This window comes from Cryptosporangium aurantiacum (assembly GCF_900143005.1).
In the GTDB taxonomy this organism is placed as follows: domain Bacteria; phylum Actinomycetota; class Actinomycetes; order Mycobacteriales; family Cryptosporangiaceae; genus Cryptosporangium; species Cryptosporangium aurantiacum.
Genome location: NZ_FRCS01000001.1, coordinates 115344 through 173014 on the forward strand (window position 1 = coordinate 115344; position 57671 = coordinate 173014).

The 57671-nt window shown below is 71.1% G+C and carries 52 protein-coding genes (1 of these 52 only partly in view); 31 read left to right on the forward strand and 21 right to left on the reverse strand.

Features of this window, described 5'->3' with window-relative positions:
- The first annotated feature begins 109 nt into the window (after positions 1–109).
- From thrB to BUB75_RS00540, 20 genes are all read left to right on the forward strand, one after another.
- Positions 110–1051: a homoserine kinase gene (gene thrB, locus BUB75_RS00455; protein ID WP_073252528.1), complete on the forward strand. Its 942-nt coding sequence runs from the start codon at positions 110–112 to the stop codon at positions 1049–1051.
- Positions 1052–1460: 409 nt separating this feature from the next.
- The gene (rho, locus tag BUB75_RS00460; protein ID WP_073250228.1) at positions 1461–3596 is read left to right on the forward strand and encodes a transcription termination factor Rho; all 2136 of its coding nucleotides are present in this window, start codon (positions 1461–1463) and stop codon (positions 3594–3596) included.
- Positions 3597–3677: 81 nt separating this feature from the next.
- A complete protein-coding gene (locus BUB75_RS00465; RefSeq protein ID WP_073250231.1) occupies positions 3678–4442 on the forward strand; it encodes a glycoside hydrolase family 16 protein in 765 nt (254 codons plus the stop codon).
- A 320-nt stretch (positions 4443–4762) separates the two neighbouring features.
- On the forward strand, positions 4763–4981 hold the full coding sequence (gene rpmE / locus BUB75_RS00470; RefSeq protein WP_073250234.1) for a 50S ribosomal protein L31: 219 nt from the start codon (positions 4763–4765) through the stop codon (positions 4979–4981).
- An 86-nt stretch (positions 4982–5067) separates the two neighbouring features.
- Positions 5068–6144: a peptide chain release factor 1 gene (gene prfA, locus BUB75_RS00475; RefSeq protein WP_073250237.1), complete on the forward strand. Its 1077-nt coding sequence runs from the start codon at positions 5068–5070 to the stop codon at positions 6142–6144.
- Between the two features lie 151 nt (positions 6145–6295).
- Positions 6296–7747 carry a polyprenol phosphomannose-dependent alpha 1,6 mannosyltransferase MptB gene (mptB, locus tag BUB75_RS00480; RefSeq protein ID WP_143174963.1) on the forward strand — a complete coding sequence of 484 codons (1452 nt, stop codon included), beginning with the start codon at positions 6296–6298 and terminating at the stop codon, positions 7745–7747.
- Between the two features lie 10 nt (positions 7748–7757).
- The gene (gene prmC, locus BUB75_RS00485) at positions 7758–8633 is read left to right on the forward strand and encodes a peptide chain release factor N(5)-glutamine methyltransferase (RefSeq protein WP_218617203.1); all 876 of its coding nucleotides are present in this window, start codon (positions 7758–7760) and stop codon (positions 8631–8633) included.
- Entirely contained in the window at positions 8630–9328 is a 699-nt protein-coding gene (locus BUB75_RS00490) for an L-threonylcarbamoyladenylate synthase (protein ID WP_073250243.1), read from the forward strand. The genes prmC and BUB75_RS00490 overlap by 4 nt, the downstream gene beginning before the upstream one ends.
- Entirely contained in the window at positions 9325–9993 is a 669-nt protein-coding gene (locus BUB75_RS00495; protein ID WP_073250247.1) for an arsenate reductase/protein-tyrosine-phosphatase family protein, read from the forward strand. The genes BUB75_RS00490 and BUB75_RS00495 overlap by 4 nt, the downstream gene beginning before the upstream one ends.
- 127 nt (positions 9994–10120) lie before the next feature.
- Positions 10121–10765, forward strand: coding sequence for a hypothetical protein (locus BUB75_RS44755; RefSeq protein ID WP_143174964.1), 645 nt, complete (start codon positions 10121–10123; stop codon positions 10763–10765).
- The gene (locus BUB75_RS44760; protein ID WP_143174965.1) at positions 10765–11220 is read left to right on the forward strand and encodes a hypothetical protein; all 456 of its coding nucleotides are present in this window, start codon (positions 10765–10767) and stop codon (positions 11218–11220) included. The genes BUB75_RS44755 and BUB75_RS44760 overlap by 1 nt, the downstream gene beginning before the upstream one ends.
- Positions 11217–12008, forward strand: a complete 792-nt coding sequence (gene atpB, locus BUB75_RS00500) for a F0F1 ATP synthase subunit A (RefSeq protein ID WP_073250250.1) — start codon at positions 11217–11219, stop codon at positions 12006–12008. The genes BUB75_RS44760 and atpB overlap by 4 nt, the downstream gene beginning before the upstream one ends.
- 69 nt (positions 12009–12077) lie before the next feature.
- Entirely contained in the window at positions 12078–12281 is a 204-nt protein-coding gene (gene atpE / locus BUB75_RS00505) for an ATP synthase F0 subunit C (RefSeq protein ID WP_073250254.1), read from the forward strand.
- 5 nt (positions 12282–12286) lie between these two features.
- Positions 12287–12853 (forward strand): F0F1 ATP synthase subunit B, encoded by a 567-nt coding sequence (locus tag BUB75_RS00510; protein WP_073250258.1) that lies wholly within the window; start codon positions 12287–12289, stop codon positions 12851–12853.
- The gene (locus BUB75_RS00515; RefSeq protein WP_073250262.1) at positions 12853–13728 is read left to right on the forward strand and encodes a F0F1 ATP synthase subunit delta; all 876 of its coding nucleotides are present in this window, start codon (positions 12853–12855) and stop codon (positions 13726–13728) included. The genes BUB75_RS00510 and BUB75_RS00515 overlap by 1 nt, the downstream gene beginning before the upstream one ends.
- Before the next feature lie 124 nt (positions 13729–13852).
- Positions 13853–15475, forward strand: coding sequence for a F0F1 ATP synthase subunit alpha (gene atpA, locus BUB75_RS00520; RefSeq protein ID WP_073250267.1), 1623 nt, complete (start codon positions 13853–13855; stop codon positions 15473–15475).
- 3 nt (positions 15476–15478) lie between these two features.
- A complete protein-coding gene (locus BUB75_RS00525; protein ID WP_073250270.1) occupies positions 15479–16411 on the forward strand; it encodes a F0F1 ATP synthase subunit gamma in 933 nt (310 codons plus the stop codon).
- Entirely contained in the window at positions 16411–17868 is a 1458-nt protein-coding gene (gene atpD, locus BUB75_RS00530) for a F0F1 ATP synthase subunit beta (RefSeq protein WP_073250273.1), read from the forward strand. The genes BUB75_RS00525 and atpD overlap by 1 nt, the downstream gene beginning before the upstream one ends.
- 64 nt (positions 17869–17932) lie before the next feature.
- Entirely contained in the window at positions 17933–18232 is a 300-nt protein-coding gene (locus BUB75_RS00535) for a F0F1 ATP synthase subunit epsilon (protein WP_073250276.1), read from the forward strand.
- 27 nt (positions 18233–18259) lie between these two features.
- Complete coding sequence (locus BUB75_RS00540; RefSeq protein WP_073250279.1) at positions 18260–18688, forward strand: DUF2550 domain-containing protein; 429 nt, start codon at positions 18260–18262, stop codon at positions 18686–18688.
- On the opposite strand, the gene BUB75_RS00545 is transcribed toward BUB75_RS00540, so the two are convergent.
- Positions 18678–19250: a cob(I)yrinic acid a,c-diamide adenosyltransferase gene (locus BUB75_RS00545; protein ID WP_073250282.1), complete on the reverse strand. Its 573-nt coding sequence runs from the start codon at positions 19248–19250 to the stop codon at positions 18678–18680. The genes BUB75_RS00540 and BUB75_RS00545 overlap by 11 nt on opposite strands.
- 91 nt (positions 19251–19341) lie before the next feature.
- Between BUB75_RS00545 and murA the strand changes: the two genes are divergently transcribed.
- A complete protein-coding gene (gene murA / locus BUB75_RS00550) occupies positions 19342–20640 on the forward strand; it encodes a UDP-N-acetylglucosamine 1-carboxyvinyltransferase (protein ID WP_073250285.1) in 1299 nt (432 codons plus the stop codon).
- A gap of 7 nt (positions 20641–20647) precedes the next feature.
- Here murA and BUB75_RS00555 read toward each other — a convergent pair whose 3' ends face one another.
- On the reverse strand, positions 20648–20956 hold the full coding sequence (locus BUB75_RS00555; protein WP_218617205.1) for a DUF2007 domain-containing protein: 309 nt from the start codon (positions 20954–20956) through the stop codon (positions 20648–20650).
- 312 nt (positions 20957–21268) lie between these two features.
- Here BUB75_RS00555 and BUB75_RS00560 point away from each other — a divergent pair, with 312 nt between their 5' ends.
- Positions 21269–21565, forward strand: coding sequence for an STAS domain-containing protein (locus tag BUB75_RS00560; RefSeq protein WP_218617206.1), 297 nt, complete (start codon positions 21269–21271; stop codon positions 21563–21565).
- A gap of 75 nt (positions 21566–21640) precedes the next feature.
- Here the strand turns inward: BUB75_RS00560 and BUB75_RS00565 are convergent, their stop codons facing one another.
- Genes BUB75_RS00565 through BUB75_RS00600 form a run of 8 tightly spaced genes read right to left on the reverse strand, consistent with a single transcriptional unit; the run spans position 21641 to position 29267 of the window.
- Positions 21641–22699 carry a C45 family autoproteolytic acyltransferase/hydrolase gene (locus BUB75_RS00565; protein WP_073250294.1) on the reverse strand — a complete coding sequence of 353 codons (1059 nt, stop codon included), beginning with the start codon at positions 22697–22699 and terminating at the stop codon, positions 21641–21643.
- Positions 22696–23322, reverse strand: coding sequence for an FMN-binding negative transcriptional regulator (locus tag BUB75_RS00570; RefSeq protein ID WP_073250296.1), 627 nt, complete (start codon positions 23320–23322; stop codon positions 22696–22698). Before BUB75_RS00570 ends, BUB75_RS00565 begins: the two co-directional genes overlap by 4 nt.
- 13 nt (positions 23323–23335) lie before the next feature.
- On the reverse strand, positions 23336–24358 hold the full coding sequence (locus BUB75_RS00575; protein WP_084740095.1) for a P1 family peptidase: 1023 nt from the start codon (positions 24356–24358) through the stop codon (positions 23336–23338).
- The gene (locus BUB75_RS00580) at positions 24355–25107 is read right to left on the reverse strand and encodes an ABC transporter ATP-binding protein (protein WP_073250299.1); all 753 of its coding nucleotides are present in this window, start codon (positions 25105–25107) and stop codon (positions 24355–24357) included. The genes BUB75_RS00575 and BUB75_RS00580 overlap by 4 nt, the downstream gene beginning before the upstream one ends.
- Complete coding sequence (locus BUB75_RS00585; protein WP_073250302.1) at positions 25104–25913, reverse strand: ABC transporter ATP-binding protein; 810 nt, start codon at positions 25911–25913, stop codon at positions 25104–25106. The genes BUB75_RS00580 and BUB75_RS00585 overlap by 4 nt, the downstream gene beginning before the upstream one ends.
- Positions 25910–26731: an ABC transporter permease gene (locus tag BUB75_RS00590; RefSeq protein ID WP_073250305.1), complete on the reverse strand. Its 822-nt coding sequence runs from the start codon at positions 26729–26731 to the stop codon at positions 25910–25912. The genes BUB75_RS00585 and BUB75_RS00590 overlap by 4 nt, the downstream gene beginning before the upstream one ends.
- Complete coding sequence (locus BUB75_RS00595; RefSeq protein ID WP_073250308.1) at positions 26728–27666, reverse strand: ABC transporter permease; 939 nt, start codon at positions 27664–27666, stop codon at positions 26728–26730. The genes BUB75_RS00590 and BUB75_RS00595 overlap by 4 nt, the downstream gene beginning before the upstream one ends.
- Positions 27666–29267, reverse strand: a complete 1602-nt coding sequence (locus BUB75_RS00600) for an ABC transporter substrate-binding protein (protein ID WP_073250311.1) — start codon at positions 29265–29267, stop codon at positions 27666–27668. Before BUB75_RS00600 ends, BUB75_RS00595 begins: the two co-directional genes overlap by 1 nt.
- Before the next feature lie 189 nt (positions 29268–29456).
- On the opposite strand from BUB75_RS00600, the gene BUB75_RS00605 reads away from it, so the two are divergent.
- Both BUB75_RS00605 and BUB75_RS00610 read left to right on the forward strand, forming a co-directional pair.
- Positions 29457–30455, forward strand: coding sequence for a LacI family DNA-binding transcriptional regulator (locus BUB75_RS00605; protein WP_178379729.1), 999 nt, complete (start codon positions 29457–29459; stop codon positions 30453–30455).
- Between the two features lie 213 nt (positions 30456–30668).
- Entirely contained in the window at positions 30669–32675 is a 2007-nt protein-coding gene (locus BUB75_RS00610; RefSeq protein ID WP_073250317.1) for a protein meaA, read from the forward strand.
- An 8-nt stretch (positions 32676–32683) separates the two neighbouring features.
- On the opposite strand, the gene BUB75_RS00615 is transcribed toward BUB75_RS00610, so the two are convergent.
- The 3 genes from BUB75_RS00615 to BUB75_RS00630 all read right to left on the reverse strand — a co-directional run bounded on the left by BUB75_RS00615 (position 32684) and on the right by BUB75_RS00630 (position 36302).
- Positions 32684–33709 carry an arginase family protein gene (locus BUB75_RS00615; protein ID WP_073250321.1) on the reverse strand — a complete coding sequence of 342 codons (1026 nt, stop codon included), beginning with the start codon at positions 33707–33709 and terminating at the stop codon, positions 32684–32686.
- Between the two features lie 98 nt (positions 33710–33807).
- Positions 33808–34464: a DUF4126 domain-containing protein gene (locus tag BUB75_RS00620; protein WP_073250324.1), complete on the reverse strand. Its 657-nt coding sequence runs from the start codon at positions 34462–34464 to the stop codon at positions 33808–33810.
- A gap of 422 nt (positions 34465–34886) precedes the next feature.
- Positions 34887–36302, reverse strand: coding sequence for a DUF2252 domain-containing protein (locus tag BUB75_RS00630; RefSeq protein ID WP_073250327.1), 1416 nt, complete (start codon positions 36300–36302; stop codon positions 34887–34889).
- Positions 36303–36417: 115 nt separating this feature from the next.
- Between BUB75_RS00630 and nucS the strand changes: the two genes are divergently transcribed.
- A complete protein-coding gene (nucS, locus tag BUB75_RS00635) occupies positions 36418–37077 on the forward strand; it encodes an endonuclease NucS (protein ID WP_073252533.1) in 660 nt (219 codons plus the stop codon).
- Positions 37078–37134: 57 nt separating this feature from the next.
- Here nucS and BUB75_RS00640 read toward each other — a convergent pair whose 3' ends face one another.
- From BUB75_RS00640 to BUB75_RS00650, 3 genes are all read right to left on the reverse strand, one after another.
- Positions 37135–37863, reverse strand: a complete 729-nt coding sequence (locus BUB75_RS00640; protein WP_073250332.1) for an SGNH/GDSL hydrolase family protein — start codon at positions 37861–37863, stop codon at positions 37135–37137.
- Between the two features lie 66 nt (positions 37864–37929).
- On the reverse strand, positions 37930–39525 hold the full coding sequence (locus BUB75_RS00645; RefSeq protein ID WP_218617207.1) for a methyl-accepting chemotaxis protein: 1596 nt from the start codon (positions 39523–39525) through the stop codon (positions 37930–37932).
- Between the two features lie 129 nt (positions 39526–39654).
- Entirely contained in the window at positions 39655–41757 is a 2103-nt protein-coding gene (locus BUB75_RS00650; protein WP_073250338.1) for a S9 family peptidase, read from the reverse strand.
- Positions 41758–41905: 148 nt separating this feature from the next.
- On the opposite strand from BUB75_RS00650, the gene BUB75_RS00655 reads away from it, so the two are divergent.
- Positions 41906–42934, forward strand: a complete 1029-nt coding sequence (locus BUB75_RS00655; protein WP_143174968.1) for an LLM class flavin-dependent oxidoreductase — start codon at positions 41906–41908, stop codon at positions 42932–42934.
- A 14-nt stretch (positions 42935–42948) separates the two neighbouring features.
- Here BUB75_RS00655 and BUB75_RS00660 read toward each other — a convergent pair whose 3' ends face one another.
- Positions 42949–44472, reverse strand: a complete 1524-nt coding sequence (locus BUB75_RS00660; protein WP_084740098.1) for an aldehyde dehydrogenase family protein — start codon at positions 44470–44472, stop codon at positions 42949–42951.
- A 214-nt stretch (positions 44473–44686) separates the two neighbouring features.
- Between BUB75_RS00660 and BUB75_RS00665 the strand changes: the two genes are divergently transcribed.
- From BUB75_RS00665 to BUB75_RS00680, 4 genes are all read left to right on the forward strand, one after another.
- Complete coding sequence (locus tag BUB75_RS00665) at positions 44687–46375, forward strand: 3-hydroxyacyl-CoA dehydrogenase family protein (protein ID WP_073250343.1); 1689 nt, start codon at positions 44687–44689, stop codon at positions 46373–46375.
- A gap of 81 nt (positions 46376–46456) precedes the next feature.
- The gene (locus BUB75_RS00670; protein WP_073250347.1) at positions 46457–46753 is read left to right on the forward strand and encodes a hypothetical protein; all 297 of its coding nucleotides are present in this window, start codon (positions 46457–46459) and stop codon (positions 46751–46753) included.
- Between the two features lie 20 nt (positions 46754–46773).
- On the forward strand, positions 46774–47571 hold the full coding sequence (locus BUB75_RS00675) for an alpha/beta hydrolase (RefSeq protein WP_073252537.1): 798 nt from the start codon (positions 46774–46776) through the stop codon (positions 47569–47571).
- Positions 47572–47579: 8 nt separating this feature from the next.
- Positions 47580–48356 carry an alpha/beta fold hydrolase gene (locus tag BUB75_RS00680; RefSeq protein ID WP_084740099.1) on the forward strand — a complete coding sequence of 259 codons (777 nt, stop codon included), beginning with the start codon at positions 47580–47582 and terminating at the stop codon, positions 48354–48356.
- 78 nt (positions 48357–48434) lie between these two features.
- Here BUB75_RS00680 and BUB75_RS00685 read toward each other — a convergent pair whose 3' ends face one another.
- From BUB75_RS00685 to mce, 4 genes are all read right to left on the reverse strand, one after another.
- On the reverse strand, positions 48435–53459 hold the full coding sequence (locus tag BUB75_RS00685; RefSeq protein ID WP_143174969.1) for a hypothetical protein: 5025 nt from the start codon (positions 53457–53459) through the stop codon (positions 48435–48437).
- Positions 53460–53726: 267 nt separating this feature from the next.
- The gene (locus BUB75_RS00690) at positions 53727–55088 is read right to left on the reverse strand and encodes a coiled-coil domain-containing protein (RefSeq protein ID WP_073250354.1); all 1362 of its coding nucleotides are present in this window, start codon (positions 55086–55088) and stop codon (positions 53727–53729) included.
- 380 nt (positions 55089–55468) lie between these two features.
- Positions 55469–56800 (reverse strand): crotonyl-CoA carboxylase/reductase, encoded by a 1332-nt coding sequence (gene ccrA / locus BUB75_RS00695; RefSeq protein ID WP_073250357.1) that lies wholly within the window; start codon positions 56798–56800, stop codon positions 55469–55471.
- A gap of 120 nt (positions 56801–56920) precedes the next feature.
- Positions 56921–57349, reverse strand: coding sequence for a methylmalonyl-CoA epimerase (mce, locus tag BUB75_RS00700; protein ID WP_143174971.1), 429 nt, complete (start codon positions 57347–57349; stop codon positions 56921–56923).
- Between the two features lie 164 nt (positions 57350–57513).
- On the opposite strand from mce, the gene BUB75_RS00705 reads away from it, so the two are divergent.
- Positions 57514–57671: the 5' portion of an acetyl-CoA C-acetyltransferase gene (locus tag BUB75_RS00705; protein WP_073250364.1), read on the forward strand. The gene runs 1039 nt beyond the window's last position; only the first 158 of its 1197 coding nucleotides appear in the window; its start codon is at positions 57514–57516; its stop codon lies beyond the right edge, outside the window.

Genomic DNA, 57671 nt, shown 5'->3' on the forward strand with positions numbered 1-57671 from the left:
GAACGACCCGGCCGCCGCCTCAGGCCCGGCCGCCGGGCGCGGTCCGGCCTCGGCCGCCGGGCGCGGTCCGGCCTCGGACGCCGGGCGCGGCCCGGGCGGCGGCGCGCCGGTGTTCCGGCGCGGGCCGGTGGTCGTGCGGCCACCGGCCACGACCGCGAACCTCGGCCCGGGCTACGACGCCCTCGGGGCCGCGCTGACCTGGTACGACGAGGTCGAGATGGCGATCGTCGACAGCGGTCTGACCGTCGAGCTCGAGGGTGAGGGCGCCGACGACCTGCCGCGGGACGAGCGTCACCTGCTGGTGCGCGCCGCCCGGACCGCGTTCGACCGGCTCGGCGGCCAGCCGTCCGGCCTTCGGCTGCGCTGCGTGAACAGGATCCCGCAGGCGCGTGGCCTCGGCTCCTCGTCCGCCGCGGTCGTCGGCGGCATCGTCGCGGCCCGCGGGCTGGTCGAGGGCGGCGACGAACTGCTCGACGACGCCGCCGCGCTCGCGCTCGCCGCCGAGATCGAGGGCCACCCCGACAACGTCGCGCCCTGCCTGCTGGGCGGCGTCACGATCGCCTGGACCGACGACGCCTCCGGGGTGGCGCGCGCCGCCCGGATGGAGCCGGCGGCCGGCGTCCACCCGGTCATCTGCGTCCCGAAGACGCGCGGGTACACCGCGGCGAGCCGCGGGCTGCTCCCCGCGGAGGTACCGCACGCCGAGGCCGCCGCGAACGCGGGCCGGGCCGCGCTGTTGATCCGCGCGCTCACGTCCGACCCCGCGCTGCTGCTTCCCGCGACCCGGGACTGGCTGCACCAGGACTACCGCCGGCCGTCGATGCCGCAGAGCCTCGACCTCGTCGACGCGCTCCGCGCCGAGGGCATTCCGGCGGTCGTCAGCGGCGCCGGTCCGACCGTGCTGGCGTTCGCGACGACTGCCGCCGCCACGGAGTCCGGCTCCGGAGCGGAGGCGGTGGAGGCGGTCGCAACCAAGATCGCCGGTTCCGATACCTTTGCGGTGTCCGCGGTCGGCGTTTCGAACCTCGGCGCGGCGGTTATCCAGCGCTGAGCTGTGACCAGCGGTGATACGAGTGTGACGTATCCCGAAGGACTTCCACGACGTCATCCGGACGCCGCTGGGAACACGCCGGTGGCGGGATGTGTTGCTGCGAGTGGACGTGGGCGTCTACGCTGCTAGGCAGCACAGCCGCCCTCGGGCGCGCGATCACGCCGGGCCGAGTGTCTTCTGAGCGCTCCCGCCGGCAACTCCAGCCGATGCAGCGGGGGCGGTACCTGACCGCAACCGGCGCTGAGGTCGAGCCAGAGAGCGCTCCACCCCGGCACCCTCATGAGGTCAGGCGCGGTTGTCCCCGAGCCATCCGTCTCCGACGGGTGGTCAAGACCGGTCGTCAGACCGGTGCTCCATACCCGGCCGTGCGGCTAATTCAGCCGTCGCCCGTCGCAGGGAAGGACCCCCATTGAGCGACACCACCGATATCGCCCCTCAGTCGCAGGACGCTTCTGCGGCGGCGGGCACCCTGGCCCCGGCGCCGGAAACCGGTGCTGACCGGGCCAGCGCGCCGGCGGCCAAGCCCCGCCGCCGGGCGGGGGGTTTGTCCGCGAAGCTTCTGACCGAGCTGCAGTCGATGGCCGCCGAACTCGGCATCCCGAGCACCGGTCGGATGCGGAAGAGTGAGCTCGTCGCCGCCATCGAGGCTCGCCAGGCTGGTTCCGGGGCCAGTGCGGAGCCCGCCAAGGCGGCCACTGTGCCGGCGCCCCGCGCCGCCGCCGCTACCCCTGCTGAGCAGCCGACACTTCCGGTGGACGCGGAGCCGGCCGTAGCCGCGGCCGCCCCCACCCGTCGCCGTCGCGCCGCCAGCCGCGCTGCGGGCGCACCCGCCGCGGCCGAGCCCGCGCCGACTGCGACTCCGGTAGCCACCGCGGACCCGTCGCCTGCTCCGGTGCAGGTCACCGCGGCCGCGCCGACGCAGGAGGCACCCGAGACCCCCAGCGGCGACGTCCCCGAAACGCCGTCGAACGACGAAGGCGGCCAGCGCACCCGCCGTGACCGTGGTGACCGCGGTGACCGTGGCGAGCGCGGCGACCGCGACGAGAACCAGGGCAGCGAGCGCCGTGAGCGTTCCCGCGACCGTCGTCCCGCCGCCGACGGCGACCGCCAGGGCGGCCGCTCCGGCGAGGAGGGCGGCGAGCGTTCGCAGGGCGAACGCGGCCAGCGCAATCGCGACCGCAACGCCCAGCAGGGCGAGCGCCAGCAGGGCGACCGTCAGCAGGGCGACCGGACCCAGAGCGACCGGACCCAGAGCGACCGGAACCAGAACCAGAACGTCGACCAGGACGGCGACGACGACGGCGAGGGTGGCGGTCGCCGGCGCCGCGGCCGGTTCCGCGAGCGGAACCGCCGTGGCCGTGACCGCAACGAGCGGTTCAGCGGCGACGAGCAGCAGCCCCAGGTCGCCGAGGACGACGTCCTGATCCCGGTCGCGGGCATCGTCGACATCCTCGACAACTACGCGTTCGTCCGGACCTCGGGATACCTGACCGGCCCGAACGACGTCTACGTGTCGATGTCGCAGGTCCGCAAGAACGGCCTGCGCCGCGGTGACGCCGTCACCGGTGCGGTCCGCCAGCCTCGCGAGGGCGAGCGCCGCGACAAGTACAACGCGCTGGTGCGGCTCGACACCGTCAACGGCTTCCCGCCCGAGGAGGCCCGGAAGCGGCCCGAGTTCCACAAGCTCACGCCGCTCTACCCGCAGGAGCGCCTGCGGCTGGAGACCGAGCCGAACATCATGACGACGCGGATCATCGACCTCGTCATGCCGATCGGTAAGGGCCAGCGCGCGCTGATCGTCTCGCCGCCGAAGGCCGGTAAGACGATGGTGCTGCAGTCGATCGCGAACGCCGTCGCGAAGAACAACCCCGAGTGCTACCTGATGGTCGTGCTGGTCGACGAGCGGCCCGAAGAGGTCACCGACATGCAGCGGTCGGTGAAGGGCGAGGTCATCGCCTCGACGTTCGACCGCCCGCCGTCCGACCACACGACGGTCGCCGAGCTCTCGATCGAGCGGGCGAAGCGGCTGGTCGAGCTGGGCCACGACGTGGTCGTGCTGCTCGACTCGATCACCCGTCTGGGCCGCGCCTACAACCTGGCGGCCCCGGCGTCCGGCCGGATCCTCTCCGGTGGTGTCGACTCGACCGCGCTCTACCCGCCGAAGCGGTTTCTCGGCGCGGCGCGCAACATCGAGAACGGCGGTTCGCTGACGATCCTGGCGACCGCGCTGGTCGAGACCGGTTCCACGATGGACACGGTGATCTTCGAGGAGTTCAAGGGCACGGGTAACGCCGAGCTCAAGCTCGACCGGAAGATCGCCGACAAGCGGATCTTCCCCGCGGTCGACGTGGACGCCTCGAGCACCCGGAAGGAAGAGATCCTCCTCGCGCCGGAGGAGATGGTCATCGTGCACAAGCTGCGCCGGGTGCTGCACGCGCTCGAGCCGCAGCAGGCGATCGAGATGCTGCTGGACCGGCTGCGCAAGAGCTCGACGAACATCGAGTTCCTGATGCAGGTCCAGAAGACGACGGTCTCGAACGACTGACCCTCGTTCTCCGAAACGGCCGGCCCCTCCGGGGTCCGGCCGTTTCGCGTTTCTCATGCACGTTTTGGGTAGTCTGCGGGCATGTGGCGGGGGCTGGGGCTGGCGATGGCCGTCGTACTGACCCTTCCTTCCTGTGGGACGACGTCCGCCGGCGACGTCGCGAGCGCGATGCCGACCGCGGACCTGGCCGGATGGCGGCGGGTGCTCAGCGACGACTTCACCGGAAGTTCGCTGAGCAGTCGCTGGGCGGCCTACGACGGCCAGCCGTCGGGCGACCCGGCCGGGTGGTTCGATCCGGCCCGCGTCACGGTCACCGAGGGCATCCTGACGATTCGTGGCGCGTACGTGAAGGCGCGCGGGAAGTGGGTGACCGGCGGCGTCTCCACCAAACACACGCTGAAGCAGGTCTACGGCAAGTACGAGGTGCGGTTCCGGGCCGACCGCGGCACGGGCATCGCGTACGCGTTGCTGCTCTGGCCGGTCGACGACAGCTGGCCGCCCGAGATCGACTTCGCCGAGGACAACGGCGCCGGGCGTGACCGGCTCTACTCGACGCTGCACGCGATCGGCGGGTCGCAGATCGAGCGCTCCACGACCGGGGACTTCACCGACTGGCACGTCGCCGGCGTCGAGTGGACCCCCGGGCGGCTCGCGTACACGTTGGACGGAAAGGTCTGGGCGACGCTCCTCGACGACCGGGTGCCCGACCGGCCGATGGCGCTCGCGCTGCAGTCGCAAGCCTGGTACTGCGGACATACCTGGCAGAAATGCCCCGACTCCACCACCCCGGAGACGGTGGATCTGCAGGTCGACTGGGTCGTGGCGTATGCCCGCCGGTCGGCGTGATCGGCGGCGGGCAGGAGTGAACGATGGCGGATCGCGACACGCAGTGTGATTGTGGTCACGCGGAGTGTGCTCATCGCCACTACCGACGGGGCACCGACTGCGCGCTCTGCGACTGCCCCCGCTACCGCCCGCGCGGCGGCCTCTGGACCCGGTTGCGCGCTCGGTTTCCCAAGCGCTGAGCCGCGCCGGGAATGGGCGCGCGGGCCGGGCGCGTTGGGAGATACGGCAATCCGTCTGACACACTGGACCTCATCGGTACCGGTTCACGCTGCTCTCCGTCTGGGGGCCGGCGACCCGGCGACCACGAGAGAAGAGGAACCATGAAGCCCGACATCCACCCGCAGTACGTCGAGACGCAGGTCGTCTGCTCGTGCGGGAGCACCTTCACCACGCGCAGCACTGCGACGGGTGGCGTCATCCACGCCGACGTCTGCTCGCAGTGCCACCCGTTCTACACGGGCAAGCAGAAGATCCTCGACACCGGTGGCCGCGTCGCCCGGTTCGAGCGTCGCTTCGGCAAGCGTCAGGCTGCCAACTAGCGACCTGCAAGCGCCCGTCCGCCCCTGCCCAGGGGTGGACGGGCGCTTGCTTTTGCCGCCGAGCCCCCATCGACCCGGAGCCCCTGATGACCGACACCCGCACCGACCGGCTGACCTCACTGCTCGACGAGTACGCCTCGCTGGAGCAGCAACTCGCCGACCCGTCGGTCCACGCCGACCAGGCGCGCGCTCGCGAACTCGGCAGGCGGTACGCCGAGCTGGGTCCGGTCGTGGCCACGGTCAGGGAGATCGAGGCGGTCCAGGGTGACCTCGCGGCCGCGCGGGAGCTGGCAGCAGACGACCCGGCGTTCAGCGTCGAAGCGGACGAGCTGGCGGAGCGGCTCCCGGCGCTGGAGGCGAAGCTGCGCGAGCAGCTGCTGCCGCGCGACCCGGACGACAGCAAGGACGTGATCCTCGAGATCAAGGCCGGTGAGGGCGGTGAGGAGTCCGCGCTCTTCGCCGGCGACCTGCTGCGGATGTACCTGCGGTACGCCGAGCGCGAGGGCTGGAAGACCGAGGTGATCGACGCCACGGGCTCCGACCTCGGCGGCTACAAGGACGTGTCGGTCGCGGTGAAGAGCCGGGCGAGCGCCGGGGACGGCGTCTGGGCGCGGCTGAAGTACGAGGGCGGCGTCCACCGGGTGCAGCGGGTGCCGGTGACCGAGTCGGCCGGGCGGATCCACACGTCGGCCGCGGGTGTCCTGGTCATGCCGGAGGCGGAGGAGGTCGACGTCACGGTCGACCCGAACGACCTGCGGATCGACGTCTACCGCTCGTCCGGTCCGGGCGGGCAGAGCGTCAACACCACCGACTCGGCGGTCCGGATCACGCACCTGCCGACCGGGATCGTCGTCTCCTGCCAGAACGAGAAGTCGCAGCTGCAGAACAAGGAGTCCGCGCTGCGTATCCTGCGTGCCCGGCTGCTCGCCCAGGCCAGGGCCGACGCCGACGCGGCCGCCAGCGACGCCCGGCGCTCCCAGGTGCGGACCGTCGACCGCTCGGAGCGGGTGCGGACGTACAACTTCCCGGAGAACCGGATCTCCGACCACCGGGTGAACTACAAGGCCTACAACCTCGACCAGGTGCTCGACGGCGACCTGGGTGGCGTCCTGAACGCGCTCGTCGAGGCCGACAACGAGGCGAGGCTCGCCTCCGCCGAGTAAGAGCGTTCTCTTCCGGTTTGGGTGGCCGGGTGGGGGTGAAGGCGCCGGATTCATTTGTCCGTCACCGGGCCGCCACTCTCTCGCCGTCCGACCTGCTCACTGATCTGGCTGGGTGTTCCTGCCGACTGCTGAGCACGTCGTGGGGAGAGCCGTGGCCGCGCCTGTCGAGGGTTCAGGACCGCCTGCCTTAACGCTGGTTACCTGGGGCGGCACCGCGGCGTCAGCCGCGATCGCGCTGGGCGTCACCCGGGCGGGCACCGCAGGCGGCGCAACACCGCCGGACGGGCCGCTGGGACTCTGGCGTCCGGACGCGGAGCACCCGGTGGGCTGGGCCGTGCTGGCGCTGCTCGGGCTGACCGTGCTCGCGCTCGCGTTCCTGCAGCTCTACCGGATCGTGCGGGCCCGCGGCGCGGACGTCCGGGCGGTGGCGACGATCGCCGCCTGGTGGAGCGCGCCGATGCTCGTCGCGCCACCGGTGCTCAGCCTGGACGTCTGGTCGTACCTCGCGCAGGGCACGATGGTCCACCACGGCATCGACCCGTACACCTACGGGCCGTCGCTGCTGGGACCCGGCACGATCCTGGACTCGGTGTCGCCGGTCTGGCGGGACACCCCGGCGCCGTACGGGCCGCTGATGCTGGCGACGTTATGGGGCGTGGCGATCGCGTCCGCCGGCCACCTGTCGATCGCGGTGCTCTTGTTACGGGCGCTGGTGGTGCTCGCGGTCGTCGCCGTGTCGCTGCTCGTCGTCCGGCTCGCGCCCGCCGACGAGCGTGCGCTCGGGTTGACGCTCGTCGCGGCGAACCCGCTGGTCGTCGTCCACCTGATCGGCGGGGCGCACCTGGACGCGCTGCTCGCGCTGCTGGCGGCGGTGACGATCTGGAGCGTGCGCAGGCGCTGGTACGTGCTGGCCGCGCTGGCCGCGGCGACCGCGTTCTCGATCAAGCTCCCGGGGATCCTGCTGATCGCGTACCTGGTCGCGCACCTGGTGCGGCAACGGGTCCCGCTGCGCCACACGCTGACTGCGGTGGCCGCGACGGGTGCGGTGGTGATCGGGTACGCGCTGCTGGTGCCGGACGGGTGGGGTTGGCTCGGCGCGATGGACGTCCCCGGCCGGGTACGCATCTACTGGGCCCCCGCCTCGCTGGTCGGGGGAGTGTTGTACCTGGTCACCGGCGCGGCGCTGCCGTTCACCGATGCGCTGGCGCTGGCCCGGTCGCTGGTCGGCGCGGCCGGGGCGATCACGGTCGCGGTGCTGCTCTGGCGGGCCGGTGCGGAACCGAGCTGGCGTCGGGCCGGGGCGCTCGTCGGTGCCGCGCTGCTCACGCTCGCGATCTCCGCTCCGGTGATGCACGCCTGGTACGTGGTCTGGGGTGGCGTCCTGCTCGCCGCGTGCGCGGGCCCGCGCAGCCGCCACTGGGCGGTGGTCCTGGGCGCGGCGCTCTGTTTCAGCGCCGTGCCCGATCACCTCGGTGGCACGGTCTGGAGCGTGCTCGCGGTGCCGGTCTGCCTGCTGATCGTCGTCGTGGACGCGGTCCGGACCGTGACTCCACCGCGCCTGGCCCGCTGGGTGCCGGCCGGAGCAGCCGTCGACACCGCCTAGGGTTTGTCCGGTGGAGACCGTATCGCTGGGGCCGGTACTGGCCGGTGCCGTTCGTCGGCTGACCGAGGCCGGTGTGGCGTCCCCCCGGTTCGACGCCGAGGAGCTGGCCGCGTTCGTACTCGGCGTCCCGCGCAGCCGGTTGCTGCTCGCCGAGGGGTTCGACCAGCCGCAGGCGGCCCGCTTCGACGACCTCGTCGGCGAGCGTGCTCGCCGGGTGCCGCTCCAGCACCTCACCGGCGTCGCCGGGTTCCGGCACCTGGAGCTGGCCGTCGGGCCGGGGGTGTTCGTGCCGCGGCCGGAGACCGAGCTGCTGGCCGGCTGGGCGATCGAGCGGGCTCGTGCGCTTCCCCGGCCGGTGGTCGTCGACCTGTGCAGCGGGTCCGGCGCGATCACGCTCGCGGTGGCGAACGAGTGCCCGGACGCCACTGTCTACGGCGTCGAGCGGGAGGAACTGGCGCTGGCCTGGGCCCGCCGCAACGGCGAGGCCCGCCGGGTGGCTGGCGACCGGTCGGTGACGTTCGTCCACGGCGACGCCACCGCGCCGGACGTGCTCGCCGAGCTCGACGGCACGGTCGACGTCGTCGTGACGAACCCCCCGTACGTGCCGGACGGCTCGACGGTCAGCCCGGAGGTCGCCGAGCACGATCCGGCCGCCGCGCTCTGGGGCGGCCCGGACGGCCTGGACGTCGTCCGGCGCCTGCTCGTGCGCGCGGCGGCGCTGCTGCGCCCTGGCGGCGTCCTCGGTATCGAACACGCGGACGTGCAGGGCGAATCGCTGCCCGCGCTGGTCAACAGGCACGAGGCGTTCGAGGATGTCGCCGACCACCGCGACCTCGCCGACCGTCCCCGCTTCACCACGGCGCGCCGCCGTAAGCTGGCCGGGTGACCAGGACGTACCAGTGCTCCGATCCGGCCGAGCGCACGGCCGGTATCGCCGCGGCCATCGACGCAGTCCGCCGCGGGGACCTGATCGTGATGCCGACCGACACCGTCTACGGCATCGGCGCGGACGCGTTCACACCGACCGCGGTGGACTCGCTGCTGACCGCGAAACAGCGCGGCCGGGACATGCCGGTCCCGGTACTCGTCGGCAACCGCCGGACGCTCGACGGTCTGGTGATGGCCGTGCCGCCGTCCGTGCACGACCTGGTGGACGCGTTCTGGCCGGGGCCGCTGACGATCGTCGTCGAGCAGGCACCGTCGCTGGCCTGGGACCTCGGTGACGCCGACGGAACGGTCGCGGTGCGGATGCCGCTGCACCCGGTGGCGCTCGAGGTGCTGGAGGCGACCGGCCCGATGGCGGTGTCCAGCGCGAACGTCTCCGGATCACCGCCGGCCACCACCGCCGAGGAGGCCTGGGACCAGCTCGGCTGGCTGGTCGAGGTGTACCTGGAGGCCGGTTCCTGCGGTGAGCCGGTCGCATCGACGATCGTCGACGTCACCGGCGAGGTGCCGCGCGTGCTGCGACAGGGCGCGCTCGACCTCGCCACGCTCCGCGGCGTGGTGCCGAACGCGCTGGACCGGGACGGTAACGGCCCGGACGACGAGCCCGCGGTCAGCCCGGTGGTCACCGAAGCATGAGCAAGCCGTTCAGCGTCCTGATGGTCTGCATGGGCAACATCTGCCGGTCGCCGATGGCCGAGCGGCTGCTGCGGCTCCGGCTGGAGGAGCACCTCGGCCCGGCCAACGCCGACCTCGTCGTCGTCCACGGCGCGGGCACCGGCGGCTGGCACGAGGGCGAGCCGATGCACCGGCAGGCGGCCGACGAGGTGCGGGCCCGCGGGGGAGACCCCGACGGGTTCCGCGCCCGCGCGCTGACCGCGGCGATGCTCGGTGACCCCGCGGTGCCGGACGCGTCGGTGCCGGACCCGGTTGGCCTGGTCGAGGAGGTGCCGGGCTCCGACCTGGTACTGACCGCCACGATCGAGCAGGTCGAGTTCGTCACCGACCTGCTGCCCGACGCCGCGCCCCGCACGTTCGTCCTCGGGGAGTTCGCCCGGCTCGCCGCCGCGGTGGACCCGGGGACGTTGCCGCCGACCGGCACCGACGTCGCCGCGCTCGGGACGCGTGGCCGGGCGCTGGTGTCCGCCGCGCACCGGCTCCGGGACGGTAGCCCCGAAGAGAAGGCCAGGTATGCCGACCAGGTGCCGGATCCGTGGGGACGGGCACCGGAGTACTTCACCGCGGTAGCCGACCAGATCGACGATGCGGTCACGATCCTCGCCAACCGTCTGGTGGACGGTTAGGCACGCCCACGCGGGTACCCGGTGGGGCATGCCCTGGGGCGAACGAGTACGGTTTTCCCCACGCCGCCCGGGAGGGCGGTCGTCCGGCGTGCCCACGGCACCCCGCGAAAACACGGTACGAGCGTTCGTGATACGTTTCACGAGCAAGTCAGATACGCGATTTGGCCCGCTGAACGCCGCCCTGACGACCCCGACCGACGAACTCGGCGCACCGAAGCGCCGCGCCGACCGGAGCCGCCTCATGTCCCGCATAGCGACGTCCCGTCCTACCCGTTCCACCTCTGCCGGTGGTTCCGGTGTCGTCGGACGCCAGTCGCTCCTCATCGGTCTGGCCGGCATTCTAGTTCTGCTCGGTGCGGCATTCGCGCTCGGCGGTACGGATGCGCTGGTCGGAGCCGCAGTCGGTGTGGCACTGGTCGCAGCGTTTTTGCTCTCCGGTCGTCTACCATTCCTCGTCGACGCTCAGCTGGCGCCGGGTCTGGCCTATCTGGTCCTCGGCATCAACTATCTGTTCCGAGTCGTCCTTCTCCTGGTGGCACTGGTCGCACTGAAAGACCAAACCTGGTTGGACGCGAGGGCGCTCGGCGTGGTCGTGATCACCGGCGCGCTGGTGTGGAATGCGATGGTGCTTCGGCGCCATCTCGGCGTCGCTCGGAATACGACCTCTGAGGTAATGGACGGCAAGTCGCCGGACGTGAACTCTGAAGAAACAACGACGGACTCTTCGGAGAGCTCTCCGTCCGGTACTCGAACTGTGGGAGGTGGCCGATGATGACCGACGCCGACCACGACAAACGTTCACCCGAGGTCGCGCCCGCGATACCGGAGAGTGACGCCGCGACGAGCGAGCGTAATCGCTGGGAGGAAGCCCGGAACGTGCCCACGGTCGACCCGTGGCAGGTTACGAGCTATCTCATTTCCGGCGTCACGCTTTGGGGCCTGATCGGGTGGGCAGCGGCGAGTTGGCTGGACATTCCCGCACTCATCGGAGTCGGATTTGTCATCGGGGGGGTGCTCGGAATCTGGCTGACTTACATCCGGTACGGTAGGCCGCAATCCGGGCCGTCGACTTCGATGCGCCCTGCCCAGCCTGACCTGCCCACACCTGATCTGCCACGCGCCTCGGCTCCGTCCAGCTCGCAAGACGCACAGAGCGCCCAGCGCGCCGAGCGTCCGTCAGGGCCGCCGTCGTCGTCAGACCCCACCGCCGAGGAGGAGAAGCCGTGAGCACCCAGCTCCTTGCCGCCGGGCCAGGATTCGAAGCGCCGGGCCCGGCCGACTTCGAGTTCCCGCCGCTTTTCACGGTGGCAGGCTTCGAGTTCACGAAGCCGATGCTGATCATCGTGCTCGGCACCATCGTGCTCGCTGCCTTCTTCTACGCCGCAGCCCGCAACCCCAAGCTGATCCCCGGCAAGCTGCAGTTCGCCGGTGAGCAGGCCTACGGGGCCATCCGCAACAGCGTGGTGCTCGACTCGATCGGCACCAAGCACGGCAAGAAGTTCGTGCCGTACATCGTGACGGTCTTCTTCTTCATCCTGGTTCTGAACATCTCCGGCATCATTCCGGTGCTGCAGTTCCCGGCCTCTTCGAAGATCGCGATTCCGGCGTTCCTCGCAGTGATCTCCTGGATCATCTACAACGCCGTCGGTATCCGTCGCCAGGGCTTCTTCGGCTATTTCAAGAACATGTGCTTCCCGCCCGGGGTGCCGTGGCCGATCTACTTCCTGCTGGCGCCGCTGGAGTTCTTCTCCACGTTCATCATCCGGCCGTTCACGCTCGCCCTTCGTCTTTCGATGAACATGTTCGCCGGCCACCTGGTGCTGCTGCTCTGCATCCTCGGCGGCGAGTACATGCTCACCGAGGGCACCGGAGCGCTGCCGTTCCTGAGCCCGATCGGTTTCCTCGGCGGGATCGTGCTGACCTTCTTCGAAGGGTTCATCCAGATCCTGCAGGCCTACGTGTTCGCGCTGCTGTCGGCGCTGTACATCGCCGGTGCGATGGAAGCCGAGCACTGACCTGACCTCCCCGCCGCCGCCCACCCACTCACCGCGGCGGCCATTAACCCAACGAGAAGGGAACGCAGCATGGAAGGCAACCTGAACATGGTCGGCTACGGCCTGGCCGCCATTGGTCCGGGTATCGGTATCGGCCTGATCTTCGCGGCGTACATCGCCGGTGTGGCCCGCCAGCCGGAGGCCCGTGGCACGCTTCAGGGCATCGCGATCCTGGGCTTCGCCCTGGCTGAGGCGCTCGCCATCATCGGTATCGGTCTCGCGTTCGCGCTCTGACGCCCATGTCTGCGACGACGGAGATCGTGACTTACCTCGCGTCCGAGGACGGCGAGGTGAACCCGCTCCTCCCGCACATGTCCGAGCTCATCGTCGGACTCATCGCGTTCGCGCTGCTGTTCTGGTTCCTCGCGAAGAAGGTCTACCCCCTCTTCGAGAAGACCTATGCGGAGCGATCGGAAGCGATCGAAGGCGGGATCAAGCGGGCCGAGGAGGCCCAGGCCGAAGCCAAGGCGACGCTCGAGCAGTACCGGGCGCAGCTGGCCGACGCCAGGGCCGAGGCAGGCCGGATCCGCGAGGAGGCTCGCGCCGAGGGCGCGCGCATCGTCGAGGAACTCCGTGCCGAGGCTCAGGAGCAGGCCGCTCGCATCGTCGAGCGGGGCGAGGAGCAGCTGGCCGCCGAGCGGCAGCGGCTGATCACCGAGATTCGCGCCGACATCGGCCGGATCGCGGTCGACCTGGCCGGCCGCATCGTCGGTGAGTCGCTGGCCGACGAGGCCCGTCGGGCCGGGACCGTGGAGCGGTTCCTCGACGACCTCGACACCACGACCAGCAGCGGAGGGCGGAGCTGATGCAGGGCGCTAGCCGGGAGTCCCTGGCCGGCATCCGGGCACAGTTCGCCGAGGTCACCCGGGCGGGGGCCGCTCCGGCGGGTGCGTCCCCGGCGGGCAGCGCGACGACCGGGGCCGCGACGCCGGCCGGGGTCGACCGCGTGGCGCTCGCCGCGGACCTGCGGGCGGTCGCTGACCTGCTCGGCCGCGAGCCGGGTCTGCGCCGTGCGCTGGCCGACGCCAGCAAGCCGACCGAGGCCCGCACCGGGCTGCTCGAGGCGCTGGTGGGGCAGCGGGTCGGTCAGAGCGCGCTGGACGTGCTCTGGTCCGTCGTCGCCGCCCGCTGGTCGAGCGCGCACGACCTGGTCGACGCGGTCGAGCTGCTCGCGGTGGACGCCGAGCTGGCCGAGGCCGACGCCAACGGTTCGTTGGCCGAGGTCGAGGACCAGCTGTTCCGCTTCGCGCGGATCGTGGACGGCCACCCGCGGCTCGGGCAGCTGCTGTCGGACGCCACGGCGCCCGTGGCACAGCGTGCCGAGCTGGCCACCGGGCTGCTCGAGGGCCACGCCGATCCGGTCACCGTACGGCTGGTGCGTCTGGCCGTGCAGGGTCTGGGCGGCCGGGGGTTCGACGCGTCGCTGGCGCGCCTCGTCGAGCTGACCGCCGCGCGGCGTGACCGCGAGATAGCGTATGTGACAGCGGCCTCACCGCTGTCTCCGGCGCAGGAGGAGCGGTTGACCGCGCGTCTCGCCGCGATCTACGGGCGAGCGGTCTCCTTGAAGGTCGAGGTGGACCCCTCGCTGCTCGGTGGAGTGACGGTTCGGGTCGGCGACGACCTGTACGACGGAAGTGTCGCTCGCCGACTGGAGCAGGCGCGCGGCGCGCTCACCAACTGACCCACCGCGCACCCGGACCAACCACGCGTACGACCAGGCAATGGGGAACCCGCCCGCTGACGGACGACGTGCAGGCTCGGTCAGCTCAGCCGCTGACCATAAGACGAGATCGAGGAATTATCAGATGGCCGAGCTGACCATCTCCTCCGAGGAGATCCGCGGCGCGATCGAGCGTTACGTCTCTTCCTATTCACCCGAGGTCTCCCGCGAGGAGGTCGGTGTGGTCGCCGATACCGGCGACGGCATCGCCCACGTCGAGGGCCTCCCCTCGACGATGACCAACGAGCTGCTGCAGTTCGAGGACGGCACTCTCGGGATCGCGCTGAACCTCGAGGCGCGCGAGCTCGGCGTCATCCTCCTCGGCGACTACAGCGGCATCGAGGAGGGCCAGACGGTCCGCCGGACCGGGCAGATCCTCTCCGCGCCGGTCGGCGACGGCTTCCTCGGCCGGGTCGTGGACCCGCTGGGCAACCCGATCGACGGCAAGGGCGAGATCCAGGCTGAAGGCCGCCGGATCCTGGAGCTGCAGGCGCCCTCGGTGATGCAGCGTCAGCCGGTGAAGGAGCCGCTGCAGACCGGCATCAAGGCCATCGACGCGATGACCGCCATCGGCCGGGGCCAGCGGCAGCTGATCATCGGTGACCGCCAGACCGGCAAGACCGCGGTGGCGATCGACACGATCATCAACCAGAAGCAGAACTGGGAGAGCGGCGACCCGAAGAAGCAGGTCAAGTGCATCTACGTCGCGATCGGCCAGAAGGGCTCGACGATCGCTTCGGTGCGCGGCGCCCTCGAAGAGGCCGGCGCGATGGAGTACACGACGATCGTCGCGGCTCCGGCGTCCGACCCGGCCGGCTTCAAGTACATCGCGCCCTACACCGGCTCGGCCATCGGCCAGCACTGGATGTACAACGGCCAGCACGTCCTGATCGTCTTCGACGACCTGACCAAGCAGGCCGAGGCCTACCGCGCGGTGTCGCTGCTGCTGCGGCGCCCGCCGGGCCGCGAGGCCTACCCGGGTGACGTCTTCTACCTGCACTCCCGGCTGCTCGAGCGCTGCGCGAAGCTGTCCGACGACATGGGCGGCGGCTCGATGACCGGTCTTCCGATCATCGAGACGAAGGCCAACGACATCTCGGCCTACATCCCGACGAACGTCATCTCGATCACCGACGGCCAGGTCTTCCTCGAGACCGACCTGTTCAACGCCGGTGTCCGCCCGGCGATCAACGTCGGTACCTCGGTCTCCCGGGTCGGTGGTTCGGCGCAGGTCCGCGCGATGCGGTCGGTGGCCGGCCGCCTGCGTCTGGACCTGGCCCAGTACCGCGAGCTGGAGGCGTTCTCCGCGTTCGGTTCGGACCTGGACCGCGCGTCCCGGAACCAGCTCGAGCGCGGTGCCCGGCTGGTCGAGCTGCTCAAGCAGCCGCAGTACTCGCCGTACCCGGTGCCGGAGCAGGTCGTCTCGGTGTGGGCGGGTACCACCGGCCAGCTCGACGAGATCCCGGTCGCCGACATCCGCCGGTTCGAGTCGGAGTTCCTCGACTTCGTCCGCCGGAACAAGTCCGAGATCCTCGCGACGATCGACAGCACCGGCAAGCTCGAGGACGACACCGTCTCCTCGCTCACCGACGCGATCACCGAGTTCAAGCAGCAGTTCGAGGTCGGGGCGAGCCCCGAGGAGACCGTCGAGCCGCAGGGCGAGGAGTCGGCGAGCACCGTCACGCGACACACCGACCAGGAGGGCTGATCCGTGGCCGCCTCGCTTCGGGTGCTGCGACGCCGGATCAAGTCGGTCCAGCAGACCAAGAAGATCACCAAGGCGCAGGAGCTCATCGCCACCTCGCGGATCGCGAAGGCGCGCGCCCGGGTCGAGGCGTCCCGTCCCTACGCGGACGAGATCACCCGGGTGCTCACCGCACTCGCGACGAACTCCTCGTCGCTCGACCACCCGCTGCTCACCCCGCGTGAGCACGTCAAGCGGGTCGGGATCCTGATCATCACCAGTGACCGCGGCCTGGCCGGCGGTTACAACGCGAACGTCCTCCGCCGGGCCGAGCAGCTCATCGCTCAGGTCCGGTCGGAGGGCCAGGAGCCGGTGCTGTACGTGATCGGCCGTAAGGGCGCCGCGTACTTCCGCTTCCGGAACCGGGAGATCGAGCGCAGCTGGACCGGCTTCTCGGAGTCGCCCGACTACGACGACGCCAAGGAGGTCGGCGAGTTCCTCGTCCAGACCTTCGTCGCCGGAGCGGACGACACGCTCGAGGGTCCGGGTCTGGACGGCGTCCACGGCGTCGACGAGCTCCACCTGGTCTCCACCGACCTGGTCTCGATGATCACGCAGCGCCCGGTCGCGCACCGGTTCGCGCCGATGGACGTGTCGGAGGTCGAGCACCCCGAGGGTCCGCGCCCGATCTACGAGTTCGAGCCGGAGCCCGAGCAGCTGCTCTCGGCGCTGCTGCCCAAGTACCTGAACACCCGGATCTACGCGGCTCTGCTGGAGTCCGCGGCCTCGGAGTCGGCATCACGCCGGCAGGCGATGAAGTCGGCGAGTGACAACGCCGACGACCTCGTCCGGAGCCTTAGCCGCGAAGCCAACGCGGCGCGCCAGGCCCAGATCACCCAGGAGATCAGCGAGATCGTTGGTGGCGCCAACGCCCTCGCCGCTGCAGGAAGTGACGACTGATGACTGCCACCACTGTTGAGAACACGGCCGGGACGCAGTCCGAGGCCGCCAGCGGCCGCGTCGTAAGTGTGCGCGGCCCCGTCGTGGACGTCGAGTTCCCCAAGAACGCGATCCCCGACCTGTTCAACGCCCTGCACGTGAAGGTCGACGCGGAGAGCATCGCGAAGACCCTGACCCTCGAGGTCGCCCAGCACCTGGGTGACAACGTGGTTCGGACGATCTCGATGCAGCCCACCGACGGCCTGATCCGCGGCGCGGAGGTGACCGACACCGGCGAGGCGATCAGCGTCCCGGTCGGTGACATCACCAAGGGCAAGGTGTTCAACGCCCTCGGCGACGTGCTCAACCTCAAGGAGGGCGAGCAGTTCGAGGTCACCGAGCGTTGGCCGATCCACCGGAACCCGCCGCCGTTCGACCAGCTCGAGAGCAAGACCGAGGTCTTCGAGACCGGTCTGAAGGCGATCGACCTGCTCACCCCGTACGTCAAGGGTGGAAAGATCGGCCTCTTCGGCGGCGCCGGCGTGGGCAAGACGGTGCTCATCCAGGAGATGATCATCCGTGTCGCCAACAACTTCGGTGGTGTCTCGGTCTTCGCCGGCGTGGGTGAGCGCACCCGTGAGGGCAACGACCTGATCCTGGAGATGGACGAGAGCGGCGTTCTGGAGAAGACCGCTCTGGTCTTCGGCCAGATGGACGAGCCGCCGGGCACCCGGCTGCGCGTCGCGCTCGCCGCGCTGACGATGGCGGAGTACTTCCGCGACGTCCAGAAGCAGGACGTGCTGCTGTTCGTCGACAACATCTTCCGCTTCACCCAGGCCGGTTCCGAGGTCTCGACGCTGCTCGGCCGCATGCCGTCCGCCGTGGGTTACCAGCCCACGCTGGCGGACGAGATGGGTGAGCTGCAGGAGCGGATCACGTCGACGCGCGGTCACTCGATCACCTCGATGCAGGCGATCTACGTCCCCGCCGACGACATCACCGACCCGGCGCCGCACACCACGTTCGCGCACCTCGACGCGACGACCGTGCTCTCGCGGGCGATCTCCGACAAGGGCATCTACCCGGCGATCGACCCGCTGGACTCCACCTCCCGGATCCTCGACGCGCGCTACGTCGGCGAGGACCACTACCGGGTGGCTGCCCGTACCAAGGAGATCCTCCAGCGGTACAAGGAGCTCCAGGACATCATCGCGATCCTCGGTATCGACGAGCTCTCCGAGGAGGACAAGCTCCTCGTCGGCCGGGCCCGTCGGATCGAGCGGTTCCTGTCGCAGAACACTTACGCGGCGGAGCAGTTCACCGGTATCCCCGGTTCGACCGTGCCGATCAAGGACACCATCGAGGCGTTCAAGGCGATCGCGGCCGGCGAGCTGGACAAGTTCCCGGAGCAGGCGTTCTTCATGTGCGGTGGTATCGAGGACGTGGAGAAGAAGGCAGCCGAGCTCGCCAAGGAGTGAGTTCGTCGCTCAACGTTTGACCGCGGGTCCCGAGCCGGCCGGTTCGGGACCCGCACCCCCACGAATGAAGGAGCCAGTGGTGGCGGAGCTGCAGGTCGAGGTCGTGTCCGTCGAGGAAAAGATCTGGTCCGGCGAGGCGTCGATCCTGATCGCCCGTACGACCGAGGGCGAGCTGGCCGTCCTGCCCGGGCACACGCCGCTGCTCGGCGAGCTGGTCGACCCGGGTGAGGTGCGCGTGCGCACCACGGAGGGCGAGCACACCTGGACGGTGCACGGCGGCTTCCTCTCGGTCACCGCAGAGGGCGTTTCGGTACTGGCCGAGACCGTGAGCAGCCCTGACGGCGCTCCCGCCGGACAGTACTGAGGTCCGGAGCGCGGAGAGAGGCGCGGCATGACGACTGTGCTCGAAGCGGTCGCGCTGCTCTTCGCGCTGGGTTTTGTCTTGCTGGCGGTGCTGTTCGCGCGTCGGGTGCTCATCGCCCGGAGCGGGGCCGTGGAGCTGTCGGTGCGCCTGTACCGGGCGCGCTTCGGTCGCGGGTGGGCCCTCGGGCTCGCCCGGTTCTCCGGTGATCAGCTGCGGTGGTACCGCCTGTTCAGTTTCTCCCCGTGGCCGCGCCGCGTCCTGACCCGCCGTGAACTGGTGGTGGTCGGTCGGCGTGACCCCAGCGAGCAGGAGACGCTCGCGTTGATGACCGGTTCGGTCGTGCTGGAGTGCGCCGACCGAACCGGCCCGGTAGATCTCGCGATGAGCGGCAGCGCCCTGACCGGGTTTCTCTCCTGGCTGGAGTCCGCTGCCCCGGGCTCGTTCCCTAGCCGTTAGCGCCCGGCTTCCAGAGGACGTCGTTCCCGTTGTTGGCGATGCGGGACAGGATGAAGAGCAGGTCGGACAGTCGGTTGAGGTATTTCGCCGGCAGCGGATGCGTCGCCTCGCCGTCCGTCTCGAGCAGCGTCCAGGTGGAGCGCTCCGCGCGCCGGACGACGGTCGTCGCCTGGTGCAGCAGCGCGGCACCGGGCGTTCCTCCAGGCAGGATGAAGCTGTCGAGTTTGGTCAGCCGCGCGTTGAACTCGTCGCACCAGCCTTCCAGCCGCTCCACCTGGCCCTCGGTGACCCGCAGCGGTGGGTACTTCGGATTCTCCGCGACCGGCGTCGCCAGATCGGCCCCGACGTCGAACAGGTCGTTCTGCACCAGCCGGAGGACGTCGGCCACCTCCTCGGCGAGCTGACCCAGGGCGAGCGCGACGCCGACGACGGCGTTCGCCTCGTTGACATCGGCGTAGGCCGCGATTCGCGGGTGTGTCTTCGGCACCCGGGTCATGTCGCCGAGTGCGGTCGTCCCGGTATCACCGGTTTTGGTATAGATGCGGGTCAGGTGGACTGCCATGCTCCGAGCATAGGGACGGGTAATCCACCGGACGGCCAGACCGTTGTGGACATGACACGGACCACTCCGCCGTGCCCCGTACGATGGCCGGGTGGAGCTTTTTCGTGTGACAGGTGGGACCCCGCTGATTGGCGAGGTCACGGTCAGTGGTGCCAAGAACAGCGTCCTGAAGCTGATGGCGGCGTCGCTGCTCGTCGAGGGTCGTACGGTGCTGACCAACGTGCCCCGCATCCTCGACGTCACGATCATGAGCGAAGTGCTCCGTCGTCTGGGCTGTGAAGCGGCGCTCGAGGGCGAGACGCTGACGATCGACGTCCCGGCCCAGCCGGGCACCGAGGCCGACTACAACCTCGTCCGTCGGATGCGTGCCTCGATCAACGTGCTCGGGCCGCTGCTGGCCCGCCGCGGTGAGGTCCGGGTGCCGCACCCTGGCGGCGACGCGATCGGCTCCCGCGGTCTCGACTACCACATCGCGGGCCTCGAGCGGATGGGCGCCGAGATCACCAGCGAGCACGGCTTCGTGGTGGCCAGGGCGTCCCGCCTGCACGGTGCCCGGATCTGGCTCGACTTCCCGAGCGTCGGCGCGACCGAGAACATCCTGATGGCCGCGGTGCTCGCGAAGGGCACGACGGTGATCGACAACGCGGCCCGTGAGCCCGACATCGTCGACATCTGCTCGATGCTCACCGAGATGGGCGCCGAGATCAGCGGCGCGGGCACCTCGACGCTCGAGGTCGAGGGTGTGGAGGAGCTCCGGCCGGTGACCCACCGGGTCGTGCCCGACCGGATCGTCTCCGGTACGTGGGCGTTCGCCGCGGCGATCACCCAGGGCGACATCACGGTGCGGCACGGCGAGCCCCGGCACCTGGAAATCGCGCTCGACAAGCTGAACCAGGCCGGTGCGCAGATCGACCTGCTCGACCCGATGGAGCCGTCCGACGGCTTCCGCGTCCGGATGGACCGGCGCCCGCGCGCGGTCGACATCGTCACGCTGCCCTACCCGGGCTTCGCCACCGACATGCTGCCGATGGCGATCACGCTCGGCGCGGTGGCCGACGGCCCGTCGATGGTCACCGAGAACGTGTTCGACGCCCGCTTCATGTTCATCAACGAGATGCTCCGGCTCGGTGCGGACGTCCGGACCGATGGTCACCACGCGGTCGTGCGGGGCAAGGACTGGCTGTCCGGTGCGCCGGTGCGAGCCACCGACATCCGTGCGGGCGTGGGCCTGGTCATTGCGGGCCTGCGGGCGGACGGCGTCACCGAGGTGGCGGACGCGTTCCACATCGACCGCGGCTACCCCGACTTCCTGGCGCAGATGCGCGGGCTCGGGGCGACGATCGACCGGGTCACGGTCGAGGACGACGAGTTCGACGGCGTCGCGCTGTAACGAAGACTCAGTAGGTGCCCGGGCCGACCAGCGCCCGGGCCATTTCCAGGTCGGCGGCGAACACCAGCACGCGGACGCGCCCGCGCCCGGCGTCCGCGGTGGTCGACCGGATGTTGGCGTCGGAGAGCACCGCTCGGAGCGCGTTGGCCTCACCGGCCGAGCCGGCCACCGCCACTTCGTGGAGCAACCCGTAATCAGAGGTCTTTCCGTCCGGTGACGGACCCGGAACCCGGGTCGATCCGAACGTCCACCGCAACAACAAGGCTAGGAACGCCACCACCAGGAAAGCGACGACTATAGCCACGACACCCGTCACGGTCTCCAGTGTGCCAGCCGGGAGCCACCCTGACGACGGTCGTTGGCCGCCCTGCGCCCGGTCGGGAGACGTTCGTTACCGCCCCGTCCGGAGGTGACTCCTCCGTTTGGTGGACGTGACGCCCTACGCCGGTATTGTCGGAAATTAGACGTTTCGCTACGCGTCGGACGACTCGCGACGGGAATACCGTCGAATCAATCATTACTAGGTTGTTTTACCAAATTAGACTGTTAATGGATAATGCTGGTTGAGACGCTGTTAGCGAGCGCTGCCCTCTCGGTCCGAGCGGGCGGCCGTGGAGGGGGTCACCGGATGAGCCAGCTCGTCGCTGCCGGTCCGCGGCTCGACGCGGCCACCGTCGGAGCGCTGCGCGGGTGTCTGGACGAGGCGATCCGCTCGGGCTCGGGACCGGTCGTCCTCGACCTCTCCGCCGTCCAGACCGTCGACGCGATCGGGCTGGGCATGCTGCTCGGGGTGGAACGCCGGGCCGCGTCGGCCGGCCGCGAACTGCTGCTGCGTGACGTCCCGCCCCGGGTGGCCCGCCTGCTGCGCGCCACCGGACTCAGCCGCGTGCTCCGCAACGAAGAAACCTCCGCGTTCGCGAGCTGACCCCGAGCGGTGGCAAATCGTCGGCGCCAGGGCACGGAGGATTTGCCACCGCTCGGACGCGCCCGCGGCCCCCTCTCAGGCCGTGACCCACGCTCGATTCGGGACGTCGGCGGGGCTGCCCGCGACGTAGGAGAGGTTGCCCGTCACCACGTCCAGGGCGATCGTCAGCTTCGTCTCGTACGCGTCGACGAGCGGTGCCCCCGCGGCGGGCGCCATGCACACCGGGCCCCGGACGCCCGTCGCCGCGTCCACGCCGAACGCCGCTGCCCGCTCGCGCGCGTCGGCCAGGCGCAGCGCGTCGCCGTGGGTCGCCAGCCACCGGTACCTCGCGCTGCTGGTGGACGATGGTTCGACGACGTTGCCGGCCGCGAGCTCGGCGTCCAGAAAGTCGTTCGTATGAAGCAGGGCCCCGTCGGGCCCCGGCCCGACCACCGCGACTCCGGCGGGCGCGACCTCCAAGGTGGCCGCCCGACCGGGCTCGATCACCGTGATGGCGCTGGACGCGCTCACCCGTGCGGAACGCGCCAGCGCGAGCGCGTCGTCCACTCCGGTCGCCTCGTCGAGGATCCGCCGGGCGACCGCGTGCACCGGGACGCCCGGCGCGCCGCCGTCGGAGACGTGGCCGAGGATGTTGAAGTGGACGCCGAGCCCGCGCGTCGCCCCGATCTTGCCGAGCACCCCGAACTCGGTGAACGTCCGCACGCGCCGCCCGTCCGGCCCGGGAATGTCCAGCACGACGGTCTCGTTCGCCACGGTCGTCAGCCAGTCCCAGGTCTGGACGGTGTGCGGCGGCCCGCCGTCCGGCGGCAGGTAGACGCCAGTGGAGCACTCCGTCGCGGGCACGCCGGCCCTGGCCAGGATCTCGGTGCGTCCGGTGAGCGCGGCCACCCGGCCGAGCGGTAGCCGCGCGCCCTCCGCGATGCCGACCAGCTCGTCGGCCAGGTAGGGTGCCCACTCCCGGAGCGCGTCGAGCAGGGCGATCCCCAGACCCTCGACGTCGGCGACGCCACGCGCGGCGAACAGCGTCGAGTAGTCGCGCCACGCCCCGGCGACGTTGTCGGCCCAGCGCGTGCCGAACCGACGCCCCCGGGTGCGCGGCGAGGTCTCGTCGTCGTGCCAGGTATGAACGATCACGGCGCGTACCGTTCCATGAACCGCACCATCTCCTCGTCGCCGCGCTCGGCGGCCGCCGCCCGCACCCGGGCGTGGATCTCCGGTGGCATGTCCTGACTCAGTTTGAACACCGTGCGGACGCCGGTCACCCGGAATCGGAAGCCGACCACGAGGTGCGCGAGCCGTTCGAACTCCGCCAGCGATCCGCTCATGTCCCAGGGCTTGCCGGTCAGGCTCTCGATCCGGGTCACGGTCTGCCGGACGATCTCCAGGTTCGCCGCGTCGTCCAGCACGACCTCGACGTCGGTCTCCAGGTGAACCGCGGCGTAGTCCCAGGTCGGAACCATCTCCGGCTCGGCGTACGTGGTCGGGGACACGTACCCCTGCGGCCCCTGGAACACCAGCAGCGCCCGGCCGGTCGGGGTGATGCCCTCCCACTGTGGATTCACCCGAGCCATGTGCCCGACCAGCGTGCCGCCGACCAAGGCGTCATCGGCCCAGGAGGAACCGGTCGGGATCACCGGCGTGTGCGTGACGACCGGGACACCGTTCCCGGCAGTGACGAGCAGCGCGAACGGGTGGTCCTCGACCAGGACGCGGGCGGCCGACGGGCCGTGGGGGCGAAATCTGTCGAATTCGTACATCAGGCTGCCCCCCTCATTTGGCAGACGCCAAGACTGCGTCCCAGGCCACCTCGGACGCCACCGCGCCGAGCGCGGTCGGGGTGACCGTGTACGTGCCGTGGACGGAGGCCTCCTCGGCGCCCAGCGACACCTCGTCGGTGGTGAGCGCGAACAGGATGTCGCCGTCGACCGCGGTGTGGAACGGCTGGATCGCCCGGTGCATCGAGCTGTGTACCTGCTTCGCGAACTGGTTCAGCTCGATGTCGTTGAGCCGCACGTTCGTCACGACCGCGGTGATCGTCGTGTTGCCCGACGGGATCGCGGGCATGCGCCCCGCGGCCAGCGCCCGCTCGTAGTCGACGACCGGCAGCCGCCGCTCTCCGCTCGCCCGGTCCCAGTTCCCGCGCACGATCGAACCGTCCCGGTCGACGACGACGCCGACCGCGTTGACGATCGTCACGACCAGCACCCGGATGTCGCCGAGCCGGCGGAACGCGACCCCCTGCCCGGCGTACTCGGATCGGTCGTGATCGAGTTTGCCGACCGTGGCGCTCACCCCGGCGCCCACCCGTCCGGACGCCGCCCGGCCCGGCACCGCCGCCCGCAGTGCGGCGCGGCCGAGCTCGACGTCCGGATGAATCGCGTTGCCGCGCGCGGGGAAGTCGTAGACGACCGCGCCGGAGATCAGCGGAAGCTGATCGAACCCGGTCTGGTTTCCCCCGCGCTGCAGCAGCTCGGCGGTGACGCCCGCGGCGGCCTGCAGCCCGTGCGAGGACCCACCGGACAGCAGGATCCCGTGGTTGTAGCCATACCGGCCGCTGGCGCCGATCGCTCCGCCGCGTTCGTCGACCGCGGTCCGGGCGCCGGCGGGCACGTACACCAGCGTGCAGCCGGTCGGCCCCTCGGCGTACTCGGCGGTGCCGATCTCGACGCCGGGGAAGTCGAACTCGATCGGGATCCCGGGCTTGTTCGACACGATCGTGAGCGGCTGGCTCTCGTTTCCCCGGCCGTCGGAGGGCAGGTGCGGTGCCCGGCGTGCAGCGGAGTTGACGGTCACAGGGCCTCCAGCAGGCGTCGTGAGTAAGGGTGTTCGGGAGTGGAGTAGAAGCGCTCGGTGTCGGCCATTTCGACGACGACGCCGTCGTGCATCACCGCCACCCGCGCGGAGACGGCCCGGACGGCCGCCAGGTCGTGCGAGATGAACAGCGCCGCGAATCCGTGTTCGGCCTGCAGCCGGACGATGAGATCGAGGATGCGCGCCTGGACCGAGACGTCGAGCGCGCTGACCGCCTCGTCGAAGACCACGAAGTCCGGGTGCGTGATCAGTGCCCGGGCGATCGAGACCCGCTGCCGCTGGCCGCCGGACAGCTCGTGCGGGTAGCGCGTCGCCATCTCCGGTTCGAGGCTGACGTCGCGCAGCATCGCGTCCACCCGATCGCGGTGGCGGCGCAGGCCGCCGCCCTCCAGCACACCGAGCGGTTCGGCGATCGACTCGCCGATCCGCATCCGCGGATCGAGCGACTCCTGCGGGTGCTGCAGCACGGCCTGCATCCGGCCGGCCCGCGCGCGTGCCCGCCGTGGGAGCGGCCGGCCGTTGAAACGCACGACGCCGGAGTCGGGACGCCGCAGGCCGAGCGCGACCTTCCCGGTCGTGGTCTTTCCCGAGCCGGATTCGCCGACGACGCCCAGCGTCTGCCCGGCGTCGACGCTGAGCGTGACGTCGTCCAGCGCGGTCACGGGCGCCGCGCCGAGGCCCCGGCGGAACTGCACGGTCACGTTCTCGATCGCCAGCACCGGGGGTGTCATCGCACCGGCTCCTTCCGTGCGTGCTCCGGCTCCGGGCCTCCCGCGGTCGCGCGCCGGTTCCGTGGATCCGATGCGACCAGCTCCTGCGTGTACTCGTGCTGCGGGTCGTCCAGCACGTCCGCAGCCGGACCTTCCTCGACGACCCGGCCGCGGTGCATCACCGCGACCCGCCCGCACCAGCGCCGAACCGCCGCCAGGTCGTGGCTGAGCCACACCAGCGTGGCCGACAACTCGTCCGCGGTCGCGAACATCAGCGCCAGCACCTCGTCGCGTACCAGGCTGTCCAACGACGCGGTCGGCTCGTCGGCGACGAGGATCCGCGGGCGGCGGGCCATCGCGATCGCGATCACGACCCGCTGCGCCATGCCGCCGGAGATCTCGAACGGGTAGCGGCGCAGCACCTCGGCGGGCTGCCGGATCTTCACCCGGTCGAGCATCTCGGTCTGCGCGGTCCGGTCCCGCACGCCGGTCGCCAGCGCGAGCTGCTTCCCGATCCGCTTGGTCGGGTCCAGACTCGACACCGGGTCCTGCGGGATGAACGCCATCGTGTTCTGCCGCAGTTCGCGGATGCGGTCGCGGTCGGCTTCGAACACGTCGACGCCGTCGACCCGCAGTGCGCCGGTCTGGTGGGCGGAGGGCGGCAGCAGCCGGCCGAGCGCGGCGCCGAACGTCGACTTGCCGGAACCGCTCTCGCCGACGATCCCGAGCCGGTCGCCCGCTGCTATCCGCAGCGAGACACCGTCGAGAGCCCGGATCTGCCGCTTGCCGGAGACGTACTCGAGGACCAAGTCCTGGGCTTCGATCACGAGAGGCTCCCCGTCCCGCGGGGCTCGAAGCGGTCGCGGAGACCGTCGCCGAGCAGGTTGATCGCGCAGATCGCCACTACCAGGACGACGCCGGGCGCGAACAGCAGCCACGGAGCCGCGGTGAAGTACAGTGCGCCGTCCTGGACCAGCGACCCGAGCGAGGACTGCGGCAACTGGACGCCGTAGCCCAGGAAGCTCAGCCCGCCCTCGATCAGGATGCCCAGCGACAACGCGTAGCTGCCCTGCACGACGACGGTGCCGGCGACGTTCGGCAGGACGTGCCGCAGCATGATGCGCCAGGCGGGCACCCCGCTGATCCGGGCGGCGGTGACGAAGTCCCGGCGGGCGACGCTCGCGGCACCGATCCGCACCATCCTCGTCATCAGCGGCACCGTGATCAGCACGATGCTGGCCAGCGCCGCCGTCCGGCCCGGTCCCAGGAGCGCGGCGACCAGGATCGCCAGCACCAGCGCGGGGAACGAGTAGAGGACGTCGACGACCCGCATGATGCCGTCGCCGAACAGGCCACCGAAGTAGCCCGCGACGACGCCGAGCAGCACCGCGATGATCGACGTGAGCAGCACCGCGACGGCGGAGAGCACCAGCGTCGTCCCGATGCCCTGCAGCAGCCGGGCCAGCTCCGACCGGCCCAGACCGTCGGTGCCGAGCCAGTGCTCGGGGCTCGGTGGCTCGAGCCGGCCGCCGGCCAGCGCGGACGGGTCACCGCCCAGCCCGGTGAGGGCGGAGAGCGCGGCGACGATCACGAGCACGCCGAGCACCACCGCGGCGATCCGCGCGGAGAGGTCGAGGGATCTCATCGCCCCACCCCGGTCAGCTGAGCGCGCAGCCGCGGATCCAGCCAGCCCGCGAGCAGGTCCACGACCAGGCTGGTCGTGATGAAGATGGTCGCGACCAGCAGCGTCCCGGCCTGGACGACCAGGTAGTCGCGGCGGTCGAGCGCGGTGATCAGGTACGAGCCGAGCCCGGGTACGTCGAAGACGTTCTCGACGATCACCGTGCCGCCCAGCAGCGAGGCCAGGATCGTCGAGGTGACGGTGAGCACCGGGATCGACGCGTTACGCAGGACGTGGCGCCGGACCGTCTGCCAGGCCGTTGCGCCCCGCGCCACCGACGCGGCGACGTACGGCTCGACCGACACCTGGAGGACGGCGTCCCGGGTGGCCCTGGCGGTCGCCGCGATGCCGAACACCGCGAGGACCGCGCCGGGCAGCAGCAGGGCATCGGCGCTGCTGCCGCCGATCGTGAGGCCGAGCCCGTACCGGGAGACGACGAACACCACCGCGCTGCCGACGACGAACTCCGGCAGGCTGATCCCGAGCGCGCTGACCAGCCGTCCGGCCGGACCGCTCCGCCCCCGCGACCGGGTGGCGAGGAAGCCCAGCGGCACACCGATGGCGATGGTCAGCACCAGCGCGATCGCCGCGATGCCCGCGGTGATCGGCAACCGCTCGGCCAGCTCGGTCGCCACCGGACGATGGGTGACGAACGACGTGCCGAGGTCGCCCTGGAGGACGGTCCCGAGCCAGCGGACGAGCTGGGTCGGGAGGCCGTCGTCCAGGCCCAGGTCGGCGGTGACCTGGGCGCGGTCGTCCGCGCTGGCGTACGGGCCGAGCGCGAGCTGGGCGTAGCTGCCCGGCAACGCCCGGGACGCAGCGAAGACCAGGACCGAGACGGCCAGCAGAGTGAGCAGCGCGGTTCCGGTCCGGACCGCGAGCCAGAGGGCGGTACGCATTACTTCGCCGCGCGGAACTCGGTGAGCTTGCGGAGGAAGTCGCCGAAGCCCTCCTGGGCCTGGATCGTCGGGCTCACGGCGTCGGTGCGGTAGCCCAGGACGGTGGTGCGGGTGGTCAGCGGCACCATGCCCGCGTCCTGGTCGACGGCATCGCACAGGTCCTGCAGCACTGCGGCCCGGCCGTCACCGGAGGTCGTCCGGCCCTTCGTGATCAGCGCGTCGATCGCCGGGTCGTCCTTCAGGAACGACGCCGTCCAGCCGGCCACCTTCGGGTTCCACCAGCCGGTGATCATCGACGGCTCGACGTACCCCGCGTACCAGTTCAGCGCGAGCTGGAAGTTGCCGGGACCGGCCGTGTAGACCTTCGAGTTCCAGGTGGCGGCGTCGACCTGCTCGATCTTCACCGTGACGCCGTAGGGCTCCAGCTGCTGCTGGATGACCTGGGCCATCCGGCCGTCGACCGGGTCGCTGTTGATCAGCAGGCTCACCGTGCCGACGTTCTTCAGCGCCGCCTTGATGTCCGCGTCGTTCGCGGTGGCCGACGGGAGCTTCGACGGGTCGCACGAGCCCGGCAGGTTCGCGGGCGTGACGCCGGTGGACTGGCCCCGTTCGGCCAGCGCGACGTCGAGGAGCTGCTTCCGGTCGATCGCGGCGTTGATCGCGGCGCGGACCTTGGCGTCGGCGAGCGGGGACTTCGGGTCGTTCTCGTTCTGCATCAGCACGTAGTAGTCGGAGTTGTTCTGCCCGACGACCGTGATGTTCTTGCTGCCGGACAGCAGTCGGTCGGCGTCCAGGCTGTTGAGGACCGCGAGGTCGGTGCTGCCCTGCCGCAGCGCGGCCATCCGGTTGTTCTCGTCCGGGACGACGTCCACGTGCAGGCCGCTGAACCCGAGCTTCGCGGCGGCGGGGTTCGCCTTGTTGATACCGAAATCCCAGGAGCGGTCCTGCTGGTGCTTGGTCAGCGTGAGCGGGCCGCTGCCGAGCATCGTCGTCTTCGGATCGAAGCTTTTGGCGGTCAGCTCCTTCATCGGGAGGATCGCGGTCTGCGCGTGGGCGAGCGCGGTGAGGAACGGCGTCCACGGGCTGGCGAGTGTGACCGTGACCTCTCTGGCGCCGGTGACGTCGATCGACTTCACCGGACCGAGCTGCGACCGCCAGGAACCGGTGCCCTCGAGCATCCGGTCGAGGCTGCCCTTCACGTCGGCGGCTCCGACGGCGCGGCCGTTGGAGAACGTGGCGTCGGGGCGGAGCGTGAACACGTAGTGGGTGTCGTCGGGCTGGGTCCAGCTCGCGGCGAGCCCGGGCTTGACCTGGAACTTCTCGTCGACCGTCGTCAGCGTCTCGTAGACCAGCGAGAACAGCATCCAGCTCCGCGCGGTCTCGGCGCTGGCCGGGTCGAGGCCGTTGATCTCCGCGGAGTCGTAGTCGACCTGGACATCGAGCCGGCCGCCGGACGCGAAGCCCGGGTCGGCCTTCGCGATCAGCCCGGGTGCCACCTGCGCGGTCTCGGTCGCGGTGTCGCTGTTCTGCCCGTTGCCGGAGCAAGCGGTCAGCGTCAGCGCGAGCACGAGGGCAGCTGCGGTCGGTGGGAATTTCCTCATCGCGTGGTCTCCCGTCCTGGGGCGCCCATGGTGGGGGTTGACCGGAACGTTCCGGCAGACAATGCTGCCGGAACGTTCCGGCAGCCGCAGACTAGGGGGTACGCCGGTGCCGGCGCTAGATGGGTTACCGGACTTTTACGTGGGTGCGAACAAACTGGCCGGGATCGAGCGTCGCCTACGATGGCGCCCGTGACGAGGGCCCGAGCTGCCACGCTGCACGACGTTGCCCGTCGGGTCGGCGTCGGTAAAACCACGGCGTCGGACGCGTTGTCGGGCACCGGCCGTGTCTCGCCGGACACCCGTGCGGCGGTGCTGGCGGCCGCCGAAGAGCTGGGGTACGTGCCGAATCAGGCCGCGCGCAGGCTGCGGAAGTCGACGACCGAGACGATCGCGCTGTACCTGCCGGAGACGCCGACCCGCTCGCAGTTCTACATGCTGTTCGTGTTCGGGGTGCTCGAGCGGATGGCGCCGAGCGAGTACGACGTCACGGTGGTGTTCGGCGGGAGTGGGCGTCGCCGCGTACCCCGCGCCGACGGGCTGATCGTCAGCGACCCGCTGGCCGGCGACCCGTTCGCCCGCCGTCTGCTGGACGCCGGACTGCCGGTCGTCAGCGCCGAGCACGCGGTCGACGGTCCGGACCCGGGTGGCGTGGTGTGGACGCCGCACGACGCCGCGGTCCGCGAGTTGCTCGACCATCTCGCGTCAGCCGGCGCGCAGCGGCCCGCGCTGCTTGTCCCGGCTGCGGGCACCGACTGGGCGGCGCGGATCCGGCGCGGGTTCGACGACTGGTGCGCGTCGCGGGGAATCGATGGTCCGGTGCGGGACGTTAACTTCGTGCCGACGACGCCGGAGCTGGCGGCGACCGTCGGTGACCTGCTGCGTGAGCACCCGGAGACCGACGCGGTGGTCTGCGCGCCGACCGAGGGCGCGGCGATGATGCTGCCCGCGCTGCGGGAGCTGGGCCGTCGGCCGGGGGAGAACCTGCTGCTGGCGAACTGCACCGATTCGACGACGCTGCAGCTCACCGATCCGTCGATCACGGCGCTCGACACGCTGCCCCGTGAGCTGGGCAGCCGGTGCGCCGAGCTGCTGCTGGACGTGATGGCGGGGCGCGCCGACCCGCACACCGAGGTCGAGATGCCCTACCGGCTGATGCCTCGGGCGTCGACCCGCCGCCTCGCCCGCTGATCGACGCGAAACCGGGCTCTAAGCCGCGCTTAGACCCCACTTTCGCGTCACCCCGCGTTGCCCGCGGCGCGCGGCGCGGCCCGGCGGCCCGCGGCGGCGTGGCCCGCGGCGGGCCCGTCTTGTTCGATTCACCCGGCATTGTGTGGCGCGCGTCATGGGTACTTCCGTGTTACTCGCCAGTAGAATTCCCCGCACCGACGCCGGAGGTGCCCGATGCCGTACCCGTCTTCGCCGGAGCGCGACCGCCCGTGGGTGATGCGGACCTACGCCGGCCACTCGTCGGCCGCCGCGTCCAACGCGCTGTACCGCCGCAACCTGGCCAAGGGGCAGACCGGTCTCTCGGTCGCGTTCGACCTGCCGACGCAGACCGGCTACGACCCCGACCACGAGCTGGCCCGGGGCGAGGTCGGCAAGGTCGGCGTGCCGATCTCGCACGTGGGCGACGCTCGTGCGCTCTTCGAGGGCATCCCGCTGGAGCGGATGAACACCTCGATGACGATCAACGCCACCGCGATGTGGCTGCTCGCGCTCTACGAAGCGGTGGCACTGGAGCAGGGCGCGGACCTCGCGGATCTCACCGGTACGACCCAGAACGACATCATCAAGGAGTACCTGTCCCGGGGCACCTACGTGTTCCCGCCCGGGCCCAGCCTCCGGCTGATCACCGACATGATCGCCCACACGGTCGTCCACCTGCCGAAGTGGAACCCGATCAACATCTGCTCGTACCACCTGCAGGAGGCCGGTGCGACGCCGGTGCAGGAGGTCGCGTACGCGCTCTCCACCGCGATCGCCGTCCTGGACGCCGTGCGCGACTCCGGCCAGGTGCCGCAGGAGCGGATGGGCGACGTCGTCGCGCGCATCTCGTTCTTCGTCAACGCCGGGATGCGGTTCGTCGAGGAGATGTGCAAGCTCCGGGCGTTCGCCCAGCTCTGGGACGAGATCACCCGTGAGCGGTACGGCGTGGAGAACCCCAAGCACCGCCGCTTCCGGTACGGCGTCCAGGTCAACTCGCTCGGGCTCACCGAGGCGCAGCCGGAGAACAACGTCCAGCGGATCGTGCTGGAGATGCTCGGCGTCACGCTCTCCCGGAACGCGCGGGCGCGCGCCGTCCAGCTGCCCGCCTGGAACGAGGCGCTCGGCCTGCCCCGGCCCTGGGACCAGCAGTGGGCGCTGCGTATGCAGCAGGTGCTCGCGTTCGAGAGCGACTTGCTGGAGTACGACGACATCTTCGACGGCTCGACGGTCGTCGAGGCCAAGGTCGCGTCGATCATGGAGGGCGCCCGCGCGGAGATCGCCCGGGTGCAGGAGCTCGGTGGTGCGGTGTCGGCGATCGAGTCCGGCTACATGAAGGGCGAGCTGGTGCGCTCGCTGGCCGAGCGGCGCGCCCGGGTCGAGTCCGGCGAGGACGTCATCGTCGGCGTCAACAAATACACCGAGACCGAGCCGAGCCCGCTGACGGCGGGAGGCGGAACCGAGAAGGCGATCTTCACCGTCGACGCGAGCGTCGAAGCAGCGGCGTGCGAGCGGCTCGCGGCTTGGAAGGCCGAACGCGACCAGACCGCGGTCGACGCGACGCTGACCGCGCTGGCCGACGCCGCGAAGAACGGCACCAACCTGATGGAGCCCACGCTGGCCTGCGTGCGGGCCGGCGTCACGACCGGGGAGTGGGCGGACGTCCTGCGGGACGTGTTCGGCGAGTACCGGGCACCGACGGGGGTCTCGGCGGCGTCCGCGTCGCACCCCGGAGCGGAGACCGCCGACGCGCTGACCGCGCTCCGGGAGCGGGTGAAGCTCACCGGCGAGCGGCTCGGCGGGCGGCTGCGGATGCTGGTCGGCAAGCCGGGCCTCGACGGGCACTCCAACGGTGCGGAACAGATCGCGGTGCGCGCCCGGGACGCTGGCTTCGAGGTCGTCTACCAGGGCATCCGGCTCACGCCGGAGCAGATCGTGGCCGCCGCCGTCGCCGAGGACGTCCACGTCGTCGGCCTGTCGATTCTTTCCGGAGCGCACGCGCTCGCGGTGCCGTCGGTGATCGAGGGCCTACGCGCGCAAGGGCTCACCGACGTGCCGGTCATCGTCGGCGGCATCATCCCGGAGGACGACGCGGAGATGCTGAAGGCGGCCGGGGTCGCGCGGGTGTTCACGCCGAAGGACTACGGCCTGAACGAGATCATGGACGAGATCGTGACGGTGATCGATGAGGTCCACTCCGCTTGAGGCCTGGATCAGGGGCTCGCGACGGTCTGCGGTGACGGCGTCCCGGTGAGAGAGTCCAGAGCGGACGCCGGGCGGACCGCGCCGTTGGCGCCGGCCGGTGGCAGCGCGCCGACCGACGCGAGCAGGTAGTCCGCGAGGCGGGCTGCGCTGGTCCGGTCCAGGTCGTAGTCGGCGTCGTACCCGGTGACGCTCCACCCCACCAGCCCGGGTGTGGACAGCGCGGCCCGGGTCAGCGCGGTCAGCTGGTCCCAGCTCAGGCCACCGGCCAACGGTCTGTCGACGGTGGGCAGGGCGCGTGTCGAGAGCACGGTCAGGTCGACGTGCAGCCACCAGCTGTCGGTGGTGCGCCGGATGTGCTCGATCGCGTCGATCGCATGACGCGCCACGGTAGGACCGGTGGCGGGTGGCGACCCGACCGCGCCCAGGTCCTGGTCGGACCGGACGAGGATGCTGCCGGACAGCGACGGGATACCGGCCGCGGCCAGCTCGGCGCCGTCGCGGGCACCGAGCACCGCGACCGCGCCCGGCGGGACGAGCGGTAGGCGGCGGGACAGCCCGTTGGAGAGCACGGCGTTCGTCTGCGCGAGCAGTGCCAACCCGATCGTGCAGTCGGACGCCAGGCCGGTCGGCGACTTGTCCGGCGGCCAGGCGGCTTCCCGGCCGGACAGGACCAGCAACCCCGCCGGGCCGTCCGATCGGTGACCGGTGGCGACGAGACCGCCCAGCAGGATCGGGTTGTCGCCGCCGAGCAGCAGCGGGAAGTGCCCGTCGGTGTGGCTGGCGGAGACCGCGTCGGCGACACCGTCGATCATCGCGGCCAGCGCCGGCTCGTTCAGCAGTCCGGTCTCCGCGCTGCGAATCAGCGACCGCTCACCGCCGACGACCGGCGCCGTCTCGAAGGGGGTCCATCCGGTCGGCAGCGCCGAGCGCATCCGTCCGATCAGCCCTTGGGCGTGGACGGCGGCCGGCGCGGCGGCCGCGCCACCAGCGCGACCGGTCGCGCTGAACGGCACACTGACGATGTCGATCTCCATCGGACCCCCCTGCGGTCGTGCCCGGTCTCCCCGGTACCCGACCGTGACACGTTCCCCAGGCTCCGGCTACACCTGGAGGAATGGCGTGGCCCGAAATGTTACCTAAGTGACTTCCGTGTCGGAATCGCGGCACTCTGAGATAACGGGTTCTTCCGGGCGCGACTCTCGGCTTTGCGCCGTCGGCGCGCGCGAACCTTCCGAGCCGCCCACCAGAAGAACCCGACCATCGCCGCGAGCGCGACGATGACCAGGATCGGGGCCAGCAGCGCGAGCAGCGACAGGCTGAGGCTGGCCGCGTCCTCGAACACGCTGACCACCGGCGCCGCGGTACCACCGCTAGCGGTGTTCAGCGCGGGTCGCGCCGTGGCCTTGGCGGCGTGGACGACCAGGGCCAGGACGACACCGACGGCGATCGGCACCCACTGTCCGCCGGAGACGAAGCTGTCCGGGTCACTCACGGTCACCGCGTCCGACGTCGCGGTGGCTCCGAACGCGAGGCCGCCCGCCGTCGGGCGGACGACGGTCTGCACGACGTCGTTGAGCGAGTCGACGATCGGGACCTTGTCCGCGATCATCTCGACGGCCAGCAGCGCGGCGAGGATGACCAACGCCCAGCCGCTGTCCAGCCACTGCCAGCCGGCGGGCAGGCTGACCGTGTCGGTGTACCGCGACAGCACACCGAGCGTCAGCAGCGGAATGTAGGCGTTGAGACCGGACGACGCGGCGAGGCCGGTCCCAGTCAGCAGCTCAAACACATGTCCACGATTGCACGGCCCGTCCAGAACGACGCTGCCGAGCGGGCGAAAGGACTTGAGTACGACCTATGCGCGGCGCCCTTCCGCCCGATCGGCAGCGCCGCTCTGGACGGGCTCCAGGTTCATGCAACCTAGGACGGCGGGGGGACCGGGTCCGGGCTGGGCTGCGGCTCGGGGTCCGGCGGCACCGGTCCGGGCCCAGGGCCCGGAGTAGGGCCGGGGCCGGGCGGTACCGGTACCGGCGCGGGGGCAGGCGGCGGCACCGGCGGGCCGGGCACCGGCATCGGCGGCACCCGGCTCTGCGCGGGCTCCGGCCCTCGCATCGCAGGGACGCGACCGTGCATCTGGATCGGATCGGGCGTTCCGGTGACCATGGGCACGAGCCTGGCACGCCGGACGCGCCCTGTCGACGCGACGGGCGCTCAGTCGGTTTCGAAGATCGCCGGCAGGCGGCCGGCCTTCACCGCACCGACGAGCGCCGCGTGGTCAGCCTCGGTCTGGTCGGCGTACGCGACCGCGAACGTGGCGATCGCCTCGTCGAACCCGGCGCCACCCGGCGTACGGCTCGTCGCACCGTCCACGTAACCGGCGAGCAGACGCGGATCGGCCGACTGGGCGTGCGACCGGGCCAGCACCGCACCGACCACGCGGGCGTAGTCGTCCAGCTGGTTCGGTTTGAGCATCGCGGGCTCGATGCTGCCCTTCATGTCACGGAACTGGCGGACCAGGAACGGGCGCCCGTCGACGGTCGTCCAGCCGAGCAGGATGTCGCTGACCGTCTGCATCCACCGCTGACCACGGACGATGCGCTCGCCGTTGTGGGAGTACGGTGTTGCGTCGACGTACGGTGCCAGCGCGGACGGGCCCGCCTCCTTCACCTGTAGGACCAGCGCGTCGTCGCCGTTGCCGTGCAGCAGGACGATGTAGCTGCGCCGCCCGACGCTGCCCAGCCCCACCACCCGGTGCGCGATGTCGGTCACCGAGTACCGCGACAGCAGCGCCCGCAGCTCGTCGTCCAGGCAGCCCTCGGCGTAGGCCTCGAGCCCGTCGAGCACCGCCTGCTCCGCGGCCCGGTCGACGTGGGTGAGGATCGGCGGGGCGTCGATGAACCGCCAGTGCTCGGTCTCGGCGCGCTCCCCGAACTTCTCCACGACCCGGCGGCTGGTGTTCTTCCGCGCCTTCTTGCCGATCCGCTTGAACACCTCGCCGAGCTGTTCGACGTCGAAGTGCTCGACGGTCTTCTCGTCGGTGGTCTGGTAGTACGCGTCGAGGATCGGCATCCCGGCCTGCTCGCGGAGCGCGGCCCGGTAGATGCGGGCGGCGTCGGACGCGGCCGTGCGCGCCTTCTCCTCGTCCACGCCCGCCTCGCGCCCGGCGACGACGAGGCTCGCGGCGAGCCGCTTGAGGTCCCACTCCCACGGCCCGACGACGGTCTCGTCGAAGTCGTTGACATCCATCACCAGACGACGCTCGGGCGAGGCGTACAGCCCGAAGTTCGATGCGTGCGCGTCACCGCAGATCCACGCCGCCACGCCGGACGTCGGGGTGCCTGCCAGGTCGGCCGCCATCAGACCGGCGCTGCCGCGGAGGAACGCGAACGGCGATGCGGCCATCCGACCGACTCGCAGCGCGATCAGATCGTCGACCCGGCCCTCGTTCGTGGCCTCGACGAACGCGACCGGATCCGGGCGGTCGGACCGCCGGACGTACTCCGCGCAGGCGCTGACCGGCGTCTTCTCACGGAGCGCCGCCCCTGCCGCATGCACCTCCAGCGGGTCGGTCCACGTCCCGAAGACGTGGCTGGAGAATCTCGGACCGGTGGCGTCGTTCTCGGGCATCGCACTCACACCCTCGACGGTAGCGCTGGTTCCGTTGGCAGCTGCATCCATGTCCGGGTCCCGACTTCCCGGGCGGGCGGGCGTCGGCGCAGCTGATGGCCTAGTGTCGTTCGCCGTGCGCTTGGTCATTGCCCGCTGCTCGGTCGACTACATCGGTCGACTCACCGCTCATCTCCCGCCCGCGACGCGGTTGCTGCTCGTCAAGGCCGACGGGTCGGTGTCGATTCACGCCGACGACCGTGCCTACAAGCCGCTGAACTGGATGAGCCCGCCGTGCCGGCTGGAAGAACAGCCCGGCGTCTGGACGGTGGTGAACAAAGCGGGCGAAGAACTGCGCATCACGATCGACGAGGTGCTCCACGACTTCAGCTACGACCTCGGCGTCGACCCCGGCCTGGTGAAGGACGGGGTCGAGGCCGACCTGCAGCGTCTGCTCGCCGAGCACATCACGACGCTCGGCGAGGGGTACACGCTGATCCGGCGGGAGTACCCGACCGCGATCGGCCCGGTCGACATCCTCTGCCGGGACGCGTCCGGAGGGACGGTCGCGGTGGAGATCAAGCGGCGCGGCGAGATCGACGGGGTGGAGCAGCTCACGCGGTACCTGGAGCTGCTGAACCGCGATCCGCTGCTCGCGCCGGTGAGCGGCGTCTTCGCGGCCCAGCAGATCAAGCCCCAGGCCTCGGTGCTCGCCGCCGACCGCGGCATCCGCTGCGTCACCCTCGACTACGACGGTCTCCGCGGCATCGACGACTCCGACGGCAAGCTGTTCTAGCGGGCTCCACGTTCAAGCGAGTGCGCGCGCCTGGCGGCGCTTCAACTGCAACCGCGGCTACGCGGACGCTGTGAGCAGCGCGGTTTCTAGCACGAACGCGGACGCTGAGGCGGCCAACAGGCGGGCCCAGGCGCGATAACCCGTCGGGCTCGGGTGGAACCGGTCGATCGAGAAGAACGCGGACGTGTCGGTGGGCAGCGCGCCGACCGTCAGGTGACAGAGATCGGGGCGAGCCGCGCAGAGCCGCGCGAGCTGCCGGTCGAGCAGCATCGCGTACCCGCCGATCGACCAGCGGATCGGCCGCGGCAGCGACCCGAACCGATGCACGGGCGGAATGCCCACCAGCAGGACGGGCACCGGCCGCCCGAGCCGCTCGCGGACGGCGTCCACCAGGATCGAAACGTCGGCCCGCCAGGCAGACGGGCGCCGGAGACGCAGCGCGTCGTTCGTGCCCGCGGAGAGCACGACCAGGTCGGCGTCGAGTTCCTCGGCATGTGCGGTGACCAGCGCGGTGATGCCCCGGACGGTGTCGCCGCTGCGGGCGAGTACCCGCCACGCCACCGGCCGGCCCGCCTGCTCGGCCAACGCGGCAGAGAACTGGCCGGCGAGCGCCTCACCGTGGTGACCTGCGCCGACGCCGGCCACCGACGAGTCACCCACGAACAACACCGACAGCGGCGGCCCGTCGCCGTCGGGGATCGAGCCGGCGAGCGGCCCCGCCGCGTCCGGCAGGTGGGGGATCCGACGCGAGATCGCAGCGTGCAGGCGTCCGACCGGCTGTGTCATCCGTGCTCCTCCTGGCGTTCACCATCCGTTCAGCGAGCGGCAGTGTGACACGTGAAGGTGAACAAGCTACCGGGTGACGAAGCGGCCGATCATTCCGCGCAGTTGAGAGGACATCTCCGCGAGCTCCGCGGCGGCCTCCTTGGCTCGCTCGACGCCCTGCGTGGTCGAGGCGGTCGCGGTGGCCACCGCGCTGATGTTCGTCGCGATCACGTCGGCGCCGCTGGCCGCCTCGGCCACGCTGCGGCTCATCTCCTGTGTGGTCGCGCTCTGCTCCTCGACCGCGCTCGCGATCGTGGCCTGGTACTCGTTGATCCGCTCGATCACCTCGGCCACCCGGCTGATCGCCTCCACCGCGCTGCGGGTGTCCTGCTGGATCGCGGCGACCCGGGTCCCGATGTCCTCAGTAGCCTTCGCGGTCTCCTGCGCGAGCTCCTTGACCTCGTTCGCGACCACGGCGAAGCCCTTTCCGGACTCGCCCGCCCGCGCCGCCTCGATCGTCGCGTTGAGAGCGAGCAGGTTGGTCTGCTCGGCGATCGACGTGATCAGCCCGAGCACCTCGCCGATCTCCGCCGAGGACGTACCGAGCCGCTCCACCGTGCGGGTCGCCTGGTTGGCCTCGTCGACCGCGGTGGCGACCACCCCGACCGCCTCGGTCGTGTTGCGGGCGATCTCACCGATCGCGGCGCCCATCTCCTCCGCGCCGGCGGCCACCGAGTTGACGTTGCGGGCGACCTCGTCGGCCGCCGAGGACGCCACGGTGGTCTGGCTGTTGGTGTCGTCGGCGGCATCCGCGATGCTCGTGCTGGCCTCGGAGAGCTGCTGTGACGACCGGGTCAGCGCGGTCGCGTTCGTGCCGACGGCGTCCAGCACCTCGCGGATGCTCGCAGTCGCCGCGTCCAGCGAAGTCGCCATCTGGCCGATCTCGTCCCGGCTGGTGATGCCGGCCGAGCCGGTCAGGTCACCACCGGCCAGTCCGTCGAGCACCGCACGCATCCTGGCGACCGGCCGGGTGATGCCGCGGGCGATCGGGATCGCGACCAACAGCAGGAGGATCAGCGCCATCACCTCGGCGATCAGCACGTCCCGGGTGGCGCCGTCGGAGGTGTTCTCCATCTCGGCCTGCCCGGCCGTGATCGCGGCGTCCACTGCCTCGTGCAGCGCCTCCAGCTGATCGTCGACGACGTGGTTCTTCTCCGCGATCTGGCCCTCGTTCGCTCGGGCCGCGGTGTAGTTCGTCCCCGCGGTGTCGACCAGCGTCGTCACCGTCGTCTTGAACGTCTCGAGGTCGGGTTTGATCGCCTCGAACTGCGTCCGCAGGTTCGCCGGGAGCCCGGCGGCCTCCACCGCGGCGACGGCCTCGTCGATCGAGGCCGAGTCGTCGCTGGCGTCCTGCCTCACGCTGTCGAGGTCGTCGGTCTCGATCAGCGCCCGGTAGCCGTCGACCTTCAGCTCGGCGTTGCGGGTGTCGAGGTGGTTGAGCGCGGCCTTCGCGACCTCCAGCGCCCGCACCTCGTCGGCCTGGTCGGTCAGCCGGGTCTGCGAGCGCAGGCCGATGACGCCGACGACAAGAGCGCAGGCGACCGCGATGACGATCAACACACCGAGCTTCACTGCCATCCGGAGGTCTTGGAACCCCCGGAACATCCGGGCCACCGCAGACACGAGCGCCGCCTCGACAGGTCCAGGGATGCGGCCGGGAGTGACCTGCATCTCGTTCTTCTGTCGGCGACACGGGCGGCGAGTTGAGCCTTTGGGCTGGTAGCGGGCGTGCCCCGCCGCCCCGTGCGTCGGTTAGTCGCCCGCGCCGACCACGTCCAGGATCCAGGCGGTCGCGAACGCAGCCTCGCGCCAGGCGTCGTAGCGGCCGCTCGGCCCCGAGTGCCCCGCCCCCATCTCGGTGCGGAGCAGCACGTCGGAGGCGCCGACCGCGCGGAGCTTCGCGATCCACTTGGCCGGCTCGTGGTACAGCACCCGGGTGTCGTTCAGCCCGGCGAGCGCGAGGATCGACGGGTACGTCCGCGGCTCGACGTTGTCGTACGGGGCGTACGAACGGATGTACGCATACGCCTCGGGGTCGTGCAGAGGGTTGCCCCACTCCTCCCACTCGGTCACGGTCAGCGGTAGTGACGGGTCGAGGATCGACGTCAACGCGTCGACGAACGGCACGTCGGCGACGATGGCCCGGAACGCGTCCGGAGCCAGGTTCGCGATCGCACCCATCAGCAGCCCCCCGGCACTGCCGCCGCGGGCAATCAGCCGGTCACTCGAGGTCCAGCCGGCGTCGACGACCGCTCGAGCGGCCGCGACGAAGTCAGTGAACGTGTTCTTCTTGTGGCCCAGCTTGCCCTCGGTGTACCAGCGGCGGCCCAGCTCACCACCGCCCCGCACGTGGGCGACCGCGAACACGAATCCACGGTCGAGCAGCGAGAGCCGGGCGACCGAGAACCAGGGATCGATGCTGATCTCGTAGGCGCCGTAGCCGTACAGCAGGAACGGCGCGGTGCCGTCGCGCGGGGTGTCCTTGCGGGCCACCAGCGAGATCGGGATCCGGGTGCCGTCGGGCGCCGTCGCCCACTCGCGGTGCTGCTCGTACAGCTCGGGTTCGTACCCGCCGAGCACCGGCTGGCGCTTCCGCAGCGTGAGCTCGCCGGTCGCCAGGTCGCAGTCGAACACCGAGTCCGGCGTCACCAGCGACGTGTAGTGCAGCCTGAACTGCGTCGCGAAGTAGTCGGGGTTGGCGGACGGCTCGACCGTGTAGACGGTCTCCGGGAACGTCAGGTCGCGATCGGGCTCACCCTCGGTGAGCACGCGCAGCCCGGTGAGGCCGTCCTTACGCAGGTGGACGACGACGTGGCCGGCGAACGCGTCGACGTCGGCCAGCCGCACGGCGGGGTCGTGGGGGATCAGCGGCGTCCACTCGGACGGCGCGTCGACCGGGGCGGTGGCCAGCGCGAAGTTCTCCGCGTCGTCGTTGTGCAGGACGAGGAAACGCTCCGGACGGTTCGGCCCGGCCGCCTGATGGTCGATCGAGTACTCGACGTTGTCGCGGCGGGGCGCGATCAGCCGGGGCTCGCTGCGCGGGGCCGTCGCGTCGATGACACGGACCTCGCTGGTCGTCTTGCTGCTGGCCTGGATGACGATGTACGCCTCGCTGCGGGAGAGGCCGACACCCACCCAGAACCGCTCGTCCGGCTCCTCGAAGACCATCGTGTCCTGGTCGGCAGGCGTGCCGACGGTGTGCCGCCAGACCCGGTGCGGACGCCACGCGTCGTCCACCGTCAGGTAGAACAGCTCGGTCGCGTCGGCGGACCAGGCCGTGCCGTACGAGGTGTTCGGGACCTCGTCGGAGAGGTCCTTGCCGCTCGCGAGGTCGCGAATCCGCAGCGTGAAGCGCTCGTCGCCGGCGAAGTCGGTCGAGTACGCGAGCAGCTGGTCGTCCGGGCTGACGTCGAACGCACCGAGCGAGAGGAACGCCTCCTCACCGGCGACCACGTTTTCGTCGAGCAGCACTTCCTCGCCGGGGAGCGGGGCGCCGTCCGTGGTCTCGGGGGGCGTCAGCTGACCCGGCTCGGCGCGCAGGCGGCAGTGGATGCCGTACTGCTTGCCCTCCTCGGTGCGGCTGTAGTGCCACCAGTCGCCCTTACGGCTGGGCACCGACAGGTCGGTCTCCTGCGTGCGCCGCTTGATCTCGTCGAACAACGTCTCGCGCAGGCCGGTCAGGTGAGCGGTGACCTGCTCGGTGTACGCGTTCTCCGCGTTGAGATACGCCATCGTGTCGGGATCGTCCCGGTCGGCCAGCCAGGCGTAGTCGTCCACGACCTCGTCGCCGTGGTGGGTCCGAACGAACGGGACGCGCTTCGCGACGGGGGGAGTGAGCGGCTCGGGGGTGGTCATGCCCGCACCGTATCCGGTAGGTGCGCGGCCCGCCGAGGACGACGCTGCCAAGCGAGCCCCGCCCTCGACGGGCTCCAGGTCAGAATGTCGCGTGCCTTCGACACGCGCAAACGGGGAATGTCTCCGGATGGGGGCGGTTGAAACGAGCATGGCTGACAGCGAACTCGCCGTGTCCGTGCTCGACTTCGTCGGGATCCCGTACGGCGGCACCGCCACCGAAGCGATCGACGGGAGCGTCGAGCTGGCCCGGACCGTCGAGCGGCTGGGCTACCGGCGGATCTGGTTCTCCGAGCACCACAACAGCCCGACGCTCGCCTGCACGGCCCCGGAGCTGCTCATCGCCCGGGTCGGCGCGGCGACCAGCACGCTGCGGGTGGGGGCGGGCGGCATCATGCTGCCGAACCACGCGCCGCTCAAGGTCGCCGAGACGTTCCGCACGTTGGAGGCGATGTTCCCCGGCCGGGTCGACCTCGGGCTGGGACGGGCGCCGGGCACCGACGGGCTCACCGCACTCGCACTGCGCGGCTCGGAGCAGAAGGTGATGGGGAACGAGTTTCCGCAGCTGACCGGCGAACTGCTGGCGTTCCTCACCGACACGTTCCCGGACGACCACCCGTTCCGGTCGGTGCAGGCCACGCCGGCCGTGCCCGGGATGCCGGAGCTGTGGATCCTCGGGTCGAGCGACTACGGCGCACGGTTCGCCGCGGTGAACGGGCTGGCGGCGAGCTTCGCGCACCAGATCAACCCGGAGCTGGCGGGGCCGGTGCTGCGGGCCTACCGCCGCGACTTCCGGCCCTCGGAGTTCCTGGACGCGCCGCGGAGCAGCGTCTCGACGATCGCGTTCGCGAGCGAGGACGCCGCCGAGGTCGCCGAGTTCGAGGCGTACTGGACGCTGAACATGGCGAAGCTGCGGTCCGGGCGGCTGGGGCCGATCTCGCCGGAGGAGCTGAAGGAGTTCGCGGCCTCGTCGGGGTACCCGGCGGCACGGGAGCAGATGGCGGGCCGGCTGAACGCCGGGTCGCCCGAGGTGGTGGCGACCCGGCTCCGCGCGCTCGTGGAGGACACCGAGGCCGACGAACTCATCGTCGCGACGCCGACCCCGAGCTACGCCCAACGAACCCGCAGCTACGAACTCCTCGCCGCCGAGCTGGGCGTCCGCGGCCCGGCGTCCGAATGACGCAGTGAGTGGGCTCAGCGCTTGGGCGCGCCCTTGCCGTAGAGGGTTTTCATCGTGCGGGCCAGCAACGAGTTCGTGGAATCGGTGCGGGTGAAGCTGTAGATCGCCAGCGGCAGCGCGAAGCGCTGACGCGCGATCGCCTTCGGCCGGGTGAACTCCCGCAGGCCGTCCTCGCCGTGGATCCGTCCGAACCCGGAGTCACCCACACCGCCGAACGGTAGCGCCGCCACGCTCGCGAACGAGATGACCGAGTTCACCGCGGTCATCCCGGAGCGGATCCGCCGCGCCAGCTCGACGCCGCGCCGCTTCGAGAACACCGCGGCGCCGAGCCCGTACGAGGTGCCGTTCGCACGCTCGACGGCCTCGTCCATGTCCCGCACCTTGCTGACGGTGAGCGTCGGCCCGAACGTCTCCTCCTGGACGGCAGCGGAGTCCTCCGGCACGTCGGTGAGAACGACCGGCCCGACGAACGGCCCGCTGACCGACTCGGCGCCACCGACCACGGCCTTGCCGCCGCGGGCGAGAGCGTCGTCCACGTGCCGGCGGATGACGTCGAGCTGCGACGGCATCGTCGCCGGCCCGTAGAGCGCGTCGGGCGCTTCGCCCGGCGTGACGTTCTTGGCCGCGGCGGTCAGCTTGGCCAGGAACGGCTCGTACACGGCCTCGTGGACGTAGACCCGCTCGGTGCCGATGCAGGTCTGACCACCGTTGGACATCCCGCCCCACACCGCGGCGTCGGCGGCGGCGTCCAGGTCGGCGTCGGCGTCGACGAGCAGCGGGTCCTTGCCGCCGCATTCGATCAGCACCGGCGTGAGCGTCTGCGCGGCGGCCGCCATGATCTTCTTGCCGGTCGCGGTGGAGCCGGTGAACGCGATCTTGTCCACGCCCGAGGTCGTCAGCGCGGCACCGGTCTCCCCGCCGCCGTAGACGCCGACGAACACCGGGTGCTCGGGCACGACCTCGGCGAACGTGTCGACCAGCCACTGGCCGATCAGCGGCGTGTACTCGCTCGGCTTGAACACCACGGCGTTGCCCGCGGCCAGCGCGTACGCGATCGAGCCCATCGGCGTGAAGACCGGGTAGTTCCACGGGCCGATCACGCCGATCACGCCGAGCGGCGCGTACTCCAGGCTCGCGGCGATGTTGGCCGCGAGCAGGCCGGACGGCACCCGGCGCGGCCCGAGGACCTTCGCGGCCTTCTTCGCCGCCCAGTCCAGGTGGTGGACGGTGATCAGCACTTCCAGCATCGCGTCGTCGGACGGCTTGCCGTTCTCGCGGTGCATCAGGTCGGCGAGCTCGTCCATCCGCTGCACGATCAGCGCCCGCCAGGCCAGCAGCCGTGTCCGGCGTCCGGAGTACCCGAGCGCGGCCCACCAGGCCGACGCGGCACGGGCCTTCTCGACCGCCGACCGCACAGCGTCCGGGTCGGTGACCGGAATCCGGCCGACCTCCCCGCCGGTAGCCGGACTCGACGACACCAGGTGGCCGTCGACGAACGTCGGGGTGCCGGGGCGTGACGTCTGCTCGGCCACGGTCATCGGGACCTCCTGCGGAAGTGGGGCGGTTGTCCGGAGTCTAGGACTCAGGCGACCCACTGGTAGGGGGAAACTTACTAACGAGTAACCCAGGTGACTCGGTTCAGATGGGGGCAGAGACCCGCAAGCGGTGTGATGCGGACCATGCTCCGGCCTAAGTTACTGATCGGTATGCCAGACTCGGCCCACTCCACGGCCAGCTATAGGGAGGGCGACCGTGTCCAGGAACTTCGCGCGAATCGGAATCGTCGGTCTGGGAACGGTAGGGGCGGGCCTCGCGGACGTGTTCGCCGGCGCCGGGTTCGAGGTGATCGGCGTGGACACGGACGAAGCGGCTCGGGCCCGGGTGAGCGTGCCGGTGTCCGATTCGTTGGACGCTCTGGCGGACGCCGATCTGGTGATCGAGGCGGTCCCCGAGCGGCTCGAGCTCAAGCAGCGGGTGTTCACCGACCTTGGTGCGGTGGTGCGACCGGATACGGTGCTGGCCACCGCGGCCTCGGCGCTGTCGGTGACCGAGCTGGCGGTGGCAGCCGCCCACCCGCACCGGGTGCTGGGGCTGCACTTCGCCGCGCCGGTCGATGCGACCCCGCTGGTCGAGGTCGTCCGGACGGTGTTCACCGACCCGGACGTCATCGACGACACGGCCACGCTGCTCTCCGAGCGGCTCGGCAAGAACCCGCTGACGGTCGGCGACCGGCCCGGGCTGATCACCTCGGCGCTGCTGTTCGCCTACCTCAACCAGGCGGTGTCGTTCGTCGAGTCGGGCTACGCCACCCGCGACGACGTCGACGCCGCGATGCGGTTCGGCTGCGGACTGCCGTTCGGTCCGCTCGCTGTCGTCGACCGGATCGGGCTGGACACCACGTTCGACGTGCTCACCGCCTTGTTCGCGCAGAGCGGGGACCGGCGGCACGCGCCGGCGCCGCTGCTCAAGCAGATGATCGCCGGCGGGTTACTCGGCCTGAAGTCCGGCCGCGGCTTCTACACCTACGTGGACGGCGCGCCGGTTCTTGATTCGAGCGCCGGAACTGCCGACGCCGACATCGTCCGGACCGTGCAGAAGGTCGGCGTCGTCGGCTCCGGAACCATGGCCACCGGCATCATCGAGGTGTTCGCCAAGGCCGGGTACGACGTCACGTACGTGACCCGCAGCGACGACAAGAGCGCGAAGGTGCTCGCCGCGCTGACCAAGTCCCTGGACCGCGCCGTCTCGAAGGGCAAGCTCGCCGAGGACGAGCGGGACGCGGTGCTGGGCCGGGTCACCGGCAGCGCCACCCACGACGACCTCGCCGACGTCGACCTGGTCGTCGAAGCGATCGTCGAGGACCTGACCGTCAAGCGCGAGCTGTTCGCGACGCTCGACGCGGTGTGCAAGCCGGGCACCGTGCTGGCGACGACCACGTCCAGCCTGCCGGTCATCGAGTGCGCGACCGCGACGTCCCGGCCGCAGGACGTCGTCGGCCTGCACTTCTTCAACCCCGCCCCGGTGATGAAGCTGGTCGAGATCGTGTCGACGGTGGCCACCGCGCCGGACGTGCTGGCCACCGCGCACGCCGTGACCCGGACGCTGCGCAAGCACCCGGTGGACTGCCGGGACCGGGCCGGGTTCATCGTCAACGCGTTGCTGTTCCCCTACCTCAACGACGCGGTCGCGATGCTCGACGCGCACTACGCGGACGCCGACCAGATCGACACCGCGGTCACGCTCGGCTTCGGCTACCCGATGGGACCGTTCGCGCTGCTCGACGTCGTCGGGCTGGACGTGTCGCTGGCGATCCAGAAGGAGCTGCACGCCGAGTTCCACGAGCCGGGCTTCGTGCCGTCGCCCCTGCTCGAACACCTGGTCGCCGCCGGCTACCTCGGCCGCAAGTCCCAGCGTGGCTTCCGCGACTACGCGCGGAAGTAGTGCACGGCCCGCTCCAGGTCCGTGGTTCTACGACCACCCTGGTGGCGGGAACCCGGGGAGGCTGTTGCACGCTCTCTGGTTGTGAGTCCACGGAGCAATCGTCCGCGGCGTCGTGGTCGGCCGGAAGCCGACCGCGACCCGCGCGACCCCTACGTCCCCGTCGTCGACACGGTCGAGGACGGGTGGGTCGTGCGACGCCTTGCCGGTAGCGCCACCGGCAAGACGTACCGCTGCCCCGGGTGCGACCAGGAGGTGCGCGCCGGTACCGCGCACGTCGTCGTCTGGCCCGAGGCCGGCTCCTGGGCCGGCCAGGCGAGTCCCGACGACCGCCGCCACTGGCACTCCCCGTGTTGGGCGGCCCGCCGCCGCCGACGCTGACCGGGTGCGACGATTCATTCGTGGCTCGCATCGTTTCGAACTCTGTCCTGCCGGCGGATCGCCGGGACATCACGCTCCACACCGCTGACGGGCTGACGCTCGTCGGCGAGCTGGCGCTCCCGCTCGAACGGCCCCCCGTCGCCACGCTGCTCTGCCTGCACCCGCTGCCCACCCACGGCGGGATGATGGACAGCCACCTCTTCCGCAAGGCCGCCTGGCGCCTGCCCGCGCTCGCCGACGTCGCCGTGCTGCGCTTTAACACCCGCGGTACGACGTCCGCCCGCGGCACCAGCGAAGGCACGTTCGACAACGCGGTCGGCGAGCGGTACGACGTCGCCGCGGCGATCGAGTACGCCGAGTTCGAGGAACTTCCGAACCCGTGGCTGCTCGGCTGGTCGTTCGGCACCGACCTGACGCTGATGTACGGCTGCGATCCGTCGGTCGTCGGCGCGATTTTGCTCTCCCCGCCGCTCCGCTTCAGCCGCCCGGAGCACCTGACAGTGTGGTCGGACTCCGGTAAGCCGGTTACCGCGCTCGTCCCCGAGTTCGACGACTTCCTTCGCCCGGAAGAAGCGCGGACCAAGTTTGCGCCGCTGAAGCAATTGGAAATCGTTCCAGTGGACGGTGCGAAACACCTCTGGGTGGGTTATGCCGAGCGAGTGCTGGACGAGATCGTCGCGCGAATCGTGTCGCCTGATAGCGTCCCGCTCCCACGTGAATACGACGGCCCGATAGAGACTGGGGACGCCAGCCAGTACGCCGACCAGACGGTAGCCGCGTTCGCGGACGTGCCGAGGCCGGAGCCGCACGCAGACTAGGGGGACCTGTGACGGTCGAGCTGACGTACCAGGAGAGCGGGCACGGCACACCGTTGGTGCTGCTGCACGCGTTCCCGCTCTCCTCGGCGATGTGGGCGACCCAGCACTGGTTGCTGGCCGACACCTGCCGGTTGATCACCCCGGACCAGCGCGGCTGGGGCGACTCCCCGCTGGGCGACGAGGAACCCTCGATGGACGTCCTGGTGGACGACCTCGCGCTGCTGCTCGACGACCTCAAGCTCGACCGCGTAGTGCTCGGCGGCCTCTCGATGGGCGGCTACGTCACGATGGCATTCTTGCGGCGCTATCCGGAGCGGGTGAGCGGGCTGGTGCTCGCGAACACCAAAGCCGCCGCCGACCCCGAGGGAGCCGCGGCGAACCGAGTCCGGATCGCGCACGCGCTGGAGCACACCGAGTCCGCCGAGACGCTCGTCGAGAACGTGTTCGGCAACCTGCTCGGCCAGACGACGCGTTCCGCCAAGCCCGCGGTCGCCGACGCGGTGAAGGCCGCGATCCTGGCCACCCCACCACGGGCCGCGGCGTGGGCGGAGTACGCGATGGCCAAGCGCGCCGACTCGTTCGACGTCCTGCGCGCCGCCGACGTTCCCGCGCTGATCATCGCCGGTGAGGAGGACGCGCTGATCACCGACGCGGACGTCGCCGCGATGGCCGAGGCGCTCCCGGACGCGCGCGTCGTCGAGATCCCGCACGCCGGTCACCTGACCGCGGTCGAGGACCCCACCGCCTTCGACGGCGCCGTCCGCACGTTGCTCGCCCGCGTCTAGCCGCGCCTAGCCGCGCCTGGCTGAGCAGATTGCATTTAGGCGGGTGATAGCCCTTCCAAATGCAATCTGCTTCCGGGGTCAGGCGGGCTTGCCGTCGCTGCGGTCGGCGCGCCAGGTGAGGTCGAGGGTCGGTCCGACGCCGACCGTTGCCCGGTCGTCGTCGACCAGGCCCAGCATCGACCCGGCTCGCGGCCGGTTCGGCCGGTCCCCGTCGCTGTTGGGTACCTCCTGCGATCCGGACGCCACCGGCCCGGACGCCGCCGGTGTACGCCCCGAGCCCCCGGTCGCTCCAGCCGCAGGTGCTCCAGCCGGAGGCACCGCAGCCGAGGTCGCCCCGGTGGTGGTCGCCCCAGCCGTGGGCGCTGCGGCCGTGGGCGGCGTGGGTGTGCGCGCCGCGCCCGTGGTCGCTCCACTCGTGGGCGCCGTGGGTGTGCGCGCCGCGTCCGTGGTCGCCCCAGCCGTGGGTGCTGCGGCCGTGGGCGACGTGGGGGCGGGGGTTGCTGTGGGTGGCGGGGGAGGGGGCAGCGGCGGGCGTGCCGGGGACGTGGGGACCGGGTTGGCGGCCAGCCGGGCGCCTAGCGTCTGGCGCGGCGGCCCCGGCTTCGGCGTCTCGGGCTTCGGCGCGCCGGAGTTACCGTTGCTGCTGTGCTTCGTCGCGTCGCCGCTCGGGGCGTCCGCCTCCGGCTGCTTTGCCTGCTGCAGTGGCAGCGTCCGGGGCCTGTCGCCGCCGACGGCGGACGTATCACCGCCCGGGGCAGGCTTGTGCGAGCCGGCGGTGGTCTGCTCCGCCTCGGTGAGGGTGGCGCTCCGGCCTGCCCACGCGGTGCCGCTGCGTGCGGCGAACGTGGCGCCGGGCTTCGGCGCAGCACCGTTCGCCGCCCCCGCGGACTCACGCCCGGCCGCGCTGCCGCCCGGGGAGGGAGCATCGCCGCCCGCCGAGCCACGTTCGGCGGCAGACGTGCTGGTTCGGGCGCTCGCCATGGTGCGCAGCGCGCCCGGGGTGGTCTCCTCGCCGGGGTCGGCGAACGTCGGCGCGGTGGGGGCCTTGTCCGTTCCGGTGGGCTCGGCCTTGTCGGCGCCGGCAGTCTGACGCGCGGTGACGTTCTCGTGGGCCGCCGACTTCTCAGTCCCCGCGCTGCTCGCCCTGGCGCCCGCGTTGCCGCCGTCGGGCTTCGCGGTCCCCGCGGCGCGTAACTCGGCGCCAGGCTTCGCTGCGTCGGGTTTCGCCGCCTCGCCGGTCGGCGCGTCGAAGCCGGACTTCGCAGCGCCGGTGGTGCGCGAATCGGTGCCGGCCTTTTCGCCGTCGGGCTTCGCGGTCCCCGCGCGCGAGTCGGTGCCGCCCTTCTCGCCGTCGGGCTTCGCGGTCCCCGCGCGCGAGTCGGTGCCGGCCTTTTCGCCGTCGGGCTTCGCGGCCGTGCTGGCGCCGTTCTGCCCGGTGTCGGGCTTCGCCGCCTCGGCAGTCCGTGCCTCGTAGCCGGGCTTCGCAGCGCCGGTGGTGCGCGAGTCGGTGTCGGGCTTCGACGCTCCGGTGGTGCGTGCGTCGAAGCCGGGCTTCGCGGCCCCCGCGCGCGCGTCGGCGTCGCCCTTTTCGCCGTCGAGCGCCGCCTCGGCGGTGCGTGCCTCGTAGCCGGACTTCGCGCCCCCGGCGGGGCGGGCGTCGGGCTTCGCGCCCCCGGCGGGGCGGGCGTCGGGCTTCGCGCCCCCGGCGGGGCGGGCGTCGGGGCTCACGGCCTCGGTGGGGCGGGCGTCGGCGTCGGGCTTTGCCGTCTCGGCGGTGCGTGCTTCGGCGTCGGGCGCCGCCGAGGCGGTGCCCGCCTCCGGGGCGGCCTTCGCGGCGGTTGGGTCCGCGCTCGCCTCGTCGCTGGTGGCCACCTCGGCGGACGGCGCAGGCGGCGTCGCGTCCGACTGAGGGACAGCAGCCGTGACCGCGGACAAGTTCGCGAACAGACCTCCGCCGAGGCCGGACAGCGCGTCCTGCAGCCGGTTCATCTCACCGTTGATCTGGTCGCGGCGCTCGATGAGCGCGGCGACCTCGCCGCGCAACCGCTCGGCCTCGCGACGAGCCCCGGCGACGACCTTCTCCGCTTCCTCGCGGGCGTTGCGCGTCGTGGTGTGCGCCTCGAGCCCGGCCTTCTCCTTGGTGTTCCGGGCGCGCAGCTCGGCGTCCCGCCGCATCGTCGCGCCCTGCGTCCTGGCGTCCTCGACGACCTGCTTGGCGCGGGTGCTCGCGTCGGCGGTGATGCGCTCCGCCTCGGCGATCGCTTCCTGGATCATGCGCTCGGCCCTGGCCGCGGCCTCCTCGGTCGCCGACCGGGACAGCTCCTCGCTCTCCGCGTGAACCCGCGCGGCGTACTCGTCGGCCTCGGTCGTCGCGGTGGTCGCGACCTGGGTGGCCTCGGAGAGCAGCTTGGAAGCCTTGGACTCCGCCTTCGAGACCAAGGCCGCAGCGGTGGCCTCCGCCTTCGCGGTGAGGTCGGCGGCTTTCTTCTCGGCCGTGGCCCGGAGCGTGTCGACCTCGCTGCGGACCCGCTTCGCGTGCTCGTCGGCGTCGCGCCGGGTCTTCGACGCGTAGCTGTCCGCCTCGCCGCGGACCTTCGTGCTGTGCTCGTCGGCGCTGCGCCTGGTCGTCTTCGCGTAGTCGTCGGCTTCCCTGGCGACCCGTTCGGCGTGGTCGTCGGCGGCCTTCATCGTCTCGGTCGCGAGCGCCTCGGCGGTGGACGTCGTCTCGGTCGCCTTCTGCTCGGCGGCCTCGATCAGCTCGTTCGCCTTGCGGCGCGCCACCATCTTGGCGCCGGCCACCGTGGTGGCGGCCTCCTGCTCGGCGACGTGCAGCTTCTCCTGGGCCTCGCGCAGCGCCTCGGCGGCTTCGTCCCGGTCGTCCTCGGCCTTCCGGGCGTGCTCCTCGGCCTGGGACTGGAGCGTGGTCGCCTTCTCCTGTGCGGTGCGGACGAGCGCGGCGGCCTTCTCCTCCGATTCCGCCAGCGTGCGGGTGGCCTCCGCCTCGGCGTCCGACCGGACCGTCGCCGCGGCGTCCTCGGCCTCGCGGGCGCGCCGGAACACGTCGGCGGTCGCCTCGGCGGCATCGGCGGCGGCTTGGGCCGCCTGCTCGTGCGCCTCGGTCAGCACGGCCTCGGCGCGCTGCTCGGCGTCGGCCTGCAGTGCCCGAGCCCGCTCCTCGGCGCCTGCCACCAGCGTCGCGGCCTTCTCCTCGCCGGCGCTGCGCACCTTTGCCGCGCGCCGCTCGGCGTCGGCGACCATGTCCTGGGCCCGCCGCTCGGCGGTGCCGACCAGGTCGCGCGCACGGGCCTCGGCGACCGAGATGATCGTGCGGGCCCGCTCCTGCGCCTGGGTGACGGCGGTCGCCGCGGCATCGTCGGCCTCGCGGGTGACCTGCGCGGCCTGCTGCTCGGCCGCGTCGATCATGGTTTGGACCTGCTCGTCGGCCTGCGCGGTGTGCGCGGACGCCACACGCTCGGCCTCGGTGACGATCCGGGCCGCCTCCTCGGCGGCCTCGGTGGTGAGCGCGGTCCGCCTGGCCTCGGCCTCGGCGACCAGCTCGTCCGCCCGCCGCTGTGCCTCGGAGGTCAGGCGGGTCGCCACGGCGGTCGCGTCGGCGGTGACCCGCGTGGCCTCGGCGGTGGCCTCCTCGGTGAGCCTCGCCGCTTCCGCGGCTGCCTCGGAGGTGACCCGGGTGGCGGTCTCGTCGGCCTCGCGTCGGGTCGTCTTCGCGTAGTCGTCGGCTTCCCTGGCAACCCGTTCGGCGTGGTCGTCGGCCTTCCGGTTGGCCGCGACGACGTGCTCGTCCGCCTCGCGCCGGGTGGTGGCGGCGTACTCGTCGGCCGCTTCGTGGGTGGAGACCCGGTAGGCGTCGGCCTCCGCGCGGGTGGACGTCGCGTAGGTGTCGGCCTCACGGCGGGTGCTGGTCGAGTACTCCTCGGCGGCGAGCCGGACCGTGCTCTCGTGGTCGTCGGCCAGCCGGGCGACGCGCTCGGCGTGGTCGTCGGCCTCTCGGCGCGTGGTGGTCGAGTACTCGTCGGCGCCGGTGCGGGTCGCGGTCGCGTAGTCGTCGGCCTCGCGGGCGATGCTCTCGGCGTGGTTGTCGGCCTTCTTGATCGCCGCTGCGGCTGTCTTCTCCGCGTCCGCGATGCGCTGGTCGGCCTCGGCGAGCCGAGCCTCGACCTCCACGAGCAGCGCGTCGGCGCGCTCCCTGGCCTCCGCCTCGATCGTGTTGGCCAGCTCGCGGGCCTCGGCGGCCAGTTCCTCGGCCTGCTCCTCGGCAGCATGGACCGCGGCGGCCAGCCGCTCGTTCGCTGCGGTCGTCAGCTGGTTGGCATAGGCGTCCGCGTCGGTGCGGGTTCGCGAGGAGTAGGCGTCGGCCTCGCTGCGGGTGGACTCGGCGTACTCGTCGGCCCCGCCGCGGACCTCCTCGGCGTACGCCTCCGCGTCGGCCGGGATCGCGGTGGCGCGCTCCTCGGCGTCCTGCAGGATGGCGTCCGCTCGACGGCGGGCCTCGGCTTCGTTCTCGTCGATGATCTCCTGCGCGCGGGCGATCTCCTCGCGCAGCCCGATGAGGTGTTCGACGAGCTCACGCTCGGCCTCTTCGCGCTGCCGGGTCGCCTCGAGTTCGGCGTCGCGGATTAAACCGCGGGCGTCGCGGGCGGCGTCGTCGAGGACGCGGTGCGCGGCGGCCTCCGCCTCGGCAGCGGCGCGCTGGACGGTGTTGCGCGCGCCGACCAGCTCGTTCTGAGCGGTGGCGCGGATCTCGTTGGCCTCGGCCTCCGCCAGGTCGAGGATCTGCTGCACGCGGGCACTGACCTCGGCGTGCGGGTTACGGACGGCGTACTCCAGCTGCTGCCGGAGGTGGTAGATCTCGCCACGATGCCGGTCGATCTCGGTGTGCAGTCGCTCGACCTGGGCGGCGTACGCGTCCGAACGCGCGTATGCGGCGTCGCGGTCCGACGCGACCGCGCTCACCTCGCCTTCCATGCGGCGCAGCGCGTCGTCGACCTGACGTCGGTCGTACCCGCGCAGCACCACCTCGAACGACGGCATAGGTTCGCCGCCGCTCACTGGGAGAAGGCCGTGCCCGTCCTCCTGCGACATGCAGTCATACTCGCATCGTTCCGAGCCGGACCCCCTTGGCGGCGGTCAGGCGCTCTGCAACTCCGGTGTGGGAATCGCCTGGCTAATGAGGCCCACCGACACATCGTTCCATGTGCCGTCCGTTCGTGTGGTGCCTCGGACTCCGCACCATCCGAACGGGTGGTGACCCGGTGCGTACACCGGGTCAACCCACCGTCGGGGTGTGCAGCCACCGCCCGGTGCCGGGCCACTTCGGCGTGGTCCGGCCTCGGAGAACACTGTGATTGATCAGCCTCGCCCGTTCGCGCTCGGCGCCTCGACCGGCTCGGCCTTGGCCACCTCGGCGGCCTTCGCCACCGTGGCCGCCGCCGCGCCGCCGCCGACCAGGCCGGCCAGCATCTCGCGCAGCTGACCGAGCTGCGTGGTGATCGCGTCCCGCTGCGAGGTGAGCTCGGCGACCTGGCGCTTGGCCTGGGTCGTGTTGTGCTCGGCGTTCGCCTTGGCGTCCGACATCAGACGCTCGGACTCGGCACGCGCCTCGCTGACGGTCTTGTCGGCGAGCGCACGAGCCTTCTCGACGATGTCCTTGGCCTGAGCCTCGGCCGCCTTACGACGAGACTCGGTGTGCGCCTCGACCTCGCGGGCACGGGTCTCGGCGACCCGGGCGCGCTGCTCGGCCTCGCCGACCAGCTTCTGGGTCTCGGCGACCGCAGCCGCGTGCCGCTGGGACTCCTCCTGCTCGGCCCGCTCGCGCCGCTCGGCCAGCTGGAGCTCGAGCTCCTGCAGGTCGTTGTCGCGCTTCTCGCGCGCCTCGGCCAGGATGCGGCTCGCCTCGCCCCGCTTCTGCTCGGCCTCGCGGGTGGCCTCGCTGCGCAGCTGCTCGGTCTCCTGCCGCACGGTGGTGCGCAGCTGCTCGGTCTCCGCCTTGACCTTGTTGCGGAGCTGCTCGGTCTCCTGCTTCGCCGCGGCCCGCAGCTGAGTGGCTTCCCGCTCGGCGGTGGCCTGCAGCTGAGCCACCTCGCGGTGCACCCGCGCCTTGAGCTCGGCCACCTCGTGGTCGGCGGTCGTGCGCGCCTGCCGGACCTCGCGGTCTGCGGTGGCGCGGTTGACCTCGACCTCGCGGTTGACCTCGTTGCGGATCTCGGACGCCTCGCGCTCGGCGCCCTCCTTGACCCCGGCCGCGTCGCGCTCGGCGGCGACCTTGACCGCCTGCGCCTCGGCACGCGCCTTCTCGGTCAGTTCGCGGGCCTGGAGGCGAGCAGCCGACAGCGTCTCCTCGGCCTTCTTCTCGGCCTCGGTGCGGTGCTCGTTCGCCTGCTCCTCGGCGAGCCGCAGCAGCTGCTCGACCCGGGTACCGAGGCCGGAGAGCGTCGGCTTCGAGTTCTCCTGGAGCTGCTTCTGCTGGCTGCGCATCTGCTGCTGCAGCGCGGTGAGCTGCTGCTCGACCGCGCGAACCCGGTGCTGGGCCTCAGCGAGCTTCTGCTCGGCCTCGGACTTGGCGCCCTGGTTCTGGGTCAGCTCGGTGTTGAGCCGCTGAAGGTGCTCGTTCACCTGGTGCCGGTCGTACCCGCGCAGCGCGATGGTGAAGCCCGGATCGGTGTTCGAAGAGTCGAAGAACGAGAGGTTGTTCTCGGTGGGGGTCGGCTGCATGTCGCCCACTATCGCAGACCCTGATGGCCGCATCTAGCGAACCCTCTCTCACATTCGACGCGAAAATCCCAAGCGACACACCGTACGGCGGTTCGGCTGATCCGCGACTCAGCAGAACACCCCAGTGCGCGGGTGCCTCATGCGTTTCCGCTCACTGTGCGTGGTGTTTTCTGGACGCCTCGCCGCGATTGAATCGACGCAATGCCCCCAGTCGCCAGGCGCGGGGAAGCCGTGCGGCGGCCGGGCGGAAGCCGTGCGGCGGCGCGGCCGCCGGGCAGCCGCGGTGCGGCGGCCGTGACGGGCGGCCCCCACGGCGCCCGTCACGGCCCCCAGGAGACCTGTCCAGGCACGGCGCACCGTGCCTGGACAAGCCTCATCGATCAGCGCGCGCGGAACCGGTTGATCGCGTCGATGTGCCGGCTCCGCTTTTCCTCGTCCCGCACGCCGAGACCCTCCTCCGGCGCGAGGCAGAGCACGCCGACCTTCCCCTGGTGAAGGTTCCGGTGGACGTCGAAGGCCGCCTGCCCCGTCTGCTCGAGCGGGTAGACCTTCGAGAGCGTCGGATGAATACGTCCGGAAGCAATCAGGTCATTTGCGAGGTAGGCCTCGCGGTAGTTCGCGAAATGCGACCCGATAATGCGCTTCAGGTTCATCCAGAGGTAACGGTTGTCGAACTGATGCAGATAACCGGACGTCGAGGCACAGGTAACGATCGTGCCGCCCTTCCGGGCCACGAACACACTCGCGCCGAAAGTCTCTCGGCCCGGGTGTTCGAACACGATGTCCGGGTCCTTACCGCCGGTCAGTTCCCGGATCCGCGCGCCGAAGCGGCGCCACTCCCGCGGATCCTGGGTGTTCTCGTCCTTCCAGAACTGGTAACCCTCGGCGTTCCGATCGATCACCAGGTCCGCACCCATCGAGCGGACGATGTCGGCCTTGTCCGGGCTGGACACGACGCAGACCGGGGTCGCGCCGGAGGCCAGCGCCAACTGGGTGGCGTACGAGCCGAGACCGCCGGACGCGCCCCAGATGAGCACGGTGTCGCCGAGCTTCATGCCGGCGCCGTTGTTGCTCACCAGCTGCCGGTACGCGGTCGAGTTGACCAGACCCGGGGAAGCGGCCTCCTCCCAGGACAGGTGGGTCGGCTTCGGCATCAGCTGGTTGGCCTTGACCAGCGCCAGATCGGCGAGCCCGCCGAAGTTCGTCTCGAAGCCCCAGATGCGCTGCTCGGGGTCGAGCATCGTGTCGTCGTGACCCTCGTGGCTCTCCAGCTCGACCGAGAGGCAGTGGGCGACGACCTCGTCGCCGACTTTCCACCGGTTCACGCCGGGACCGGTACGCAGCACGACGCCGGCCAGGTCGGAGCCGACCACGTGGTAGGGCAGGTCGTGCCGCTTGGTCAGCGGCGAGAGCCGGCCGTACCGCTCGAGGAACCCGAACGTGGACACCGGTTCGAAGATCGACGTCCAGACGGTGTTGTAGTTGACCGCGGAGGCCATCACGGCCACCAGCGCCTCACCGGGGCCGAGCTCCGGGGTGGCGATCTCCTGGACGTGCAGCGACTCCCGGGGGTCCTTGTCGCGGGTGGACCGCCCGGCGAACATGTCTACCTCGTCCTTGCGGACCACGACACCGCGGTAGGACTCGGGCACCTCCAGCGCGCCTACGGCATCCAGCTCATCGGCAAGGATCGCGTCGAGAATCTGCTTCACGGGTCGGCGCCTCCAGATCGTCCTGCGGGGCTTGGGGTGGCCGATGTTACCCACCAGTAATGATTCAGAAGACCGTCCTGTGACCCACTCCATCCGGCGAGCCCTGGTCAGTGCCCCTGGTCAGTGGCCTGGGCCGGGTTCCACCAGCTCGACGAGGACGCCGCCAGCGTCCTTCGGGTGGACGAAGTTGATCCGCGAACCGGCCGTGCCGCGCCGCGGGGCGTCGTAGAGCAGGCGCAGCCCCTTGGCTCGCAGCTCCTCGCTGGTCTTCTCGATGTCGTCGACCGTGTACGCCATCTGCTGGATGCCGGGTCCGGATCGGTCCAGGAACTTGCCGATCGCCGAGTCGGGACGGAGCGGGGCCAGCAGCTGCACCCGTCCGCTCGTCGGGTCACCGTCGGCGGGCACCAGCATGGCCTCCCGGACGCCCTGCTCCTCGTTCACCTCTTCGTGTTCGGAGATCAGGCCGAACTTGTCGCGGTAGAACGCGAGTGCCTCGTCCAGATCCGGAACGGCGATACCGACGTGGTCGATCCGGCGAATGGCCATCGTTACTCCCCTTCGAGCGGCACGGAATGTTGCCCGCATAGTGGCCGCTGAAGGTACGTGAGCCATCCGCGGATGGCTGTGGCCTCTCTCACGGCACGATTGAAGCTACTCATCGGTATGGTGACGTGACATCCCCGTAATTAACACTTTTCGGAGGCGTCCCAATGACTTCCGTGATCGTCAGCGGTGCACGTACCCCCATGGGACGGCTCCAAGGCTCGTTGAAGGATTTCTCCGCAGCCGATCTCGGCGGCGTGGCGATCAAGGCCGCGCTCGAGCGCGCCGGGGTCTCCCCCGAGCAGGTGCAGTACGTGATCATGGG

Bases quoted from the DNA above. Each gene is read 5' to 3' on its own strand.
- BUB75_RS00465 (WP_073250231.1), top strand. From the start codon at position 3,678: ATGTGGCGGGGGCTGGGGCTGGCGATGGCCGTCGTACTGACCCTTCCT.
- rpmE (WP_073250234.1), top strand. From the start codon at position 4,763: ATGAAGCCCGACATCCACCCGCAGTACGTCGAGACGCAGGTCGTCTGC.
- prfA (WP_073250237.1), top strand. From the start codon at position 5,068: ATGACCGACACCCGCACCGACCGGCTGACCTCACTGCTCGACGAGTAC.
- BUB75_RS00495 (WP_073250247.1), top strand. From the start codon at position 9,325: ATGAGCAAGCCGTTCAGCGTCCTGATGGTCTGCATGGGCAACATCTGC.
- BUB75_RS44760 (WP_143174965.1), top strand. From the start codon at position 10,765: ATGACCGACGCCGACCACGACAAACGTTCACCCGAGGTCGCGCCCGCG.
- atpE (WP_073250254.1), top strand. From the start codon at position 12,078: ATGGAAGGCAACCTGAACATGGTCGGCTACGGCCTGGCCGCCATTGGT.
- BUB75_RS00510 (WP_073250258.1), top strand. From the start codon at position 12,287: ATGTCTGCGACGACGGAGATCGTGACTTACCTCGCGTCCGAGGACGGC.
- BUB75_RS00515 (WP_073250262.1), top strand. From the start codon at position 12,853: ATGCAGGGCGCTAGCCGGGAGTCCCTGGCCGGCATCCGGGCACAGTTC.
- atpA (WP_073250267.1), top strand. From the start codon at position 13,853: ATGGCCGAGCTGACCATCTCCTCCGAGGAGATCCGCGGCGCGATCGAG.
- atpD (WP_073250273.1), top strand. From the start codon at position 16,411: ATGACTGCCACCACTGTTGAGAACACGGCCGGGACGCAGTCCGAGGCC.
- BUB75_RS00535 (WP_073250276.1), top strand. From the start codon at position 17,933: ATGAAGGAGCCAGTGGTGGCGGAGCTGCAGGTCGAGGTCGTGTCCGTC.
- BUB75_RS00540 (WP_073250279.1), top strand. From the start codon at position 18,260: ATGACGACTGTGCTCGAAGCGGTCGCGCTGCTCTTCGCGCTGGGTTTT.
- BUB75_RS00545 (WP_073250282.1), bottom strand. From the start codon at position 19,250: ATGGCAGTCCACCTGACCCGCATCTATACCAAAACCGGTGATACCGGG.
- BUB75_RS00560 (WP_218617206.1), top strand. From the start codon at position 21,269: ATGAGCCAGCTCGTCGCTGCCGGTCCGCGGCTCGACGCGGCCACCGTC.
- BUB75_RS00570 (WP_073250296.1), bottom strand. From the start codon at position 23,322: ATGTACGAATTCGACAGATTTCGCCCCCACGGCCCGTCGGCCGCCCGC.
- BUB75_RS00580 (WP_073250299.1), bottom strand. From the start codon at position 25,107: ATGACACCCCCGGTGCTGGCGATCGAGAACGTGACCGTGCAGTTCCGC.
- BUB75_RS00590 (WP_073250305.1), bottom strand. From the start codon at position 26,731: ATGAGATCCCTCGACCTCTCCGCGCGGATCGCCGCGGTGGTGCTCGGC.
- BUB75_RS00595 (WP_073250308.1), bottom strand. From the start codon at position 27,666: ATGCGTACCGCCCTCTGGCTCGCGGTCCGGACCGGAACCGCGCTGCTC.
- BUB75_RS00600 (WP_073250311.1), bottom strand. From the start codon at position 29,267: ATGAGGAAATTCCCACCGACCGCAGCTGCCCTCGTGCTCGCGCTGACG.
- BUB75_RS00610 (WP_073250317.1), top strand. From the start codon at position 30,669: ATGCCGTACCCGTCTTCGCCGGAGCGCGACCGCCCGTGGGTGATGCGG.
- BUB75_RS00615 (WP_073250321.1), bottom strand. From the start codon at position 33,709: ATGGAGATCGACATCGTCAGTGTGCCGTTCAGCGCGACCGGTCGCGCT.
- BUB75_RS00630 (WP_073250327.1), bottom strand. From the start codon at position 36,302: ATGCCCGAGAACGACGCCACCGGTCCGAGATTCTCCAGCCACGTCTTC.
- BUB75_RS00640 (WP_073250332.1), bottom strand. From the start codon at position 37,863: ATGACACAGCCGGTCGGACGCCTGCACGCTGCGATCTCGCGTCGGATC.
- BUB75_RS00650 (WP_073250338.1), bottom strand. From the start codon at position 41,757: ATGACCACCCCCGAGCCGCTCACTCCCCCCGTCGCGAAGCGCGTCCCG.
- BUB75_RS00655 (WP_143174968.1), top strand. From the start codon at position 41,906: ATGGCTGACAGCGAACTCGCCGTGTCCGTGCTCGACTTCGTCGGGATC.
- BUB75_RS00660 (WP_084740098.1), bottom strand. From the start codon at position 44,472: ATGACCGTGGCCGAGCAGACGTCACGCCCCGGCACCCCGACGTTCGTC.
- BUB75_RS00685 (WP_143174969.1), bottom strand. From the start codon at position 53,459: ATGTCGCAGGAGGACGGGCACGGCCTTCTCCCAGTGAGCGGCGGCGAA.
- BUB75_RS00690 (WP_073250354.1), bottom strand. From the start codon at position 55,088: ATGCAGCCGACCCCCACCGAGAACAACCTCTCGTTCTTCGACTCTTCG.
- mce (WP_143174971.1), bottom strand. From the start codon at position 57,349: ATGGCCATTCGCCGGATCGACCACGTCGGTATCGCCGTTCCGGATCTG.